The sequence below is a fragment of the Caulobacter zeae genome (assembly GCF_002858925.1).
Taxonomy (GTDB): domain Bacteria; phylum Pseudomonadota; class Alphaproteobacteria; order Caulobacterales; family Caulobacteraceae; genus Caulobacter; species Caulobacter zeae.
On record NZ_PJRS01000016.1, the window covers coordinates 1 to 55,633 of the forward strand.

Genomic DNA, 55,633 nt, shown 5'->3' on the forward strand with positions numbered 1-55,633 from the left:
CAGCCCCGTCTCCCACAGCGCCCAGACAACGGTCAGCGCAAAGATGACGAAGTAGACGATCGCGCCGGCCGGCTTCAGTCGAGCGACCAGCACGCCCGCGATCAGCAGGCCGATCCCGGCCAGGACGTAGTAGGGCGATCCGCCCAGAACGGCGAGCCACGCTCCGCCTGCGCCCAGCACCAGACCGATCAGCACCAGGAGAGCGCCCAGCAGGCGAACCAAGACCGACATGCATCTCTCCACCGAAGCTCGGTGCGACAACACCGGCGGGGGAGGGGACGTTCCGTGGCTGGGCCTTCAACCTCCGGGCCGTGTGTGACGTCAGGCGATGCCGGCGCCGCCGGTCACGCCATAGACCTCGCCGGTCGTGAAGCTGGCCTCCTGCGAGGCCAGCAGCACGTAGACCGGCGCGATCTCGACCGGCTGGCCGGGGCGACCGAACTGGCTGTGCTCGCCGAAATGCTGGACCTTCTCCTGGGTCTGGCCGCCGCTGGGCTGCAGCACCGTCCAGAACGGGCCGGGCGCGACGGCGTTGACCCGCACGCCGTCCTTAATCAGCTGCTTAGCCAGAGCCTTGGTGAAGGCGACGATGCCGGCCTTGGTGGTGGCGTAGTCCAAGAGGTTCTCGGATGGTTCATAGGCCTGGATCGAGGCGGTGTTGATCACCGCCGCCCCCGGCCGCAGGTGAGGCCGCGCCGCCTGAGTGATCCAGAACATGGCGTACAGATTGGTCTTCAGCGTGTGGTCGAACTGCTCGCTGTCGATGGCGGCGATGTCGGGACGGCTGACCTGCTTGCCGGCGTTGTTGACCAGGATGTCGAGCCCGCCCAGGCCCTCTACCGCCTTGGCCACGAGTTCGCGGCAGAAGGCCTCGTCCTTGATGTCGCCTGGCAGGGCGACAGCCTTGCGACCCTCGGCCTCGATCAGCGCAATGACCTCGCGCGCGTCGGTTTCCTCGCTCGGCAGATAGCCGATCGCCACGTCGGCGCCCTCGCGGGCATAGGCGATAGCGGCGGCGCGGCCGATGCCGGAGTCGGCGCCGGTGATCAGCGCCTTGCGGCCGACCAGCTTGCCTGAGCCGCGATAGCTTTCCTCGCCGTGGTCGGGTCTGGGATGCATCTTGGCGGCAAGGCCCGGCGCCGGCTGCGGCTGGGCTGGGAAGGGCGGCTTGGGATACTGCTCGCGCGGGTCCTGCATGCGCAGGCGATCGTCTTGGCTCATGACCGTCTCCAGGGTGTGCGCATCAACGGGGCGGTCAGCGACGGTGTTCCGCTGGACGAGCGATCGGTTTCTCTGAACCTTGGCGGGATCGAAGGGCGTTGAGAGGGGATCAATCCACGGAGGTCGCCATGCCCGCCAAGTCAGCCGCCCAGCAGAAAGCCGCCGGAGCCGCCCTGTCTGCCAAGCGTGGCGACACGCCCAAGAGCAAGCTCAAGGGCGCGTCCAAGTCGATGTTGTCGATGAGTGAGAAGCAGCTTGAAGAGTTCGCCCATACTGAGCGCAAGGGCAAGCCAGAGCACGCAAACTGATCCTCGCCGCAGTTTGGCGCACGGCGCAGAACAAGACAGGGGGGGCTTCAGGACGCTTAGCGCATCAATCTCAAAGGTTCGAATGGAAATCTGATGTCGTAGGCCGTGCCCGGTGGTCCGGACCTTTCGAGCTGGCCGTGCAGTTGTTGCACGAGCGAACGCACCAGCCGGGTTCCGCCGCCTTGGCGACTTGAAGCCGGATCGAAGCCGACCCCGTCGTCGGCGACAGCCAGGTGAAGCTTTCCAAGCGCGTCCAGATCGAAGGCGACGGTGATCAAGCCGGCACGCTCATCCGGGAAGGCGTATTTGAGAGCGTTCTCCACCAGCTCGTTGACGATAAGGCCTATCGGCACGGCCATGATCGAGCCGATGTTGATCCTGGCGACATCGACCCGCAAAGCGACAGGGCGAACCCCGATGACGCCGTCGCGCAAGTCGTCGCAGATCGAACAAATATAGTCGCGGGCGCAGATGGCGGTCGCTTCGTTGGACAGGTGCAGGCGGCTGTAGAGCCTGCCCAGAACTCCGATGCGGCCGCTCGCCTCTTTCACGGCGCGCTGCGCGTCGGGATCGGTGATCTCACGAAAGGATAGATGGAGGAGACCGTTTACCGAGGCCAAGTGGTTCTTGACCCGATGATTGATGTCCTCGATCAGCAGCTTGTTGAAGTCGTTTGCGCGTTCCAGCGCCAGACTTATCCTAGCTAGGCGTTCGGCAGTGGAACGCAACGCCTCGACCGTCACGGCCAGGAAAAGACCGATCAGCACATAGAGCGCCAGAGGCAGGGCGTCCCTAGGGTTCGGCATTTCGAACGAGCCGACGGTTGGGACGAAAAAATACCAGGCCATCCCAGCGCTCAGCAGCACGGCGAAGACCCCGGTACCGCGATCGAACAGCGCCGAGATCAGGATGATCGCCGGAAAGAACAGCAGGAATGGAAACCCGCCCATATAGGGCGCGGCCGCTACGCGAAGCGCGAAGAAAAGCAGGATGATAGCGGTGGCCAGCAAATAACGCAGCGCCACCGGGGCGGCGCGTAGCGGCGCCGAGACGCGGAAGATTGTTTCCAGCTTCAAAGGCGATGATCTCTGAAACGATGTCTGGCGATCAGGATGGGCGCGTGTGGGATCAATATGCGCCCGTTGCTCGATTGGACAGCCAATGTAGCGGATCTCGTAGCCGACGACGGTAGAAGTATTGGCGCGAGCCTTGGGAACAGGCCATGCGCGTCCGGCGGCGTCCACGGATATCCAGGCGAAGTCGTATGTAGAGACGTATGTATAGCTTGGCAATGGTGTGTTAAGTAATTGAATAAATGGGGAAAATGGAAATCTAGGCTAGGACTCCGTCTCCGCCATCCCCCTTCCAGAAGCAGCGATTTTCGCCCGACGGCGCCGTCGGCGCGCTTTGCCATGTCTGACGTTCAGGCAACGGTAATGCCTGCCAAAACATTGTAGTTGCTAGGAAATACCTTCCGGCGGAAGTGGTTCGTCAGTGCTTGTCGACGGGATTGTCGCTTGTCGCCCCCGCTCTGGCTTCCGAACCGCATGCGGTTCGGAAGCAGGACCGACGGACCCCCGCCGATGCGAGTCGCCGTCCGCGCCGCGGGGGATTCGCGGCGGCGACTCGGATTCGCGGCGGCGAATCTCCTGGGGGGGCGCCTAGGCCATCCGCCAGCGTTGCAGGTGGTCCAGCACGTCGCTGACCAGTTGGTCCTGCGTGAAGCCCGTCACGTCCCGGGGTTTTGCGACGTCGGCCGAATGGGCCATCAGCCGCCATTCCAGCGCCCGGCGGCCCTCGGGCGCGTCGAGCGCGGTAAGGGCGGGGCGCGGTCGTGAGCGGGCGGCCAGCCGGTAATGGAACAGCTTGCCGCCTTCGCCGACCGAGGCGGTCAGGGCCAGGCCGTCGTCGTCCCTGGCCAGGCTGGCGGTCAAGCCCTCGGCCTCCAGCCCGGCGCGGACGCCCTCCAGCGCCGGAACGCCGGTGCGCTCGATCTGCCGCAGGATCTCGCGCCGGCTGGCGGGCGAGAGAATCCGCTTCAGCTGCTCGGCCAGAGGCGGCGTCTCGGTGTCGATGGTGCGGCCGGCGACATCGGCGTTCATCTGTCGCACCAGGCCGATCGACAGCAGGATCATGATCACAGCGAAGGGCAGGGCGGCCACCAGGGTGGCGGCCTGCAGCGCGCCCAGCCCGCCGGCCAGCAGCAGTACGGCGGCCACCAGGCCCAGCAGGACGCACCAGTACATCCGCTGCCAGCGCGGCGTGTCGTCGGCCCCGCCCGAGGCCATGGTGTCGATCACCAGCGCCCCGGAGTCGGCCGAGGTGACGAAGAACACCGCCACCAGCAGGATCGCCAGGGCCGAGGTGAAGGTCGTGCCCGGCAGTTGCTCGAAGAAATGGAACAGCGCCGTCGACAGGTCGGCGGTCACGGCCCGCGAAATGGCCCCGGCCGCCTGGCCCATGTCCAGGCTGATGGCGGTGTTGCCGAAGACCGTCATCCACAGGAAGGTGAAGCCCGCCGGGACCAGCAGCACGTTGAGCACGAACTCGCGCACCGTGCGCCCGCGCGAGATGCGGGCGATGAACATGCCCACGAACGGCGACCAGGCGATCCACCAGGCCCAGTAGAATAGCGTCCAGTCCGCCATCCAGGCCCGCGGCTCGTAGGCGTAGAGGGTGAAGGTGCGGCGGATGAAGTGGTCCAGATAGAAGCCGAAGTTCTGCACCAGGGCCTTCAGCAGGAAACCGGTCGGGCCGATCGCCAGCACGAACAGCATCAGCAGGATGGCCAGGATGAGGTTCAGCTCGGACAGCCGCCGCACGCCCTTGCCGACACCGCTCATCATCGAGGCGGTGGCCGCGGCCATGACCACGGCGATCAGGATCACTTGCACCCAGGCGGTGTTGGGGATGCCCAGAAGGTAGCTCAGACCGCTGTTCATCTGCGCCACGCCGAAGCCCAGCGAGGTGGCGATGCCGAAGGCCGTGCCCCAGATGGCGAAGATGTCGACCGCGTCGCCGATCGGACCATTGATCCGCTTGCCTAGCAGCGGCGACAGGCCGGACCGCAGGGTCAGGGGCAGGCCTTTGCGGTGGGCGAAGAAGGCCAGGCTCAGCCCCACCACTGCATAGATCGCCCAGGCGTGGACGCCGTAGTGGGTAAAGGTGATGACCATCGCCTCGCGCGCGGCCTCGAAGCTGCGCGGCTCGACCTCGGGCGGGTTTATGTAGTGCTGGATCGGCTCGGCGACGCCGAAATACATCAGGCCGATGCCCATGCCCGCCGCGAACAGCATGGCCAGCCACGAGACGTAGGGAAAGTCCGGCTCGGAGTCGTCGGGGCCCAGTTTCAGCGCGCCCGTGGGGCCCAGCGCCAGGAACAGGACCAGTCCCAGGAAGCCGGCGACGGCGGCGACGTAGAACCAGCTGAAGGTGTCGATCACCCAGGCCTGGGCGGTTTTGAAGACGCGGTCGGAGAAGTCCGGAGCGGCGACGGCGAAGACGAGAAGCAGCCCGATGATCAGGCTGGCGCCCCAGAACACACGAGGGTTCATCTTGGTGGTCAGCATCCCCAACCTTAACGGCGGAGGGCCGATCGCGCCACCCGTGGGGCCTGGCGGTGTTGCGAACGCGGTTCGCGCTCAGCGCGGCCGCTTGTCGCCGTTCTCGGTCCAGAAGCGCCGCATGCGGTCGGTGATCTCTGTCGGGGGCGGGGTCTTCCAGCCGGCGGCGCGGGCTTGCGCCGGGGGCCAGGCGCCGGTCAGGACCAGGCGGCGGGTCTCTTTCGCGTCGGGCCCGCCGGGGATGGCCCAGCCTGCCTTCTTCAGGGCCTCGATCACGCGCGGACGGGCGGCCTGCTCCTCGGGGTCGCCGGGGCGCATGGGTCCGGCCAGCACCGTCCCGACCGTCTCGCCATTGCTGCCCACCGCCCACGGATCGGCGCCCTTTTCCAGCAAGAGCTCGGCGATGCGGAAGTTCTGCTGCTCCACCGCCAACCGCATGGGCGTGGCGCCGGTGGCGTCATGGTCGTTGATCCTGGCGCCATGTTGCAGGAGCAGGCGCACCGCGCCCAGCGAGTTGAGGCCGATCACGGCCTTCAGCGGCCAGTAGGTCTCGCGCCGCTGCGGGCTGGCCCCGGCTTGCAGGAGTTGGGTGGCGAAGCTCGGGTCGGTGGCGCGCAAGGCCAGGCTCAGCGGGACGGCGTTTGCGGCCCCGCCGGGCGGGACGCCGAGATCCAGCAGGGTCGCGACCATCGGCTTGTCGCAGCGGGCGATGGCCAGACTCAAGAGATCGCCGTTGGGCCCGCCACGCGTGGTCTTCAGCGCCGGATCGGCGCGCAGGCGGCGCTGGGCCTCGCCGACATCGCCCTTCAGCACGGCCGACATAAGGTCGCGCCCGGCCTGGCCATGGTCGGCGGCGGCCAGGGCGGCGCGGCTGTCGGGCAGGGCGGTTCCGCCCACGAAACACGAGGCGAGCGCGGCGTCCGTCATCATCACCATCGAGGCCGCCAGGGCGGCGATTGCTGCGGGGCGGTTCACGAGCCTCAGTTGGCCGTGGCGCGATAGGCCGCGTCAAGGCTGGACGACAGCCAGGCCTGGCCGTGCAGGTCGCCCAGCGAGGCGTCGCCCGCCGACTGCCCCTCGGGCCCGACCGGCGTCAGCACGTGCCGCTCGCCATAGGCCGGCGGGGCGTCGGCCAGCAGGCCGCCGAGGATCGCGCCGGGGATGCCGCCGAGCAGCCCGCCCAGGCCGGCGCCCAGCCAGCGGTCGCCGCCATCCTGCACGCGACTGAGCGGATCGCCGTCCAGGTAGTAGGCGTCGACCTGCGGAGCCGCCGCGCCGCCGGCCCGGGCGGCCTCTAGCGTGTCCTCGTGCAGACCCGCGGCGTTGAAGGTGTCGGCCGGCAGGCCCGAGGCCACCGCCGCCGCCGAAGCCAGGCCCCCGCCCAGCGAGTGGCCGGTCAGGGTGACGTCCTCGCCGGCCGTGCGCAGGCGCTCGCCGATCACTAGGGCCTTGTCGTAGTGGCCGGAATCCAGCCCGAGGCCCTGCTGGAAATTGTTGCGCCAGTCCTCGGCGTTCTGGCTGCCGCGGAAGGCCACGACATAGTCGCCCTGGGCGTCGACATAGATCCGGGCGCGGAAGCTCGAGCCCGGCTCCTCCAGGTCGGTGGCGTCCAGGCCCAGGCGGGCCAGGTCGTCGGCGCCGGCGACTTCCCAGCCCGGCGGCGGGTTGGGGGTGTCGTTATAGACGTCGGCGGCCAGGGCCATGTGCACCCGGGCTTCGGCCAGCTCGGCCGACTGGCCGCCGCCGGCCGCCACGGCCGAGATCCGCACGTCGGCCTGGGCCGTGGTCGCGATCGCCGGGCGCGAGGCGGGCGCATCCCACTCGGCCGCGACCCGGGCGTCGACGGCGACCCGCGCGCCGGCGCTGGTGTCGAAGCGCTCGCTCGCCGCGCTGATCCCCGATCCGCCCTCGATACGCATGGCCTGTCCCTCGGCGTCCTCGTCAGGATTGCGATGCTGCGCGCGACGATAGGGAGGGGATAGTTGGGGAATTCCCTAGTGCGGGCGCGTCAGGCCGCCACGCGACCGTCGTCGTCTAGGCTGACGCCCAGCAGGTCGCGTAGCGCGGCCGCGCCATCCGGCGTCAGTCGCACCGCCCGGCCCTTGGTTTCCAGCGCCAGCCAGCCCCGCTGGCTCATCGCCGCCAGCAGCTTCACGCCCAGCGGACCGGCCAAGTGATGTCGGCGCTCGGTCCAATCCAGGCACCGGCGGGCGACGCCGCGCGGGGAGGCGAGGGCGGCGACCTCGATCCCCAGCTCGCCGAACCAGGCCCGGCCCTGGTCCGGGATCGCGTAGAGCTTGTCGTCGGCCGGGGTCAGCAGGCCGCGCTCCACCAGGGCGTCGGCGACCCTGACCCCCAGGCGTCCGGCCAAGTGGCCGTAGCAGCAGCGGGCCTCGCGCAGGGCGCGGGCCTTGGGAGAGCGGGGAACCTCCAGCGAACGCACCGGCTTGGCGATCGCCGACAGCGCCTCGATGGCGTGCGCCACCTCCGCCGAGGCCAGGCGGTAATAGCGGTGGCGCCCCTCGCGCTCGACGCTGAGCAGTCCGCCCTCGACCAGCTTGGACAGGTGGTTGCTGGCCGCCTGGGCGCTGACGCCCGCCGCCCAGGCCAGAGCCCCGGCCGGCTGGGCGCGGCCGTCCTGCAGCGCCTGCAGCATGGCGGCGCGGACCGGGTCGCCGATCAGGGCGGCGGGGCTGGCGATATTGGCGTCCATGAGGCCACTCTACCCTGATCGCCGGCGCAATGGTTCATCGGTGCGTGTAGCATCCGGCGACGCGGACGGCGCATGACGAGGCCCATGAGCACCCAACCCTCCCGCCTGCCGCTGATCACCGCCGCCGCCAGCTTCGGCTTCCTGGTCACCCAGCTGGACGTGACCATCGTCAATGTCGCCCTGGATGCGATCGGCGACGCGTTCGGCGCGCCTACCGCCCAGTTGCAATGGGTGGTCGACGCCTATGTTCTGGCGCTGGCGGCCATGCTGCTGTCTGCCGGGGCGATCGGCGACCGGGTCGGCCCCAAGCGGGCCTTCCTGGCCGGGCTCGTGCTGTTCGGTGCGGCCTCGGCGGCCTGCGGGTTCGCCACTGGGCCCCTGGGCCTGATCCTGGCCCGTGTCGCGCAAGGCGCGGCCGGGGCGCTGCTGATCCCGCCGTCCCTGGCCCTGATCGCCCACGCCGCCCATGGCGACGACCGCCGGCGCGCGGCCGCGGTCGGATGGTGGACGGCCGCCGGTGGAGTGTCGATCGCCGCCGGACCGGTGCTGGGCGGCCTGCTGGTCGAGACCTTGGGCTGGCGCTGGGTGTTCTTCGTCAATCTGCCGCTCTGCGCGATCGGCGCGGTGCTGGCCCTGCTGGTCGCGCCGGCGACCCCGGCCAAGCCGAAGGTCCCGTTCGACCTGCCGGGACAGGGCCTGGCGGTGGCGGCCGTCACCCTGCTGGTCGGCGGCCTGATCGAGGGCGGTCATCGCGGCTGGGGCGGCGCGCCGCTGGCGGCCTTGGTCGCCGGCCTGGTCCTGGCCTTCGCCTTCGTGGTGTTCGAGTGTCACGCCCGCCATCCGGCAATGCCGCTGTCGGTGTTCCGAAGCCGACCGGCCTGGAGCGCGGTGGTGGTCGGCTCGGCCCTGAACTTCACCTATTACGGCCTGATCTTCGTGCTCGGCCTCTACATGCTGCGCACCCTGCACTGGTCGCCGGGCAAGGCGGGCCTGGCCTTCCTGCCGCTGACGGCCACCTTCATCGTTTCCAACCTGGCCAGCGGATCCCTGGTCGAAGGCTTCGGCGCCCGGACCGTCACGAGCGGCGGGGTGCTGATCGCCGCCTGCGGCTACGCCCTGACCGCGCAGCTGGGACCGGCCAGCGGCGTGCTCGACATGCTGCCGGGCTTTGCTTTGATTCCCGGCGGCATGGGCTTGGCGATCCCAGCCCTGACCAGCGGCCTGTTGGCCAATGTCGACCGTCACGACGCGGGCGCCGCCTCGGGCGTGCTCAACGCCTGCCGCCAGGTCGGCGGCGCGGCCGGGGTGGCAATCTTCGGGGCGCTAGCCGGGGCGGGGATCGCCACGGGGCTGCGGACCTCGGCGATCGTGGCGACGGTGATGCTGGTGGCGGCTGCGGGGGTCTTGCTGGCGCCGGGGCGCAGGCTCCCTCACTAACGCCCGTCATTCCCGCCCTTGTGGCGGGAAACTCTGTTTCCGCTCGCATATGCAGCGCCGGCGGATCGCTGGCGATCCGCTCCATCTGCTTTTGCGGCTGACAGAGAGGTTCCCGCCACAAGGGCGGGAATGACTGTAGGTAAAAGGGTTACGCCGCCGCGTAGTCGTACTTGAGGTCGAACGCGCCGTCCGACGTCAGCGAGAACACCGCCTTCGACCACGGCTCGTGGGCGCTGGACGCCATCAGGCGGTGCAGGTTGCGCAGCGCCTTCGACACCGAATAGTCCAGCTTGCGGACGTCCAAGTCGGCCACGCCGCCGGCGGCCTTGGTGTAGTCGCCGGTCAGGCCCACCGAGCCGTCGACGACGTCGATGTTCAGGCGGATCTCCGACCAGGGCTCGGCCACGCTGTCGGCCAGGGCCTGGCCGACGTGGCGGTAGATGCCTTCGGGGCTGTCGATGTCGGCCATGGAATCCTCCGGGAGGCGGTCGCGAGAGATTTTAGTCGTTGAAGAAGGTTCGGGTCGAGGGCTTGCCGTCGATGACGTACTCCACCCTGAACGCGTCGGGCCGCTTGGAGTCGCCCTCGAACACCGCCTTGATGTCGACGTCGACCTGCTTGCCCTCCTTCAGGGCGGCGGCCCACTCGTTCTCCATCACCTTCCAGCCGCTCTTGTTCAGCGTGCCGTCCATGGCGTGGTAGTTGATCTGCTCGCCGGGGCCGTTGAAGATCGCCGCGATCAGGTGGCCGCCCTCGTCGCCGTCGACCCCGTCCTTGATCCCGCCTTCCTGGCCCGCCTTGGCCTGCTGGTAGCCGTTGCGATCGGCGTGCTTGAGATCCAGCGTCCCGGTCACTTGCTCGACGCGCCCGCTGGCGTCGGTGGAATAGGTGTAGCGGCCGCTGACCACATAGTCGGTGTTGGGCGCCAGCTCGCCGTTCAGCTTGGCGTTCCAGCCGCCCTTGGCGCCTTGCTCAAGGTCGACGCGGGGGCGGGCGGAGAGGGCCTCGTCCAGCTTGCGGCTGGCGGTCTCCAGCGTCTGGCGAGCGCTGTCGGGCAGCTTGTCCAGCGGCAGGGCGTCGATGGCGCCCTTCAGCTTTTCGAGCGCCGGCTTGGCGGCGGCGGCGAAGGCGCTGTCGACCTTGGCCAGATCGGCGGCCTTGCTCACCGTCTCGGCCCACTTGCCGAGCTTGCCCAGCTTGGCCGCGTCGCCGATGTAGGGAACCATGCTGACGGCCGAGAGGCCCGCGCCCAGGAAGTCGCCGCGGAACAGCGAGATCACCCCGTTGACGCCGTCCGAGATCGGGGTCGGGTCGAACAGGCCCGCCACGTCCAGGGCCATCTGGCCAAGGTCGAGGATCAGTTCCTGCTTCTGGGCCGCCGTGGCCGCGTCCATGTCGTCGGCCAGGCGCTTCTGGTCGGCAGGCGACAGGTCGGCCTCGATCTCAACCCGCAGGCTCTGGGCCTTGGCGGGATCGGACCTGGCGATCTCGGAAAGTTGGCCGGCCAGTTCGCTGGTGTTCAGCTGTCCGCCGGTGCGGCTGGCCGCCACCAGGCCGGAAGCCTCGCTGGAGACGCCGGCGGCGCTGGATGCGACGCGACTGGAAGCCCCGATGGACTCGGCTGCGTTCAGTCCGGACATGGATGCCTCCGTTGCGCCTCGACTGGCGCGACGATGGCCGGGGGCAGGGGGCGTCGATAGCTGGGGGCGTCCCTAGCTAGGGATAACCCTAGTTATGCGGGCGGCGGGCCGGGAATAGCGTCTTCCTCAGGAAAGCGTCCGTACCAGGAGTGCCCGATGACCGCCGTGTCCCTCAACACCCAGTCATCCGTTTCAAGCTCTGGCGGTGGACGCTCCAGCGACTATGTCGTCCAGTCGGGCGACACCCTGTCGGCCATCGCCGACAAGCACGGCGTCTCGCTGGACGCGCTGATCCGCGCCAATCCGCAGATCACCAATCCCAACGTCATCCGGCCCGGCCAGGAAGTGACCGTGCCGACGGGGGCGGCGGCCGAGCCGCGCAGCTACACCGTCGAGGCGGGCGACAACCTCTCCAGCATCGGCGCCGAGTTCGGCGTCTCCTGGCAGGCGCTCGCCCAGGCCAACCGGTTGTCGAACCCCAACCTGATCAATGTCGGCCAGGACCTGCTGATCCCCGGCGGCGGGGCTGCGGCGCGTCCGGCGCCGGCCACGACCGACGCGGTCCCCACCTCGCCGACCGCCACGGGTCAGGCGACCGGCGTGCTGCCCTCGACCCAGCGCATGAGCGAGGCTCAGAAGTACGAGCTCTATTCGGGTTACGTGAACGCCTATGGCGACGCCCAGGCCAAGGCCGATCTCGCCGCCGGCAAGCAGGTGATCCTGGGCCTGCGCACCGAGACCAGCCTGAACGCCAACGGCGGCAAGGGCGCCTATGACGACCGGATCGTCGTCCTGCAGAAGGGCGGCAAGGTCCAGGAGTTCGCGGCCAACACCGAACCCTCGGCCCAGTACGACGGCCGCTATGGTTCCGACTTCAACGGCGACGGCCGCAAGGAGCTGGGCCGGATCGCCGAGGGCACGGTCACCTTCCAGAAGAGCACGAGCTCCAGCCTGGGCGACGTGCTGCGTCCGACCGAAAGCCACGCTATCCAGCGCGACACCAATCACGACGGCCGGATCGACGACAACGACGCCAAGGGCAAGGGCGTCAGCACCGACAACTCGTTCCTGTTCCACGCCGGCGGCAACAGCAACACCGGCTCGGCCGGCTGCCAGACGCTGAAGCCCGGCGACTTCCAGGCGTTCTGGAACGGCCTGGGCGGCCAGAAGGCCTTCAACTACGTGCTCGTCAACGTCGACAGGCAAGGACCGCCCGGCGGGACGACCGCGACGACGCAGACTTCCACCACGAGCGACGCGCGCATCGGCGCCCTGTCGGAGCAGTACGAGACCGGCGGCCGCGGGCCCGGCACGGTGTCGAGCGGCGCGGGCGACCCCGGCGGCGTCTCCTACGGCACCTATCAATTGGCGGGCAATCGCGGCCGGCCGCAGCAGTTCCTGGCCGCCGAGGGCCGCCAGTGGGCCGCCGAGTTCGGCGGCGCCTCGCCCGGCTCGGCCAGCTTCACCGCCACCTGGAAGGCGATCGCCGTCCGCGAGCCGGAAAAGTTCGAGGCCGCCCAGCACGACTACATCCAGCGCACCCACTATCAGGTTCAGCTCGACACGGTCAGCAACGCCACGGGGCTGGACCTGTCGACCCGCTCGGCGGCGATCCGCGACGTGGTCTGGTCCACCTCGGTGCAGCACGGGCCCGAGACCGGCGCCATCGTCAAGGCGATGGCCAGGGTGGAGGGGCAGGGGCTCTCGCCGGCCGACGGCAAGGCCTATGACCGCGCCCTGATCAACGCCATCTACGACGAGCGCGGCAAGCGCAACGACGCCGGCCAGCTGGCCTATTTCACCAGCGCCTCGGCCGCCGTGCAGGTCTCGGTCGCCAACCGCTTCGCCAGCGAACGCCAGGACGCCCTGGCCATGCTGGGCCAATGAGAACCGTCGCGGCGGGCCGGCGTTGAACAGACGCAAGGCCCGCTCCGGATCACCCGACGATGAAGTTTGCTCCCCCAACCCTCATCGCCCTCGCGCTGGCCGTTGCCGGTTGTGAGCGACCGGCGGCGGCCGATCCCCCCCTACCCATGGCCGCCGCCGGCACCGCTGAAGCGCCTAAGCAAGGACCGGCGGGAAAGTATGTGATGAGCGGGCAGCGTCGCGGCCTGCTGACCCTGACGCCCAAGGGCGACACCTGGCGCGTCAGCCTGTCTGGCGGGGCCTTGTCCGACGGCGCGGCGACGGCGGCCGACTGCGAACTCGAGGCCGAGGGGGCGCTGAAGGACGGCCGCATCGAGGCGCGGGTCGTGCCCTTCGAAGGAACGAACATCAGCCTCAGCGCCGCCGACCTGGCGGCGCGGCCCGCGACGGCGCGGGTGACCCTCAACGCGGAGACGGCCAGCGTGAGCACGGACTTCCAGGGCTGCGGCGTCGGCGCGGATCTTTCCGGCCGCTATGTGCGCCAGGCGCCGGGCGCGATCTCGGAAGGCGACCGCGTGGCCGACCTGTCGGCCGCCCTGCCGGACGCGCGGCTGACCATCCTGGACGGCTATCCCTGGGCCCGCTTCGCGATCGAGCGCGGCGGCAAGCGCTTGGCCGTCGTGCAGTTCGACGGCGAGAACGAGGAGCTGGCCGATGGCCGCAACAGCCAGCAGGCCATCGGCGCCCAGGTCGGCTGGAGCGCGCTGAAGCCGGCCTTGCGGGTCGTCAAGGTCGAGGGAGCCGCGTCGTGATCCGTCCCGTCGAGCGCGCCTCGGGCGCCGACCTTTCCACCTGGACTCCGTCGACCACGGCGGCGCGGGCCGGCGTCGCCCGCCTGGCGATCGAAGCCATGGCGACCGTCGCCGGCGCGGCCTTGGTCGATCCGCTGCGCGGCGGCGATCGCGGCCAGGCCGCCGCCTTTGTCTGGGCCGAGCACGGTCAGTCGAGCATGGCCCAGGTGGGGGCGGATCTGCGGATCCTGGCGGCCCAGAGCGGCCAGTCGGTGGCCGGCCGGCTGTCGGCGACCTCGCCGGTGGACGCCGGCCGTATCGAGCGGGTGCTGGCCGACTTCGCCCGCGAACTGCGCGCCCAGGCCGCCGACAAGCCGCACCTGACGCCTTCGGCCATCGTCGAGCCGCTGTTGCGCTCGGTCGCCGCCGGCCTGCAGCGCGAACCGGCGCCCGGCGCGGCGCGCAGCGATGTCGTCGAGCAGTTCGTGCGGATCATCGACGGTGCAACTGCGGAGTTGAAAGCGGTTTAGCCCTTGGCGAAGCCGCGCTCGGTCAGCCGCAGCCGGCGCAGGTCGACGCCCATCTCGCCCTTGAAGCGGGCCACCGCGGCGTCGCCCAGTCGCTGCAGGGCGGCTTGGTCGCCCCGCTTCAGCGCGTCCACATAGGCCGCCTGCTGGACCAGGAAGTTCAGCATCAGCACCTCGGCGAACTCCTGGCGCTGGGCTTCGCTCAGGCGGGCATAGGCCGGATTGGAGGTCATGATCGCCCGCACCTGGTCGCGCACCGCCAGGGTCTGGACGCGGTTGTTGTCGCCGCGATTGGCGATCATCCAGTTCAGCACCCAGTAGCCGGCCAGAGCGTCGGCGGCGTCGCCAGGGCGAAGGCCGTCGGCGGCGACCAGCTGGGCCCAGTTGCGCACCGGATCGCGCGCCTGCATGGCGGCGGCGACCTTGCGGCCGCCTTCCGGGCCGGTCTGGCGGGTCATGTGCTGGGCGAACTGCGCGCGGACCTTGGCGCTGACCTGCGGCGAGGGGCGATAGGCGGTCGACACCGTCTGGCCCGCCGCGGCCCTGCGCGCCGTCGTGGCCCTGGGCCTGGCCGGGCTGTTACCCCGGATGCCCAGATTCCGCTCGCGCAGGTCGTCCATCACCGTGCGGTGCATCTCTTGCAGCATCAGGCCTTCGAATGGGGCGGGGATGTCCTGCGAGAAGGCGGGCGAGGCCAGGGCGAGGTACAGAGTCAGCGCGATGGCGACCGTCGGGCGGGCGCTCAAGCCTTGGGCTCCGGCGTCGCCCCGCCGTCGTCGGTGCGGGTCAGGTTGGCCAGGGCGGCGGCTGGGCGATCGAGCTTGTTGTGGACCGCCAGGGTCACGTCCATCCAGGCCTGGCCGCGCATCTGGCTCCACCACTCGTCGTGGACGGCGGCCTGGAAGTCGCCGTTGACCCGCTCCGAGCGGGTCTCGACCACGGGATCGGCCACGGTGTCGGCCGTGTCCTCCACGACACCCACCGTGTCGTCGACCGCGCCGCCGACGCCGTCCAGCAGGCCGCCCAGGCCCTTGGCCAGCAGCGCGCCTTCCAGCGCGCCGCGCTGGGCGGGCGGCAGGCCTTTCAAGGCTTGGGCGGTGTCGGCCGGACCGGCGGCGGCGAAGGCGGCGGCGTCCACCTCGCCGGTGCGCGCGAAGCGATCGACGGCGTCGTCCAGACGGCTCGGGCGCGGCGCGGGGGCAGTGGCGGCGCGAGCGGCGGCGGAAGGGTCTTGCACGATCATGGCCGGGGCCTCCTCAAGTGCAGCCTGCGCCGGGCCCTTCGCCGCCGCTATTGGGGTTTTCCCGAGGTCCTCAGCGCACGAAGCCGGCCTCGGTCAGCTTCAGCTGCCGCAGGTCGATGCTCATCTCGTTGCGGAAGCGGGCCACGGCGGCCTCCGACAGCTGGCGGCTCAGCGTGGTGTTCTTCTTGGCGTTAGCGTCGGAGAAGGCCGAGCCCTGGGCCACGAAGTTCAGCATGAACACCTCGGCCATCTCCTGCTTGCCGGCGTCGTCGAGGCGGGCGAAGGCGGGGTTCGAGCCCAGGGCCTGCGAGACTTGGCCGCGCACGCCCTGAACCTGGGCGCGGTTGGCGAAGGGCACGTTGTTGGCGATCTGCCAGTTCTGCACCCAGTAGGCGGTCATGGCGTCGGCCACGTCGCCGCGCCGCAGGCCGTCGACCGCGACGTGCTTTTCCCAGGCGCCCAGCAGGTCTTTCTGCTGCACGGTCTGGCGCAGGCGGTCGCCGTTTGCCGGATCGCGCTTGGCGACGAAGTCGGCGAACTGGCCGCGCACGCGGCTCGAGACGGCGGGCGAGGGGCGGTAGCGGGTGTTGGCCGCCGCGGCGCTGCGCTGCTGGGCCGAAAGGCCGGCGCCGGGCGCGGGCCGGGCGGTCGTGGAGCGCGTGCGGCCGCCGCGCTGCACCGTCGAGCCCAGCACGTTGTTCATCTGGCCCACCGACATCATCGACGAGCCGAAGTCCATGTACTGGGTGCCGATGCTGGAGAAGTCCTGCGCCGCGGCCGGCAGGCCGATCATCAGGGCGATGGCGCTGAGCGCGGGAACGAGGCGGCGGTTCATCCGGTGTGCTCCACTGTTTTTCCAACCCTGACGTGCAATATTGACAAGAAAACGACAGGCGGCCAGATGGCCGCCTGCCTTTTCTACTATCGAGCTTAAGCTTAACCCTTGCGGGCGAGGGTCGAGCCGGCTTCGCCGATGGACTTGATCGAGTTGTTCAGGGCCTGGCTGACCATGTTCATCTCCTGGCCCAGGGCCTGGATCTCGGCGGTCAGCTGGCCGTACTTGGAGTCCTTGGAGTCCAGGCCGCCCAGTTCGTCGGTCTTGGCCTTCATCTGACCCATCTTGCCGTCCATCACCTTGCCGAGAGCCTTGGCGAGGGCGACCAGGAAGCTGTCGCCCTTGGTCGACTTGCCTTCGCCGCCGTCGCGGACGCTTTCCAGGATCGAGTTGGTCCAGCTCTGGGCCACGTCCTCGGCGGTGCGTTGCAGGTCGCCCTGCTCGGCCGGGCTGAAGCCGAAGGTGTCGGCCGCGCCCTGGACCGCTTCGGTCAGGCTCTGGGCCGCGCCGCCCGGATTGCCGCTGGCGGCCTGGAAGACGCCCTGGGCCAGGTCGATCACGCCCTGCGGCAAGCCCAGTTGCTGGCCGACCTGCTGGATCACCTGGCTGGCGACCGAGCTGATGATCTGCTGGAAGATCGACTGGAAGGCCAGCGAGGTGCCGCCGGTGAGCGCCGCCAGGGCGACGGTGCTGAACAGGCTGCCGATGTTGAGACCGCCGCCGCTGAAGATGCCGGACATGTTTCGAACTCCGCGATTTGAAATCTTGCTGTCCTCGGTCCCGCGTTCATCGCTGCGACCTGACGCCGCAAGACAACCATCGCGGGTCGATCGTCAGTAGTCGGGTCGTTCCCTAGCTAGGGTTTTCCCTATCAGCCGGCGCAGGGCGGCCGAGGGCTGGGCCGCGCGCATCCGGGCCTCGTCGGCGGCGCGGGCCTCGGCGGCGATCTCTTCGGGCGAGCGGGTCCGGCGGTCCAGCACGGTGATCTGGCCGGCGGTGACCCCCAGCAGGAACACCTCGTCGCGATAGGCCACCAGGGTCAGCCGCTCGCGCTGGCCCACGGGCAGGGCCCGCAGGTAGCGGATCTGGTCGTCGCTGGCGGGCCCCGCCTGAACCCGCTTGAGCAGCTTCAGCGAGAAGAAGGCCAGGCCCAGCACGATGGCCAGGGCGATGGCGACGGTCAGCAGGTCGAGGATGGCGCTCACGTCGGCTCCAGGTCAGGGCAGGGGCGGGAAGGTCGGGCCGGGCGGCGGCCCTTCCGGCGGTTCTTCGGAGGCGGCCCTGGTCTGCTCGTCCTTCAGCCGGCGGGCCCAGAGGATCACCTCGGCCACGGCGGCGAACAGGTCCTGGGGCACGATGTCGTCGATGGCGGCCTTGTCGCGCAGGGCGCGGGCCAGCTCGACATTGCGGATGATCGGAACGCCGGCTTCCTCGGCCGCCTCGCGCATGGTCTGGGCGATCGGTCCCTCGCCCTTGCCCAGCAGCACCGGGGCGGCGTGTTCGGCCGGGTCGTAGGCCAGGGCGCAGGCGATGTGGGTGGGGTTGACCACCAGCACCGAGGCGTCGCGCGCGGCCTGGGCGGCGTTCTGTTGCGCCCACTCCTGGTGCAGTTGGCGCCTATGGGCCTTCACGTGCGGATCGCCCTCGGAATCCTTCATCTCCTGGCGGATGTCGCGCCGGCTCATCTGCATTTTCTTGGTGAAGCTGTGGCGCTGGTAGGCCAGGTCCAGCAGCGACACGAAGACGAACAGCACCACCGTCCCGGCCAGCAGCTTGAACGTCAGCCCGCCATAGGCCGACAGCGCCCCGTCGGCCTCGCCGGCCGGCAGGGCCATCAGCTGGTCGAACGACAGCGCCACGACGATCCAGGTGAACACGCCCAGCAGCAGGGTCTTGGCCAGCGACTTGGCCACCTCGAACAGATTGTCGAGGCTGAACATTCGCTTGAGCCCCTCGCCGGGGTTCATGTGCGACATCTTCGGGCTCATTTTCTCGAAGGTGAAGACCGGGCCCACCTGGCCGAACTCGGCCAGCATGCCGAAGATCGCCACGGGCGCGAAGGTGATCGCCGTCAGCAGCACGAAGGCCTTGCCGGCGGCCGCGCCGGCGATCGGCCAGGCCTCGGCGAAGGGCCGGTCCATCACCGCGAACACCTCGTCGAAGAGGCCGCCCAGCCGGTCGAAGGCGAAGCCCGCCGTCATCGCCCCCAGCAGCAGCCACACCCCCAGCACCGCGGTCGAGGTCAGGTCCTTGGACTTGGGAACATCGCCCTTCTTGCGGGCGTCCGATAGCCGCTTGGGTGTCGGCTTCTCGGTCTTGTCCCCGCCGTCGTTTTTCTCAGCCATAGCGTGTGTTCTGGAGCGTCACGATGAACGTCGGGCGTTCGCCGACCGGTGAGATGCCGACAATGGCGCCAATCGTGGCCAAAAAGCGGCGAGCTTAGCCATAGTAGTTGTTAAGCTGAGCTATAGAATTTGTTGTCTGGTAAGCAGTATACTGAGTATGAAAATTGTTTTAACTCCGAGGTTGACAGGATTGATGCGCCAAAGTTAGCTTTTGAATGGGTAGTATGCACAGGCGGGGCGCTGCATAGAGGGATAAATTTATGCGCAAATTCCGCGTAGTGGCGTCGAGCGTGTGTTTAATATTATTTTCTTCAAGTCCAGTGTTCGCATATGAATGCGTGACTGCCGACGGCTTGAAGTTCAGCAGCGCTCTCCCGATCAATGAAAAGTTCTCGCTGGCGCGCATAGATTGCGTTGAAGAAACACAACCGACGGGGGTGTCGGAACAGCTTCGTCTCTATGACAGCCCACAGGTGGCGACCGCCGTTATCTCGGCTGGACGTATCGCCCCGGCGCCGGTCGTCATCGCCAGGGGCGCCCGCGGAACGGCCCTCTACGCGCCGCTGGTGGCCGCCGCCGGCCGCGACTTCGACATTGATCCGGACCTGCTGCAGGCGGTCATGCACGTGGAATCGCGAGCCAATCCGGGGGCGATCTCGCCCAAGGGCGCGCGGGGCCTGATGCAGATCATGCCGGCCACCGCCAAGCGCTTCGGCGTGCGCGACCCGGCGGTCGAGCTGGGCGACCCGATGGTCAACATCCGCACCGGCGCTGCCTACCTCAAGACCCTGCAGGGCCACTTCGGCAACGATCTGGAGCTGGTGCTCGCGGCCTACAACGCCGGCGAGGGGGCCGTCATGAAGTACGGCCGCAAGATCCCGCCCTATCGCGAGACGCAAGGGTACGTCGCCAGCGTCCTCGACCGCTATCGCGGCCTCGTTTCAGCCCGCGGCGGCTTCTGAGGACCCATTCCCCATGAGCGTCGAAGGCTATCTCAAGCGCCTGCAAAGGCGTCCGCGCCAAGGCGTCATGGCGCGTTTCAGCGACCTTTTCCTGGTGGCCGGCGTCGTGGCGATCGTCGCCCTGATGATCCTGCCGCTGCCGGCCCTGGCGCTCGACGCCCTGGTGGCGGTCAACATCTGCTTCGGCGTCATGCTGCTGCTGATCGCCATCTACATCTCGACGATCGTCGAGTTCTCGGTGTTCCCGAGCCTCCTGCTGATCACCACGCTCTACCGGCTGGCGCTGTCGATCGCCACGACCCGGATGATCCTGATCGAGGGCCACGCCGGGCACATCATCGACACCTTCGGGACCATGGTCGCCGGCGGCAACCTGGTGGTCGGCCTGGTGGTGTTCCTGATCATTACCGTCGTGCAGTTCATCGTCATCGCGAAGGGCGCCGAGCGGGTGGCCGAGGTGGCCGCGCGCTTCAGCCTCGACGCCATGCCGGGCAAGCAGCTGTCGATCGACAGCGACCTGCGCTCGGGCATGATCGACAAGGACGAGGCCAAGCGCCGCCGGCGCGTGCTGGAGATGGAGAGCAAGCTCCACGGCAGTCTCGACGGCGCGATGAAGTTCGTCAAAGGCGACGCCATCGCCAGCATCATCATCGTGGTCATCAACCTCTTGGGCGGCCTGGCCATCGGCATGCTGCAACAGGGCCTCGACTTCGGCTCGGCGATCCACAAGTACTCGATCCTGACCATCGGCGACGGCATGGTCACCCAGATCCCGGCGCTGCTGGGCGCCATGGCCGCCGGCCTGATCGTCACCCGCACCACCGACGAGGACAGCGAGACCCATCTGGGCGACGCCATGCGCCGGCAGTTCGCGGCCAAGCCCCGCGTGTTCCTGGTGGCCGGCGGCATCTGCTGGCTGATGGCCCTGGTGCCCGGCTTCCCGGTGATCGTGTTTCTACTGCTGGGCGGCGTGGCCATCGTCACCGGCGCCCTGGTCGACGCCGACATGCGCGCCCGCCTGACCCGCAAGATCGCGCCGGGCCGCGCCGCCGCCGATGAGGCCAAGGCCTCGCCCGCCGCCGCCCGCACCAAGGCCACCGAGACCCAGCCCGTGGTGCCGCTGCTGCTGGAACTCGACGGCGAGGCCGTGCGCCGCCACGAGGCCGCCGTCATGACCCGGGGCCTGGAGGAGGTGCTGGAAGAGTTCGAGCTGCGCCTGGGCGTGGCCCTGCCGCGCGCCTCGTTCCACTACGGCGAGGGCGCAGGCGGCCCGCGCTGGCGGCTGCTGGCCTTCGAGGCCCCGATCGGCGCCGGCGAACTGGCCCATCCGGCTGACCTCTCCGAATTGCAAGACGCTGTGCGCCAGGCCCTGCGCCGCAACGCCGGCCTGTTCGTCGGCATCCAGGAGGCCAGCAACCTCCTGACCCGCGCCGGGGCTGAATATCCCGAGGTGGTCAAGGAAGCCGCCCGCGCCCTGCCTCTGGCCCGTATCGCCGAGGTCATGCGCCGCCTGGCCGAGGAAGAGGTGCCGCTGCGCAATCAGCGCGACATCCTCGAGGCCCTGGCCGACGCCGGTCAGCGCGAGAAGGATCCGCTGGCCCTGACCGAGTTCGCCCGCGTCGCCCTGCGCCGCCAGATCAGCCACCGCTACGCTCCCGACGGCGAACTTCGCGCGGTGGTGCTGGAGCCGGCGCTTGAACAGCACCTGCGCGAGGCCATCCGCACCGGCGGCGGCGCCCAGCAGCTGGCGCTGGATCCCGAGATGAGCCGCCGTGTCACCGACGCCCTGCTGGCCAAGGTCGAGGAGACCGGCGCCACCGTCGTCCTGGCCGCGATCGACCTGCGCCGGCACGTGCGCAAGCTGATCGAGGCCCACGCCTTCGACCTGGGCGTCCTGTCCTTCCACGAACTGCTGCCGACCCTGCGGCTGGACGTGGCCGGCCGCGTGGCCTTCCCGCGCGAGCCCCTGACCGTAGTGCCCAACGATCCCGACCCGCCGCCGCCCGAGTCCGCGGCCGCCTGAACCCGGAGACAGAATGTCGCTTCCGAAGGATAGAACTGCTGTTCGCCGCGCCGCCCGGATGGGCGTGGCCGCGGCGGTCGCCGCCGCCCTGGCCGCGACGGCGCCCCAGGTCCAGGCTGGCGAGGTCCCGCTGGGCGCGCGCAGCGTCGACCTGACCGCGCGCGAACAGCCGATCGCCCAGTTCCTGCAGAACTTCTACAACCAGATCGGCGTGCCGGTGGTGATCTCCTCGCAGGTCACCGGCACCATCAACGGCGTGTTCCGCGGCCCGGCCGCCAAGATCGACGCCGACATCGCCAAGGCCTTCGACCTCGTCACCTATTACGACGGCGGTGCGGCCTATGTTTACACCGCCGCCCAGCTGTCCAGCCGCAGCTTCCCGATCTCGGGCTCGGCCTCGCGGCGGGTCGACCGGGCCGCGCGGCAGCTTGGCCTGCTCGACAATCGCAACACCCTGCGCGCCACCGGCGACATGCTGGTGGCCACAGGCGCGCCGCGCTTCCTGCAACAGGTCGACGAGCTGGCGCGGGGCGGGGTGCAGGCCGAGGCGGTCTCGCCGACCTTGCAGTACCGGGTCTTCTACCTGCGCTACGGCTGGGCCGACGACGTGAACCTGACCGTGGGCGCCAAGCAGGTGACCATTCCGGGCGTGGCCTCGATCATCCGCTCGCTGGTCAGTTCCGACCTCAACGAGCGGGCCGGGGCTGCCGCCCGCAGCGAGACCCCGATCCCCGCCGCCGTCCAGGGCCTGCGCGGCCAAGGCCTGGCGACGCTGGGCACGCCCAACGCCGGCGGCGCCTTCTACGGCGGCCAGGAGACCCTGGGCACGCCGCTGGCCAACGAGCAGACCGGCGTCTACTCGCCGCAGAACCCGATCCGGGTGCAGGCCGACAGCCGCCTCAACGCCGTCATCGTCCGGGACGTGGCCGAGCGCATGTCGGCCTACGAGGAACTGGTCCGCGCCCTCGATGTCGAGCCGCAGCTGCTCGAGGTCGAGGCGGCGATCATCGACATCGACACCACCAAGGCCCGCGACCTGGGCGTCAATTGGCGCTTCGACGACGGCAACGGCGGCATCCAGTTCGGCCGCGGCCCCGACGCGCCAGCCGGCCTGGAGGATGGCAATCTGGTGCGCGGCAACACCTCGCCCAAGTCGGCGACGGGCCTCGTCGCCTCGACGATCATCGGCAACGGCGACTACTTCGCCGCCCGCCTCAACGCCCTGGAGACGGAAGGCGTCGCCCGCGTCGTCTCGCGGCCGCAGATCGTGACGCTGTCGAACGTCGAGGCGGTGTTCGAGAACAGCCGCGACTTCTATGTCCGCCTGGCCGGCGAGCGCGACGTGGACCTCTTCAATGTCACCGCCGGCACCACCCTGCGCGTCACCCCGCACGTCACCCGCGACGGGACCCAGACCCGGATCCGCATGCTGGTGACCATCGAGGACGGCTCGCTGACCAACGCCAGCGTCGACAACATCCCCGTCGTCCGCCGCGCCGCGCTCAACACCCAGGCCCTGATCCAGGAAGGGCAAAGCCTTTTGCTGGGCGGCATGACCGTGCAGTCCGACACCACCGGCGCGCAGAAGATCCCGGTGCTGGGCAACATCCCGGTGCTGGGCAACCTGTTCAAGGTGCAGTCGCGCAGCAGCGGCCGCATCGAGCGGATGTTCCTGATCACCCCGCGCCTGGCCTCGGTCGCCGCGCCGCGCTCCACCACCCAGGCGGGCCTGCGCTACGACGCGCCCGCATCCGGGTTCGAGAACGCGCCGCTGCCGGCCGCTCCCAAGCTGCCGTCCGATCGCAAGCCGCCGCCGAAGTCGGCCCCGCGCGGACCCGCCCAGCCGCTGCCGCCCGCGCCGCCCCCGGCGCAGGAACCCTACGGCACGATGAAACCCATCCCCAATCCGAGCTAGGCCCATGACCGATCAAGCCCTGCTGTCCGACGAACCGACCGAAATCCCCGCCGCCACGCCGTCCGAGGCGCTGGTCGTCAAGGTGCTGTGCGGCCGCGTCGCCGGCGCCGTCCTGCCGCTGCCGGCCGGCGAAAGCGCCGAGCTCGGCCACGGCTTCGACGCCGACATCGTCCTGCGCGACCCCAGCGCCAGGGGCGTCCGTGTCCGCCTGACCGCCGGCGAGGAGTCCGCCGAGATCGAGGTCGTGTCCGGCCAGGTCGAGATGCTCGGCCACCGGCTGGAGGCCCCGGCCCGGGCGGTGCTGCCCTGCTACGTGCCGCTGATCGTCGGCGACAACGCCCTGGCCCTCGGCGTCGAGGAAAGCCCCCGCTGGCGCGAGGCCGAGCGCCTCTTGGCGGCCTCGGGCCCTGCCGAGCCCGTCGCGCCGGCGGTGGAGGAGGGCGACCTCTTCGAGGACGGCCGCAGCCTGCTGCGCCGCACGCTCGATCGCGGCGTCCAGGTGGTCGGCTCCACGCCGCATCTCGTGCCGGCCCTGGTGTTCGGCGCGGCCCTGGCCTGCGTCACCTACGCGGTGGCCAACGTGCCCCGCTTCGGCGGCCAGGAGGCCAGCCCCTCCAAGGTCCACGCCCTGCTGCGCCAGGAGGGCTACGGCGCCCTGGCCGTACAGCCCGAGGCCAACGGCAAGCTGGTCATCGCCGGGGTGCTGAACCGCGACGCCGAGAAGGCGCGCCTGGCTCGCCTGGTCAGTTCGCGCGAGCTGCCCGCCCGGGTCGAGGTCGTCACCAGCGAGGGCCTGGCCCAGAATGTCGAGGACGTCTTCCAGGCCAACGGCCTGGCCGCCACCGCCCGTCCGAACGGCCTGGGCCGCGTGCGGGTGCAGGTCACCGGTCCGTCGGACGAGGTGGCCAAGGTCGAGAAGATCGCCCTGCACGACGTCAAGGGCCTGCGCGACCTCGACGTCGCCCGCGCCGCCGGCGGCGACCGCTTCGGCGCGGTGTTCGACCAGGGCCCCGGCAAGCGCGTCGTGGCGGTGGTCGGCGGCGAGGCCGGCTACGTCGCCACCGCCGACGGCGCCCGCTACTTCGCCGGCTCCACACTGCCCACTGGCGACCGCATCGTCGGCGTCGAGAGCCAGGCCGTCGTCGTCGAGAAGGACGGCGCCACCACCCGCCTGATGTTCTGAAAATCCAACCCGATAAGAGGAGAAGCGACCATGTCCGACAGCAGCATTTCCGGCTTCAGCAGCGCCTCCGTCGCGCCCAGCCTGGCCGGCTCCAACAACAAGAACCGCCCCGGCAGCTGGTTCGAGGCGATGGCGCATGCGTGGGGCCAGGTGCTCGACGCCCAGGCCGTGAAGATCACCGAACTGTCCGACCAGATCGGCCCCGGCGGCGAGGACAAGCCCTCGGTCATGGCCCAGCTGACCGCCGAGAGCCTGCGCATGAACTTCATGGCCAACTCGGAGTCCACCTCGGTCGACAGCGTCGGCCGCGCCCTCGAAACCATGGCCCGCAAGAACTAAGCGCGTCTTTCAGGAGAGGACGCCATGTCCTTCGATCCCGTTTCGGCCGCCGCCCTGGCCATGCCCCAGGAAGCCGCGCCGCAGGTGGCCCAGGTCGGCTACGGCGCCAGCCTCACCGACGCCGTCCAGTTCCAGAACGCCCTGCACACCGCCGGCGCCTCGCAGGTGGCGGGGCTCGGCGGTCCCGAGGCCCTGGCCCCGGCCATGAAGGGCGTCTTCAACCAGCTGGAGTTCGTCAACAGCCAGGCCTCGAACCTGGCCGCCCACGCCAAGGCAGCCGAGGCCAAGGGCGCGGCGATCACGCCCGGCGAGATGATCGGCCTGACCGTCCAGTGCCACGAGTTCATGTTCAACTGCCAGCTGACCTCGAACATCGCCAACCGCACGTCCGACGGCCTGCAGCAGCTGTTCCGGCAGCAAGCCTAGGGTGGCGGCCATGCGCAAGATCCTGCCCGCCGTGCTGGTCGCCGCGGCCCTGGGCCTTTCGGCCTGCGCCGAGAAGGAGCTCTACGGCGGGCTCACCGAGCGCGAGGCCAACGAGATGGTCGCCGTGCTGCAGAACGCCAATGTCGCCGCCTCGAAGAGCAGCAAGGACGGCAAGGTCTGGGCGCTGAAGACCCGCGCCGAGCAGTTCTCGTCGGCCGTCGCCGTGCTGCACGACCAGGGCTATCCGCGCGACAAGTTCGAGAGCCTGGGCGAGGTCTTCAAGAAGGAGGGCTTCGTCTCCTCGCCGATGGAGCAGCGGGCCCGGCTGATGTACGGCCTGTCGCAGGAGCTCAGCCAGACCATCTCGTCGATCGACGGCGTGGTGCAGGCGCGGGTGCACATCGCCGTGCCCGAAGCCGACCCGCTGGCCGAGCAGCAGAAGCCGTCCTCGGCCTCGGTGTTCATCCGCCACAACCCCGACGTCGACCTCTCCGGCCAGGTGGGATCGATCAAGGCGCTGGTCACCAACTCCATCGAGGGCCTGCCCTACGACAAGGTGACCGTGGTGATGTTCCCGGCCAAGCCGGTGATGGTCGCGACCCCGGCCTCGCCGATCCGCTCCTTCACCATGCCGGCCGTCGCCATCCTCGCCGCCATTGGCGGGGTGGGGGCCTATGTCTTCAGCCGCACCAGCCGGGGCAAGCCGCGCCGCAAGCTGAAGCCCCTGGCCGAGCCCGGGACGCCTGTCGCATGAACGCCCGCGCCGACCGCCAGCGCCTGGTCGCCCAGGCCCGCCTGCTGGGCGCGATCGGCGTTCCCGCGCCGGTCGGTCCGCGCGCGGCGCGGCTGGCGCGGCGGCTGAGCGGCCGCGCCGACGCTCCGCTGGCCTTCGCCGACATCGCCGCCGCGCCCGACTGGGCCGCCTGGCCGGCCGAGCGCCGCGCGCGCCTGGCCGACTTCGCCGCGGCCGCCGCCTGCACCGAGATCCTGCGCCGCACGATCGACGGCAAGTGCCTGGCCCGCGTAGCCCGCCGGATCGGCGAACCGGCTCTGGACGCAGTCCTGGCCTCGCCGCCCGGCCTGGTGGCGGCGATCCCGCAGGCGGAAGGCGCGCTGGCCGACGACGAGGCCTTTTCCGCCCTCGGCGCCGGCGTGCTGCTGGCCGAGGTCGGGCGCCGTCCGGCCGCCGTCGCCCGTCTAGCCGAACTCTTTGCGGTCGCCCCGCTGGCGATCGATCCTGACCGGGGCCTTGGCGCGGCGCACGCCGGGCGCGGGCTCTTCATGGCCTTCGAGGCCGGCGCGCTGGAGGCCGCCGCATGACCTATCTGCTCCTGTCTTCCGGCCCCTCGGGCGCGCTCCTGACCGACCAGCCGGTGATCCGCCGCGAGGACGTCGGCGCCGTGCGCGACGCGGCCGAGCTGACCGCCGCCCTCGACGCCCTGCGCCAGGCGACCCGCGAGGCCGCCCTGCGCGACGGCTTCGCCCAGGGCCACGCCGAGGGAACCGCAGCCGCCGCCCGCGAGACCGCCCAGGTGCTGGCCGGCGTCCACGCCGCCCTTCAGGTCGAGCGCGACCGCCTGCGCGCCAGCGCCGGCGCCCTGGCGCTGGACATCGTCCGCCGCATCGCCGCGGGCCTGGCCCCCGACGAGGTGCTGGCCGCCCTGGCCGAGCAGGCCGCCCGCGACCTCCTGCCCGAAGAGCCGATCCGCGTCCGTGTCGCCCCCGAGGCCGCCGGCGCGGTCACCCGCCGCCTGTGGTCGATCGACGCCCGCATCGAGGTGGTGGCCGACGCCGACGTGGCGGCCGGCGACTGCGTGCTCGACACCCCCTCGGGCCGCACCCACGCCGGGCTTGAGACCCAGCTGCGGGCCCTGGAGGCGGTGTTCGCCGTTCCGGCCGGCGAGGCCGCGGCATGAGCTTCGACGCCCCGCCTTCTGAACGCTCGAGCGACGAGCGTCTGCGCGACGCGCTGCGCGGCGCCCGCACGGTCGAGCGGCGCGGCCGCGTCGCCCAGGCCTTCGGCACCACCGTTCGCGCCACCGGCCTGGACGTCCGCATCGGCCAGGAGTGCGAAATCGTCGACCGCTCCGGCGGCAATGTCGTGAAAGCCCAGGTCGTCGGCCTCGACGGCGGGGCGGCGATCCTGACCCCGCTGTCGCGCCTGGAGGGCGTGGCCGTCGACGCCGAGGTCGTGGCCGGCCCCCGCCGCAGCGAGATCGGGGTGGGGCAGGGGCTGCTGGGCCGCGTCCTCGACGCTCATGGCGAGCCGTTCGACGGCCTGGGGCCCATCACCGGCCTGCTGCGTCCATACCCGGTCTATGGCGAGGCCCCCAATCCGTTGGCCCGTCCGCCGATCGCCCGGCCGTTCGCCACGGGGGTGCGCTGCGTCGACGCCCTGCTGACCACCGGCGAGGGCCAGCGCGTGGGCCTGTTCGCCATGGCCGGCGGCGGCAAGTCGACCTTGCTCGGCATGTTCGCCCGCCACGCCCGCAGCGACGTCAACGTCATCGCCCTGATCGGCGAGCGCGGCCGCGAGGTGCGCGAGTTCCTCGACGACTGCCTGGGTCCGGAGGGACTGGCCCGCTCGGTGGTCATCGTCTCGACCTCCGACCGCCCGGCCATGGAACGGGTGCGCGCCGCCCACGTGGCCACCGCCATCGCCGAGGGGTTCCGGGCCGAAGGCCGCCGCGTGATGCTCCAGATGGACAGCGTCACCCGCTTCGCCCGCGCCTTGCGAGAAATCGGCCTGTCGGTGGGCGAGCCGGCCGTGCGCCGGGGCTTTCCGCCGTCGGTCTTCGCCGAGCTGCCACGGCTCTTTGAGAGGGCGGGTTCGATAGAGGGCGGGGCGATAACCGCCTTCTACACCGTGCTGATCGAGGACGAGGAGGGCGGCGATCCGGTCGGCGAGGAGGTCCGTTCGATCCTCGACGGCCACATCTACCTGTCCCGCAAGCTCGGCCAGGCTGGGCACTATCCGGCCATCGACGTCGCCGCCAGCCTCAGCCGGGTCTATCCCCGCGTCGCTTCGCCCGAGCAGCAGGCGGCCGCCATGAAGGTGCGCGGCTGGATGGCCAAGTACGCCGAGATCGAGTTCCTGCTTCAGATCGGCGAATACAAGTCCGGCGGCGACATTCTGGCCGACGAGGCCATCGCCCGCCGGCCGCGCATCACCGAACTGCTACGCCAGGGCGCGCACGACGCCGTCGCCTTCGACGAGGCCCTGGCGGCGCTGGCGGAGACCGCCGCATGACCGCCCGCGCCCAGGTCCAGGCCCTGGTTCCGGTGGTGAAGCTTCGTGAGCGCCGGGTGGAAAAGGCCATGCGCGAAGCCGCCGAGGCCCGTCGCAAGGTGGCCGACGTTGTCGAGGCCCTGGAGGTCCGCGACCGCCTCATCGCCGCCCACGACGTCGCCAAGGCCCGGCTCGACGACTGGTTCGCCGGCGGCCTGTCGGGCGCGGCCCATCTGGTCGAGGCCGCCTTGGCCCGGCGCGAGGCGATCGCCGTGGCCCGCGACGCCGACCAGCGCCTGCGCGACCAGGAGGCCGTGGCGCTGGACCTGGCCCGCGAGGACCTGGCCGCCGCCATCCAGGCCCTGGCCCGCGCCCAGGGCCGCTTCGACGCCATGAACGGTCGCCTCGACCACGCCCGCGCCCTGGTCGCCGCCGACCGCGAGGCCCGCGAGCAGCTCGAGATCGAGGACGCCGGCGCCTTCAGGAGCTTCCGATGACCACCATCCGCGACAACGCCGCCGCCGAGCGTCCCAACACCTCGAGCCCGCGTGGTTCGAGCGAGCCGCCCACGCCCTGGCGCGGGTCGGAGTTCCAGGCGCTGTTGCAGCAGGCCGCCGAGCGCCGCGAGCCGCTGTTTCGCCAGACCGGCCGCGCCGAGCGCGACAAGGAGACCGAGCGTGACGAGGACGACGGCAAGGTCGACCTGTCGGCCCTGCTGGGCCCGGCCCGCGACTTCCAGGACGTTGCCGGCGGCCAGGAGGCCAGCGGCGTCGACGCGCTGTCGGCCTTGGCGAAGTCCGGTGGCAATGCGGTCGAAGCCCCCGTGTCGTCGCCTGGCGCTACCGTGGCCGACATCGAGGCCTTCACCGCCGCCATGGACAAGGCCTGGCTGGCCTCCGGCGGCGACCGCAAGGCGTTGGCCCTGGGGGTGGCCGACAAGGCCTCGCTGCTGACCGGCCTTGGCCTGTCGCGCGCCCCCGACGGTTCGCTGTCCCTGACCCTGGCCGCGCGTCCCGACGCCACGCCCGAACTGACCAAGGCCCTGGAGACCCTGCGCAAGCGCCTGGAAGTGCGCGGCTTGGCGCTGGCGGACCTCTTCGTCGAGGCCGACGACGGTCTGGACCCGGAAAGCCTGATCCGGAGGGTGCGTTGAGCGTGCGCGCCTCTCCCCGTCACTCCAATCACTCCCGTCATTCCCGCCCTTGTGGCGGGAACCCCTGGTTCCGCTCGCACGGGCGTTGCAAGCGGCGTGCTCAGCACGCCGCCCCATTCGCATCTGCGGCCGATAGAGGGGTTCCCGCCACAAGGGCGGGAATGACGGGATCTATGGGGAGTGGCTCCGAGCCGGAGCGTTCGCGCTCACCGCAACGGCAGCCCGAACCGTCCCACGCCCCGATCGGCCTCCGCCGCGCGAGCCACGGCGCGGGCGACCTCGGCGGGCGGATCCCCCGCGGCCCAGCGCTCGGCCAGCACCTCGATCAGCCGGCGGCTCTGGGCGTTGTGCAGGCCCTCGGTCGGGTCGGCCGCATCGGCGCGCAGCTTGTCGATGTAGAGCGCGCTCGCCTTGGGCGAGGCGCCGACCAGGTCCAGCAGGTAGGTCGCCGCCGTCTCGAAGGCTTCGGCGTCCAGCGGCGCGTCGGCGATGTCGCGTACCAGCCAGACGCACAGGAACTCCAACGGCCCGACCTTGCGGCTGTTGCTGAGCAGCGGTCCGCCGCCCGCGAGACCCGAAAAGCCCCCTGCGCCCCAGGCCGGCACGCGGGCCGCGGGCAGGCGGGCGGTCAGCAGAGCCTGGGCCAGGGCGTCGGCGACCAACGCCTTGACCTCTGGCTCGCCGAAATGGGCCACGGCGGCCAAGAGCTTGGCGAAACCCGGATACAGCGCATCGCCCAGGTCGGTGCAGACGCGCTCCAGCACGTCGACGCGGCGGTCCAGGCTGGCCTGGCCCCGCAGGCCCTCGACCAGCGCCTGGGCGGCGCCGAACCAGTCGGGCTCGGACTTGAGGATGCGGTCGGCGTTCACGCCGGGAGGCTAGAGCATTTTCGAGCGAAGTGGATACCGGTTCGCGTGAAGAAAATGCGCCAAAACAAAAGACTGGGGCTCCGCTCTGATGCAATCAGACCGGAAAACGCCCCGGTGTCAGAACAAGCCGTTGTCGCGGGTGTCGGTCAGGCGGTCGGCGACGGCGCGGGCGGTGTCGTCCAGGTCGCGCGCGGCGCCGGAAAGGCCGATGCGGCCGTCGTGGCGCGAGAAGCCGGAGAAGTCGCCGAAAGACTGGGCGCGCGAGGGCTCGCCGGCCGGGGAAATCCCGGAAAGACCGTGGCTCCAGACGCCGGAGACGGACGGGGCGTCGATACGGCTGGCGGACATGGCGAGCTCCTTCAGTCTCTCGATACGAAAGACAACGCGCGCCCGCCAGTCGGGTTTTCCCTAGCCAGCCCGTGTGTCGCATGACCGGCCTGGCCGCGCTCCTGTCGCAATCGCCCGAGGCCGAGGCGCTGGACGTCCTGGGCCTGGCCGTCGCCGCCTTCGAGGACGCCGCCGCGCCGCGCCTGGCCTGGCGCGCGCCGGCCTTCGCGCGGCTGACCCCGGACCTGCGGCCCGGCCAGGTTCCGGCCGGCGGCCTGCTGGCGGCGGTCGAGGCGGCGCGGCGCGGGGAGGGGGGCCTCATTCCGCTGGATCTCGACGGCCAGGCCTTCGAGGCCCGGGCCGCGCACGGCGACGGCCGCATCTGCCTGATCCTGTCCAGCGCCGCCGAGCGCCAAGAGGCGGAAGGCCGGCGCCTGGCCGATCGCGAGCGCCTGCTCCTGACCTCGCGCGTCATGTCGGTGGGCGAGATGGCGACTATGATCGCCCACGAACTGAACCAGCCGATCGGCTCGATCGCCAATATCGCTCGCGGGCTAAAGGCGCGGCTGTCGCGCGGGGCGCTGTCGACGCAGGAGGGCGTCGAGGCCCTCGACCGCGCCGCCGAGCAGGCCCTCTACGCTTCGGGCGTCATCCAGCGGATGCGCTCCTTCGTCGAGCAGCGCCAGCCCCAGGTCGAGCCGCTGGACCTGCCGCGACTAGTGCGCGCCACGCTGGATCTCCTCGACTGGGAGATCGCCCGCGACAAGGTCGCAGCCCGGGCCCAGTTTTCGACCCTGCCGCCGGTGCTGGGCGACGCGGTGATGATCCAGCAGGTGCTGGTCAACCTCGCCCGCAACGGTCTGGACGCCATGCGCGGCCGGCCAGGGCCCCGCCGCCTGACCATCGTCGCCGCGCCGATGGAGGGCAGCGACCGCATGATCGAACTGACCGTCGCCGACAGCGGCCCGGGCGTCGAGGCGGGGGCGGAAGGGCGGATGTTTTCGCCGTTCTTCTCGACCAAGCCCGGCGGCATGGGCGTGGGCCTGGGGATCTGCCGATCCATTGTCGAACTGCATCGCGGGCGTCTCTGGCACGCCCCGGATCCCGAGGGGGGGACCGTATTCCACATCGCGCTGCCCGTGGCGCGCCAGGAGGAGCCATGACCACCCCCTCTATCCCGACACCCGAGCCCAGCGCCCTGGGCGCGGTCTGCCTGGTCGACGACCACGGCGAGTTCCGCCAGTCCGCCGCCTGGTGGCTGGAAAGCCTGGGCTACGCCGTCTCCACCTTCGACGGCGCGCGGGCCTTCCTCGACGCCGGCGACCCGCCGCCCGACGCCTGCCTGCTGCTCGACGTGCGCATGCCCGACATGTCGGGCCTGGAGCTGCTCGACGCGCTCAAGGCCCGGGGCTGCGAGCGGCCGGTGATCTTCATGACCGGCCACGGCGACGTGCCCCTGGCGGTCGAGGCCATGCAGAAGGGGGCGATCACCTTCCTGGAAAAGCCGTTCCAGGAGGCCGCGCTCGAGGCCGCCCTGGAGCGCGCCTTCGCCCAGGCTCGACCCGTCCAGACCCCCGGCCAGGAGTCCTATGCCCGCCGCCTTTCCGGCCTCACCGAGCGCGAGCGCGAGGTCATGGCCCTGGTCGTGGCCGGCAAGGTCAACAAGGTCATCGCCTACGACCTGGGCATCAGTCCCAAGACCGTCGAGCTGCACCGCTCGCGGATCATGACCAAGATGGAGGCGACCAGCCTGACCCGGCTGGTGCGCATGGCCGTCACCGCAACCGTGGACGACGACGCATGAGCGCCTCCCTCGATCTCCAGGCGGGGGAGGGCGCTTCGCCCGTCGCCGCCGACCTTTCCGATCTCGTCGCCCGCAACCACGCCCTGGCGGTGCTGGCGGCCCTGCGCGCGCCCGGCCTCGTCACCCGCGTCGCCCTCGACGCCGAGGCCGGCGTGGGGCCTTGGATCTTGTTCGGCGAAGACGAGCCGAGCCTTCGCCTCGCCATCCGCGACCTGTCCGACGCCGTCTTCACCCCGGCCGACGACGCCGAACTGCTGGTCGCCCTCGACCGCGTCGAGCCCGTGCTGGCCGCCATCGAGGCCGCCACCACCGAGAGCCTGTTGCCGCTGGGTGTCGAGGCGCAGGCGCCGGACGGTCTGCTGGCCCTGTCGATCGCCGTCGAGGCGCAGGATGGCGCGCCCTTCGCCCACCTTGTCCTTGCCGTCGACCCCGAGATCGCCCGCGCCTGGCCGCAGCCGATCTTCGATCCGTGGGCGCCCGGCGCGCACCTGGCCGTGCCCGCGACCGGGCCGCTGGTGCTCGACGGACCCGAGCTGCCGGCGACGACCGCCGCCGCGCTTCGTCCTGGCGACATCGTCCTGACCCCGCTGTCAGCCTCGCGCCCGGGCCTGGCCGCCCTGACCCTGTTCGATCGCCGCCTCGTCGGGCGGTTCGAGTTTTCCCATAGTCGCTTCACGCTCAACGCCATCGAGGAGAGCGCCATGACCCCGCCGCTCGACATCGCCGTCGCCCCGACCGAGGACTCGGCGCCTGACGCCGCGCCCGTCGCCCCCGCCGACCTGCCCGTGCCGCTGAAGGTGCTGCTGGGCGAGGCCAGCCTGCCGCTGTCAGAGCTGGCAGGACTGCGCCCCGGCTCCACGGTCGTGCTGGCCGGCCCGCGCGAGGACGCCCCCGCCGTGCTGCTGGCCGGCGAACGCGCCATCGCCCGCGGCCGCCTCGTCCCCGTCGGCGAGGCCTGGGGCGTGCTGGTCGAGACCATAGGCGGCGAGGGCTGAACCGCGATGGACCTGACGCAATTCTCGCCGGGCTCGGCCCTCATCACCGTCATCCTTCTGGCGCTGGCGCCGTTCGTGGCGGTGATGGTCACCTCGTTCACCAAGATCGTCGTCACGCTCAGCCTGCTGCGCAATGCGCTGGGCCTGCAGCAGGTGCCGCCCAACATCGTGCTCAACGGCCTGGCCCTGATCCTGACCCTCTACGTCATGTACCCCGTCGGCCAGCAGATGGCCGCCGCCAACCAGGACGTGAAGCCGATCGCCGCCGTCAGCAGCGACACCCAGGCCCTGTTCACCTATGCCGACAAGGCCAAGGAGCCGCTGCGCGAGTTCCTGATCAAGCATTCCACGCCCCGCGAGCGGGCCTTCTTCCTGAAGACCGCCCAGCGCATCAACGGCCCGGAAAAGGCCCGCGCCTTGACCCAGCGCGACTTCATCGTCGTCGTCCCGGCCTTCACCGTGTCTGAGCTGGCCGCGGCCTTCCAGATCGGCTTCCTGATCTTCCTGCCGTTCCTGATCATCGATCTCGTGGTCTCCAACATCCTCCTGGCCATGGGCATGATGATGCTGTCGCCGACGACGGTGTCGCTGCCGTTCAAGCTCTTGCTGTTCGTGCTGATCGACGGCTGGGTGAAGCTCTCGCACGGCCTCGTGCTGTCCTACACGTGACGGGGGCCGCGCCATGCTGAACGCCCAGGCCATCGAACTCGTCAACCAGGCCCTCTGGCTGGTGCTGATCCTGTCGGCCCCACCGATCGTCGCCGCCTCGCTGGTGGGCCTCTTCGTGGCGGTCATCCAGTCGGCCACCCAGCTGCAGGAGCAGACCCTGCAATATGCGGCCAAGTTCTTCGCCATCGTGCTGACGATCTTCGTCACCGCCAGCCTGCTGGGCGGCACGCTCTATCGCTTCGGCGACCGGGTGTTCACCGAGTTCCCGGCCATGGTCCGCCGATGAAGAGGAGCGCATGACCGGAGCGCCCGACTGGCTCGGGGCGATCTTCGAGAACACCCTGATCCTGGCCGTCGGCGCGACCCGGGTGGCGGCGGCCTTCATGCTGCTGCCGCTGCTGTCGCCCGAGACCGTGCCAGCCCTGGTGCGCAACTCGATCTTCCTGGCCTTCGGGATCATCGTCATCACGCTTCAGCCCCAGCTAGCCCAGATGGAGCTGCCGACGGTCCAGTGGATCATGATCTTCGCCAAGGAGGCCCTGGTGGGCCTGGTCATCGGCTTTTTCTTCGGGACCATGCTGTGGGCCCTGGAGGCGGCCGGCCAGATCATCGACGCCAAGGTCGGCGCCACCATCGCCCAGGTCGTCGACCCCTTGAGCGGCCACCAGACCTCGCTGACCGGAGAGTTCCTCAGCCGCCTGGCCAACTTCGTCTTCATGTTCTCGGGCGGCCTCCTGCTGATGGTCGGGGTGATCCTCGACAGCTACGCGGTGTGGCCGATCGGCAGCCTGACCCCGGTCCTGTCCCTGCGCAGCCTGTCGCTGTTCGAGGGCGAGTTCTCGCGGCTGATGGTGATGGCCGTCATGCTGGCGACCCCGGCGCTGATCGTGCTCTACTTGGTCGACGGCGGCCTTGGCCTGATCAACCGCTACGCCCCGCAGCTCAACGTCTTCTCCCTGGGCCTGGCCATCAAGTCGTGGATCGCCACGGCGGTGGTCCTGGCCATGCTGACCGGCCTCGTCCAGTTGCTGCTCAACGAGATCGGCGCCCGGCCGACGGTGATCCTGCAGGTGCTGCGGGGGCTGGACGGGAAGGGCTGACCCCCTCAGTCGCTTCGCGACAGCTCCCCCAGAGGGGGAGCATCTAGAGCGCCAAGATCCTCCCCCTCTGGGGGAGGTGGCCCGAAGGGCCGGAGGGGGCGCGCGTAGCGCGACCTAGGGTTTTCCCTGATGGGATACGCCCCAGCTATCTGGACCGCCCCGCTTGGCGCCACCTTTCGTCGCAGGCCGCAACCGGCGGCTATCCGATCGAGCAGGGGTAGGAGCGATGACCACCATCAACGGCGCCTTGAACACGGCGCTCAACGCGGCGATCCTCACCGGCGTGGGCGCGGGCCTGGGCCAATCGCTGAAGACCTTCGGCGCCATGCAGTTCACCCTGGGCGCGATGGTCGCCGGGCTGTTCCAGCCCGCCCCCGCCCAGCAGCCGTTCACCGCCAGCATGCCCGGCGAGGGCAAGGCCGAGATCGACATCGGCGACGGCTACACCCTGTCGATCAACGAGGCCAATTCCGAGATCATCGTCCGCGACGCCGACGGCAACGCCACCCGCGTCTGGGGCGACCCGCACGTCAGCTACAACGGCGAGCACATCGGCGACTTCTGGGGCACGACGACCTTCCAGCTCGAGAACGGCACGAAGATCACGATCAACACCGAGACCTCGAAGTGGAATAACATGACCTACGCCGAGCAGGTGGTGGTCACGAAGGGCGACCAGGCGATCGTCATCGACGGGGTCAGCGAGCAGACCAAGGGCGACTTCTCGGTCACCCTCGGCGGCAGCGGCTACGCCCTCGACGCCGCCCATGACGACGGCTTCGTGATCCACGAGAACGACGCCGCCTCGTCGGGCTGGACCAGCAGCATCACCGGCGGCGCCGTCGGCCAGGCCGACTTCGACCTGACCAAGCCGGGCATGGAGCCGGTGCGCGAGGCGCTGGAGGCCTTCAACTCGGGTCTGGGCCTGATGCTGACCGGCTGGCTGCTGGGCATCGGCGTCGCCGCCCTGGCCGAGGGCGGGGCGGAAGGCTCGACCACCAACGCCAAGGCGGCCGAGCGCTTCCCGCTGCTTGAGGTCTGATCCGCCGCTTCTCCTGCGACCCTTTCCGCTCTCCAAGATTTGCCAAATGACGCAAATCATCGTGGGTAGGCGGAAAGGATCTGGGGGCGGACGATGCGCGCGCGAAAGTGGTTTCTGACCAGCGGACTGATCATGGCGGCCGGGCTGTTGACGCTCTCGTCCGCCCAGGCCGCCCCGTCCGACGCCGAGGCGCGCGCATCGGCCGCCTTCGACGCCGCGGCCGGCGACAAGGCCAAGCTGCGGCTCTTCCTGCAGGCCATGCCCAAGGGCGGCGACCTGCACAACCATCTGTGGGGCGCGCCCTACGCCGAGGACTTCGTCGCCTGGGCGGGCGAGGGCGGTCTATGCGTCTCGACCGCGACGCCGCCGGCCCTGACCGGAGGTCCTTGCGACGGCAAGGCCACGGTTCCCGCCGCCGGCCTCGCCCGCCGCGACCCGGCGCTCTACAACCGGGTGATCGACAGCCTGTCGGTGCGCAACTACGACCGCGGCGCCGATCACGCCGCCGCCTCGGGCCACGACCAGTTCTTCTCGACCTTCGAGCGCTTCGCCGCCGCCGCCGTGCCCAATATCGGGCCGATGGTCGCCGTCACCCGCGAATACGCCGCCCAGGACCGCGTCTCCTATGTCGAGAGCTCGGCCAATCCCAACGCCATGCGCGCCTTCGCCGAGCGCGAGGCCGGCCGCTGGAACGGCGACTTCGCCAAGACCTACGCCGCCTTCGCGCCCGGCCTGCCGGCCATGGTCGAGGCCTCGCGCAAGGAGATGGACGCGGCCCTGGCCGAAGCCGACAAGCGCCTGGACTGCGCGCAGAACAGCGGAACCGCCGGTCCCTGCGCCGTAGAGGTGCGCTTCCAGCCCTTCGTCGAACGCGCCCAGCCGGCCGGCTTCGTGTTCGCCCAGATGGCCGCCGCCTTCGCCCTGGTCGACGCCGACCCGCGCTTCGTCGGAGTCAACATCGTCAATCCCGAGGACCACCCGGTCTCGCTCGGCGACTACGCCCTGCACATGAAGATGATGAAGTACCTGTCGGGCCGCTACCCCAAGGTTCCGATGGCCCTGCACGCCGGCGAGCTGACCCTGGGCCTGACGCCGCCGCGCGACCTGACCTTCCACATCAACCAGGCCGTCATGGTGGCCGGCGCCAAGCGCATCGGCCACGGCGTCGACATCGCCTACGAGCACGACGCGCCGGGCCTGCTCAAGCAGATGGCCCGTGACAAGATCGCCGTAGAGATCAACCTGACCAGCAACGACGTCATCCTGGGCGTCAAGGGCGCAGACCACCCGCTATCGCTCTACCGCCAGGCCGGAGTTCCGGTGGTGCTGTCCACCGACGACGAGGGCGTCTCGCGCATCGACCTGACCAATGAGTACGTCCGCGCCGCCGCCGAGCACGGCCTGCGCTATCCCGACCTCAAGGCCATGGCTCGCGACAGCCTGGAATACGCCTTCCTGCCGGGCAAGAGCCTGCGCGGCTCCACCGAATGCGCCAAGCCCGGTCCGGCCTGCGACGTGTTCCTGAACAAGAACCTCAAGGCCGCGATGCAATGGCGGCTGGAGAAGGACTTCGAAGACTTCGAAGCCGGCTTCTAGACCCTCCCCCTCTGGGGGAGGCGGCCGAAGGCCGGTGGGGGGACTTTTTCAGCTGCCGAGACGCTTGGCCGTTTCAGCAACCCCGCCCCCCCAACCGATCGCTTTGCGATCACCTCCCCCACAGGGGGAGGTTCCTCACCGCCCGCACGCCCCTGCCGGCCGTAGCACCAGCGCGTCCAGCACCACCCCCAGGTCCACCGAGGTCACCCGCACCGTCCGCTCGCCGCCGCACAGCGTCAGGCCCGAGCCCACGCGCAGGCGGCCGTCGGTCACGCCCTGCGCCCAGGCCTTGTCGCTCACCTTGCGCGGCGCGGCCACGCTCACCGGAGCGCCGCCGTCGGCGCTGACAGCCAGCCGCAGCGCCGTCTGGCCGTTCAGCGGGAAGGTCGGCAGCAGGTCGAGGTCCAGAGCCCAGGCCCCGGCCGGCAGTTTCACCGCATAGTCCAGCGCCGCGCCGCCGGTGGAGGCCTCGCGCACGTCGCCGGCCGCCATCGACGCCCCGCCGCGTCCCAGGCCGTCGATCCGCCGCCAGCCCTGGCCGTCGGCCGTCTCGGCCTCGACCACGATCAGTCCTTCGTCCTCGGCAGGCGAGGGCGCCAGGCGCGGCGCGGCCGCATCCGCCGCCGGGGCCGCGAACGGCCGCTGGCGGAACGAGGTCCAGGCGCCGTCGGCCGGCTCCACCGACATGATCCCGCGCCACTTGCCGCCGGCGATCTCGTCGTTGAACCTGCGGGTGAGGGCGGCGATCTGCGCATCCGCCGCCCTGGCCTTGGCCGCGCGGGCGTGGGCCTCGTCCGGGCGCTCGCCGATCAAGCGGTCGAAGGCCTCGGCGTCGAAGAAGCGATGATTGGCCAGGGCCGCGTCCCGCACCGGATAGTCCACCAGCTCGAACCAGGCGTCGCGCTGCTCGGCGGGGACCCTGGCGGCCTCGGTGTCCAGCTTGGCGACCAGGGCGTCGAACCGCGCCAGCCGGGCGTTCGCCTGCTCGACCGACAGCGGGCTGGATCGCGGCGTCGACCCCTTGCCCCAGAACCATTGCAGGTGCTCGGGCTTGCGCTCGAAATTCAGCTGGTGGTGGTCGGCCAGGATTTGCGCGATCGCCCTGGCCTGCGAGGGTCCGAAGGTCTCGCGGGCGAAGGCCTCCTCGTAGCCGTGGGCGCCCAGTCCCCGCACGTGGTCCACGTCCCAGGCCATGTCGAGAAAGAGCTGCGTACCCAGTTCCGCCGGCTTGATGTCGCCGACGTTCACGACCCAAAGCTGGCGGGCGTCCAGGTCGTAGGCCCGGCCCATCTCCTCGATCACCAGGGCCGGCGGCACGGTCGACAGCCACAGATGCGACAGCGGCGCGCCCAGATAGGACAGGTGATAATAGACGCCCGAGCCGCCGGGACGCTTGCGCTCGTCGGCGTTCGGCAACTGGCGGATGTAGCCGAAATTGTCGTCCGGCCAGACCAGGGTCACGTCGTCGGGAATCTTCAGGCCCGAGCGGTAGATGTCGAGCACCTCCTTGTAGGCGGTGAACACCTGCGGGACGGTCTCGACTTTCGGGTCGACATGCTGGCCGATCAGCCCGCGCTGGTCGGTGATGATCTTCTCCAGCAGGGCGCGCTGGCCGTCGATATCGCCGCCGCCGACCATGCCGGAGTCGTGGATGCCCCGCATGCCCAGGGTGTAGATGCTCTCGTACTTGCCGTTGGTCTTGGCCCGCTCGCGCCAGTAGTCGAGCACGCCGCCCGGATTGGCCGCGTAGTTGAACGCCTCGGCCCCGGCCTTCCACTCGCCGACATTGTTGCGCAGCATCGGTTCGGCGTGGGACGAGCCCATGACGATCCCCCAGCGGTCGGCCAGGGCCGCGTTGGCCGGGTCGGCGTTGAAGGGTTTGGTCACCTCGTGCATGGCCGGCCACAGGGTATTGGCCTTCAGCCGCAGCAGCAGTTGGAACACCTTCTCGTAGGTCTTGGGTCCGATGTCGCCATAGGCCGGGTCGAAGGTCTTGGCCGCCCAGGGCTGAAGGCCCCAATCCTCGTCATTGATGAAGATCCCGCGATACTTCACCGACGGCGGGCCGAAGCGGCGCGCATCGGCGGCGACATACAGCGCCTTTCTGCGCTGCGGCTTGACGTCCGCCCACCAGGTCCACGGCGAGACGCCGGCCGCGCGGCTCAGTTCATAGACGCCGAAGGCCGCGCCCCGTCGGTCGCTGCCGACGATCACCAGGGCCTTGTCGAGGCCGGGCGCGGGCTTGTCGACCACGGCGATTACGAAGCTTTCCCAGGCGCCGGAGAGGTCGCCGACATCAAGCTTGCTGTCGCGCACCAGGCCGTCGATCAGCGGGTTCCTGCCCAGCGTCCCGACGATGATGGCGGTCTTGCCGCTCGGCTTGCCGGTGGAGAGGGAAGGGGCCTTGCCGAGGACCGCGCCCAAGTCGTCCCGCAGGTCGCCGGCGGCCAGGCCGACGACGGGGAAGTCGCCTTCGGCATGGAGGATCTCGGCGCCGGCGATGGCGAACGCGCCCGGCGTGCGCTTGTCGCTGACCCAGACGTCCTGCGCCCAAGCGGTGGTGGCCAAGACAGCCGCAACAAAGCCGACCAGCAGCGACGTCAGCCGCATGGGTTTCCTCCAGATCGCAAAGCTGTCAGGCAGCTTGGTCGAATTGGTCAGACCATAGAGCGATCTGGAGGATTATCCATTCATTTCGTGAGCATTAATCCCACGAAATGAAACTACTATTCGAGATAGCGGGCCCGCAAGCTGGCCAGGTCCTTGGCGTCGACGCCCAGCACCTTGTCGAGATAGGCCTCGACCGAGCCGTACTTCGCCGTCACCGCGTCCAGCGCCGCTTCAACATAGGCCGGCTCGGTGCGCATCAGCACGCGGGTGATCTCCGGCGGCAGCTTGGCGAACATCGCCGCGTTCGGATCGTCCGACTTGGCACCGGCGGCCATGGCCCGGCGGGTGCTCTCGTTGTCGAGCAGGGTCTCGCTCATGGCGTAGTCGGCGATGACCTGGGCGCGCGGCACGCCCAGCGCGGTCAGGATCAGGGCCGAGGCCACGCCCGTGCGGTCCTTGCCCGCCGAGCAGTGCACCAGCATCGGCGCATCGCCAGCCAGCAGCTTCTCGAACATCGCCTTGTATTCGCCCGCATAGGCTTCCGGCATCAGCTTGTAGAAGCCGATGAAGTTGGCGCGGACGGCCTCAGGCGTCGGCGGGCCGTTGCCGAACAGGGCCCGCATGTCCATGTCCAGGCCCGCCTTGGGCGAGTTCAGGAACACCGGCACGGCCTTGCCGCCGCGCCAGACGGTGGGCTGGGTCTTGCGCTCCTGGTCGGTGCGCAGGTCGCAGACCAGCCGCACGTCCAGGTCGCCGACGGTCTTGTAGTCGGCGTCGGTCAGGGTCGACAGGCCGTTGGAGCGGAACACCTGGCCCCAGCGCACATGCTTGCCGTTGGCGGCCGAATAGCCGCCCAGGTCGCGGAAGTTGGCCGCGCCCTGCAGCGGCACCCCGCGGGTGGCGGTGCGCAGGCCGGTCTTCTCGCCATCGGCGACGACGTAGAAATAGGGGCGGGCGGCTCCGGCCTGGGCGGCGGTCACCGCAGCCGCGCCGTCCTTGTCGTCGTCGGCCAGCTTGCGCATGGCCTTCAGCGGGGCGTCGGGCGAGCCGGCGACATAGAGGTCGACCGGCGCGCCGGGGCGGCTGGTCTTCCAGGCCACCTGGTAGGTCCCGTCCTTCAGCACGACCGAGGCCTTGGTCACGGTGGCGGCGGCGGTGCGGGCCTGGACGGCCGGGGCGGCGAGGACGGCCGCCGCGCAGGCGGCCGTCAGCAGGTTGCGGATCAGCATTTGTCTATGTCCTGGCTTTAGAAGTTGAACCGCACGCCGCCCATGAACCGGCGGCCCACGCCCTCGGCTTCGATCGGGCGGTTGGCGTGGCCCTGGTAGCGCATGCCCGTTTCGTCGGTGAGGTTGCTGGCGTCGAAGTAGACGGTGACGCCGTCGCGCACCTGGTAGCGCAGCGACAGGTCCACCTGCTCGGTGGCCGCCCAGTAGGTCTGGTCGGTGGCGTCGGCGCTGGGCTCGTCCAGCCAGTCGTTGCGCCACTGGTACGAAAGGCGCGCCGACAGGCCGTACTTCTCGTAGAAGATCGAGGCGTTGACGAGGGTGTCCGACAGGCCCGGGAAGGCGCTCTTGATCCCTTCGGGCGTCTTGAATTCGCCGTCCAGGAAGGTCACGTTGCCCTGGAAGCCGAAGCCGCTCAGCGGGCCGGGCAGGAACCGCCACTGCTGCATGTAGGCCAACTCGATGCCGGCCATCTTGCCGTCTGAACCGTTCAGCGTGGTTGAGTAGGTGTAGCCCGTGCGGTCCAGCGTCCCGACGTCGTAGCGGTCGTCGCGGATGGTGGCGACGCTGTCGTAGAGCACGTCGTCGATCCGGCGATAGAAGGCCGAGGCCGACAGCAGGCCGGCCCCCGGCAGGTACCATTCCAGCGCCGTGTCGAAGCCGAAGGCGCGCTCGGGCTTCAGGTCCGGATTGCCGCCGCTGACCGTCTCGCTGGCGTCGTTGACCGACACGCTGGTGCGGATCTCGCCGAACGAGGGCCGGGCCACGCCGCTGATCAGGGCGAAGCGGGCCTGGATGTCGTCGGTGACCTCATAGTTGACGTGGATGCTGGGGAACAGGTCGGTGTAGCTCTGCTTGGCCGTCAGCGGCGTCAGGCTCGCGCCGCTGGCCACCACGCCCCGGCTTTCCAGGTCGACGCTCTCGACGCGCAGGCCGGCCAGCACCTCCCACTTGCCCAGGGTCCACTTGTTCTGGGCGTAGGCCGACAGGATGTTCTCGTCGACGGCGAAGCGGTCCTGGGGTTGCACGGCCGCCGCGGCGTTGTAGAGCCCGGCGCTGGTCGCCTTGGCCAGCAGGGCGTCCAGGTCCTGGCGCAGGCCGATGTTGTCGACGTAGTTCACGCCCCAGCCGCGCGCGAAGTCGCTGGTCCACTGGGCGCCCGTGATGCGCGGGGTGACGCTCCAGGTCCCGCCGGTCTGGGCCGCCAGGCTCTGCAGGATGGGCGTCGCGCCCGGCACGCCCGAGAAGGTGTTCCCGGTCGCCTTGCGCATGTCGTACTTCACGCCGGCCTTGAAGGTGGCCTCGGCGCCCAGCGAGGTCCAGTCGCGGGCGATGTCGACCTGGCCCGTCCAGGCGTCGGTGTCGGTGCTGTAGACGATCGGGATCAGCACGTCGGCCTGCGAACCGGTCTGCGGCAGGTTCGCCAGCGCCGTGCCCCGCGTATAGGTCGTGCCCGAACCGCTGGTCGTGTAGAGGTCCAGGTCCGGAATGCCCGAGGTCGCGCCGCTGTAGACCAGCGACAGGCGGCCGAAGTTCTGCTGGATCAGCGGCAGGTAGGCGCCGGCGTCGGTGTGGGTGTAGTTCAGCCGCCACTTGATCGAGGTGTCGGCCCACTCGTGGTCGCCGCCCAGGGTGTTGGCGAAGGTGTCGCTGTAATAGCGGCCGTACTGCCAGCTGCCGGTATAGGCCGCGCCGTCGACGAAGCCGCTGTCGGGGCCGCGATTGGCCGCCGTCTGGGTGCGGGCGCGCGACAGCTGGAAGTCGTACTGGTTGCGCTGCTCGCGGTCGATGAATTCCGAATAGAGGCTGTTGAAGAAGATCCGGCCGCCGTCGTCGGGGCGGTATTCCAGGCCCAGTTGGGCGGCGTTGTTCTCGCGCTCCAGGCGGTAGGAGCGGAAGGAGAAGTCGTCGACGGTGTTCAAATCACCGTCGCGGTTCCAGGTGATCTCGCGGTTGTCGGTGGTCTGGTTGCGGCGGTAGTGGGCCAGAGCCGCGACGACGCCGAACCTGTCGTTCGACCACGAGCCGCGGATCGAGCCCTGGCGCTGGGGTCCGTCGCCCAGCTGCATCTCGCCATAGCCGATGTCGCCCGAGACGTGCGCGCCGCGACGATCGAAGGGAGAGGCGGTGACGATGTTGATGCGGCCCGCAAGGGCCTCGGCCGGCTGGTCGGGGGTCAGGGTCTTGTTGACCTCCATCGACTGGATGACGACGGCCGGCACGGAGTCGAAGCGGAACACCCGCTCCTCGGCGCCCAGCACGTTCATCCCGTCGATCGACACCACGGTCCAGCGCTCGGGCGCGCCGCGCAGTTGGACGTAGCGTTCCTGACCCTGGTCGCGCTCGATGGCCGCGCCGGGAATGCGCGACAGCGCGGCGGCGGCCGACTGGTCGGGGAAGCGGCCGATGGCGTCGGCGGCGACCACGCTCATGATGTTGTCGGCGGCGCGCTGCTGGGCGATCGCGGCGGCCTGCGAGCCCAGGATCGGACCGGCGGTCACGACCACGGCCTCCATCTCGGCGCTGTCGGCGTAGCTGACCTCGATCGGCGCAGCGCCGGCGGTCGCCTCGACCGAGCGGTCGGGCAGGCCGGGATAGCGCACCAGCAGGGTCTGCGCACCGGCCGGCAGGGCCAGGCTGAAGCGGCCTTCGCGGTCGGTGGTGGTGCGCAGGCCCAGCTTCGGCGCCGACACTTCGGCGGCGACCAGATAGGCCCCGTCCGTGCCGATCACCCGGCCGCTGGCCATGGCGGCGGTCGCGATCGCGGCGGGTTGGGCCGCGTCTGCGGCGTGGGCGGCGATCGGCAGGGCGAGCGCGGCGGTGGTGAGCAGCAAGGCCTTGGCGGCGCTCCGGCTGGCGCGGGTCATGTTGGCTTCCCCTCGATGAAGATGAGGGGCGGATAGCAATTTGAACGAATGTACCGTGTGAAGCTGTCGTGAAATTTAGGCGACGGATTGATGTATTGCGCAGCATCTAGCTGAAATTATTGTATAATATGAGTGATGTTCCGCATCGCTCTCGCTTCGGGCGGTGCGCAACTTGAACGCTTGTCCAGACTTGCGTTCGAACGCCTGTCCAGCCACACACGGATCATGGCTTTCGCAGACTTGGATTCCGCCGCCCAACTGGTCGAGGCGGGCTATCGCCTCGCCCTCGAGGAGGGATTGGGGGCCGTCAGCGCGCGCACCGCCGCCGCCCGCGCGGGCGCGGCGGCCTCGGCCGTGAACTACCATTTCGGCGATCGCGCCGGCTTCCTGCGGCGGATCCAGGCCCTGGCCCTGGAGGAGGCGGCGCGTCAGCGCCTGGCGCTGGCGGACGGCGTCTCGCGCGGTCCGCGCTGGAACAGCCTGGCCGATCGCCTGACCCTGCTGGTCGCCGAACGGCTGGAGGCCGGCCGCCTGGGCTTCGTGCTGCTGGGCGAGTTCGAGATCGAGGCCGAGGTCGGCGGCGACCTCGCGCTGCAAGCCGGGGCCGGGCAGGGCGGTGAGGCCGAGTTCGCCTTCTGGCGCGAGACCGCGCTGGCGCTCGGCGCCGGCGAACACGAAGCCGACGGCTGGGCCGGTCTCGCGGTCGGCCTGGCGACGCTGCTGCATGTCGAGCCCGACGCCGGCGAGCGCCTGCTTTGGCTGGTCCCGGCCTTCCGGCGACTGGGCGCGCGGCTGGCCGGGGCGCCGATCGAGCCCGCGCCGCCCGGTCCGGCGCCCGATGAGGTCCTGCCCGAGCGCGAGCACGCCAACGACACCGCCCGCCGCATCGTCGAGGCTGCGATCGCCGGCATCGCCGACCGGGGCGTCTTCCGCCTGACCCAGCGCGACGTCGCCGCCCGGGCCGGGGTGTCGCTGGCGGCCACCACCTATTTCTTCCGGACCAAGGCCGACCTCGTCGAGGCGGCCATGGTCGAGCTGCATCGGCAGGTCCGGGCCGAGGTCCTGGCCAGCGCCGACGACACGGGCGTCGCCACCGTCATGGCCCCGACCGGTGGCTTCTCGGCCCGGGTGCGGGCGCTGGGCGCCCTGCAACTGGCCGCCGCCCGCGAGCCGGCCTTGCAGCCGCTGGCCGCCGCCGTGCGCGCCACCCGCGGCGCCACCTCCATGCGCATGCTCCGCCGCCAGGGCGTCAACGACGCCGACGGCTTGGACGCCATGGTCTGGTCCACCCTGATGAGCGGCCTGATCGGCAAACTCCGCTTCGCCGCCCCCGCCGACCGCGAGGCGGCTTTCGGCGCCATGCGGGACAAGCTTCAGGCCAGGCTGTTCGGCGCGGTCTAGAGATCCTCTCCCTCTGGGGGAGGTGTCGCCAAAGGTGACGGAGGGGGCGTTTTCAGCTGCCGCAACGCCCGACGATCATCCCCCCCACCGATTGCTATCGCGTTCGGGGGGAGCGTCTTGAAGGACGCTCACCGCCTACTTCAGCCCCAGCACCCCGGCGATCGCCGACCAAGGCACGAGCTTGAAGTTCTGGTGCTCGGGCGGGAAGACGTTGCGGCCGTCCTGGGCCACGAAGGCGCCGTCTTCCAGGCCCGCGCCCAGCGAGGCGCTGGTCACGTCCAGGCCGTCGGTCTCGGAGATGCCGTCAATGCCCTTGGCCCCGTCGGCGGTCACCGAGAAGCTGCCGACATAGGCGTTGTCGCCCTCGCGGCGATAGACGGCGTAGCTGTTGTTGCCCTGGCTGGAGACCACCAGATAGCCCTTGCCGCCCGCCTGCCGGTAGAGACCGATCCCTTCCAGGTCGTCCTTCAGGGCCGGATTGGAGGCCACGCGGTCGATCGCCTTCGGTTCCTTGCGGTCTGTCGGCTCGGCGCCCAGCTTCCACAGGGCGACGTCCTCCTCGGCCACGTACAGGGCGCCGGTCTCGTCGTCGGCGACGCAGCCTTCGGTCTGGGTGTCGAACTTGACGTCGCGCACCGGAACGGCGCGGACCTTGCCATTGGCTTGGGCGACCAGCTTCCACTGCCGCACCAGGCCGTCCGGGTCGCCGACGAACACGTAGGTGGCGCCCTTGCGTCCGCGATACATGCAAAGGCCGTACGGATCCGAAAGCCCCGTGGCCTGCACGCCGTCGGCCACCGAGGTCAACTGTCGCGTCGCTGGGTCCAGGGTGTAGAGCGCGATCGACTTGTGGGTGCGGTCGCTGGCGGCGACCAGGATGGTCTCGCGGCCGGCCAGCTTGAAGCCGGCCCGCAGGTCGACATTGTTCATCTTGCCGTCGGCCAGGTACTGCAAGGGCTGGCCCGACAGGTCGTAGACCAGCAGGCCGCCCTTCTTGTCGGTGGCGATGATGGCGCTCTTGGCCGGATCGGCCGGGTTGGCCCAGATGGCCGGATCGTCGGCGGCGTCGCCGTCGTGGTCGACGGGCCTCGTTTCCATGGTCGGCTGCACCGTGGCGAAGCCCTTGGCCGGCTTGGAGCCGGCCGCGTCGCCGGTCGCCAGCTTCAGGCCGGCGGCCACATCGGCCCACGAGACGACCTTCATGTTGGCGCCCGACTTGCGGTCGTCGGCGACCAGCAGGGAGCCGGCGAGCAGGCGCTCGCCGAGGGGGTTGCGCAGGGCGAACAGGCCGGAGGGGTTCTCGACCGCGTTCTGGTCGCCCGCCTGGATCCGGAAGGTCCCGACGAAGGCGTCGTCCTGGGCGCGGTCATAGACATTGTAGCCGCCGGCGGTCGCGTTGGCGGCCACCAGGAAGCGGGCGCTCGGCCCGCCGTCGATCAGGGCCAGGCCCGCGACCTCGCCGGCGATCTGGCCCAGGCGGTTGGCGTCGACCAGGGTCGGCACGGCCTCGGCTTCCGGATCGGCGTCGTAGCGCCAGACGCCGACCGCCTCCTGGGCGACATAGAGCGCGCCGGTGGCGTCGTCGCTGACGCAGTACTTGGCCTCGGACGACAGGTGCAGGCGGCGCACGATGCGCCCGTCCAGCTTGCCGTCGGCGGTGGGGAACAGCAGCCACTGGTCCATCTGGCCGGCCACGCCCAGGGTGAAGGCGTAGAGCGAGCCGTCGCGGGCGCCGCGATGCAGGCAGACGCCTTCGCCGGCGTAGTCCAGCGTCAGCGGCTTGGCGTCGAGGCCGGTCGCCTGGCCGGTGGCGAAATCGTAGGCGGCCAGGCGTAGGCGGCCGCCCTTGCGGTCCAGCAGCGCCAGCAGCGGCTTGCCCTCATGCTCGCGGACGTCGACGCCATAGACCTCGCCGCCGGCGATCGCGCCGACCCGCTGGCCGTCCAGGCCGTAGAGCTCAAGCCCGCCGCCTTCGCCGGTGGCGGCGATCAGGCTCTTCTCGGGCGCGGCGGGATTGCGCAGCAGCGCCACGCCGTTGGCCCCGCCCTCGACGGTAGGGGCGGTCGAGGCGACGGGCGCGACGGCCGCGCCCTGGGCCAGGGCCGATCCCGCGCCGAGCAGGAAGGCGAGCACGCCGACGGCGGCGCTGGCGCGAAGATGGGTCATGCGGCTTGTCCCCCGGAAACCTGCGCGCGAGCGGCGGGCCGCGCGCGAGGGCTTATGCGACGATTGCAAAACGGATTGATGACAGGCGAGCCTTTTCCACCGGAGGGCCGTTCCCTTGCGCTGGCGCGGCGATAGGCTGCGCCGACTCTCATCCATCCGGAGCCCCGATGTTCGACGCCGCCCTCGAGACCGCCCCCGCGCCTGAAGTCCCGGTCTCGGAAGTCGTCGTCACCGGCGCGCGCCTGCCGCCGTCGGCCGGGGAGGGCGCCTTCGCCATCACCAGCCTGGCCGACCCGGCCTGGGCGCGCTCGACGCGGCTCGACGAGCAGCTGGCGCGGGCGCCGGGGGTCTCGCTCTTTCGCCGCACCTCCAGCTTGGCGGCCAATCCGACCACGCAGGGGCTGTCGCTGCGGGCCATCGCCCCGTCCGGGGCCGGGCGGGCGCTGGTCACGCTGGACGGCGTGCCGCAGAACGACCCGTTCGGCGGCTGGGTGATTTGGAGCGGCCTGCCGTCCGAGACCATCCAGGACGTCCGCATCGCCCGCGGCGCCGGAGCCCAGGCCTATGGCGCAGGCGCCCTGACCGGCGTCGTCGCCCTGACCGGCCGCGACGGCGGCGCCCCGGTGCTGGAGGCCGGCGCCGAGGGCGGCGGCCAGGGCTATCGCCGCGCGGCGGTCAACGCGGGCAGCGGCGGCCTGCTGGCCAGCGTGACGGCCGAACGCTCCGACGGCTGGACGCCGGTGCGCGCGGGGCGCGGCGCGGCCGACGAGCCCCTGGCGCTCGACGCCTGGTCGGCGGCCCTGCGCTACGACACGAGGCTTTCGAGTGGTCCGGCTATGGCCGCACGGCTTGCCGTCTACGACGAGAACCGTCGCTCGGGCCTCGTTGGCGCGGACTCCCGCTCGCGCGGCGCGCAAGCCAGCCTGACCTTCGCCCAGGCTCCCGCCGAGGGGCGCAACGGCTGGCGATTGCAGGCCTGGACCCTGGTCAGCGACCTGCAGAACCGCTCGGTCGCCGTCGGCGCGGGCCGGGCCTTCACCACCCCGGCCAACGACCAGTTCGAGACGCCGGCCTACGGCTATGGCTTGAACGCCGCCCTGCGCGGCGTTCGCGGGCCGCTGGAATGGGAGATCGGCGCCGACTTCCGCGCGGCCGAGGGCGAGACCCACGAGCGCTTCCGCTACATGAGCGGCCAGTTCACCCGCCTGCGCGAGGCAGGCGGCCAGACCGCGACCCTGGGGGCCTATGCCGACGCCAGCTGGACCGCGGGCCCGTGGCTGGTCACCGGCGACCTGCGCCTCGACCACTGGCGGGCCTTCGACGCCCGTCGCCGCGAATACGACGTCCAGACTGGCGCGGCGACCCTTGCCGAGACGCCGGCCGGCCGTTCGGCCACGACGCCCACCGGCCGCATCGGCCTGCGCCGCGACCTTGGCCCCGGCTTCGTGCGCACCGCGGCCTATGCGGGTTTCCGTCCGCCCAGCCTCAACGAGTTGCACCGGCCGTTCCGGGTCGGCAACGACGTCACCGAGGCCAACGCCGCCCTCAAGCCCGAGCGCCTCTACGGTGTCGAGGCCGGGGCGGGACTGGAGGGGCAGGGGGCGAGCCTCGCCGCCACCCTGTTCCTCAACCGGCTGGAGGATCCGGTGGCCAATGTCACGATCGGCCAGGGGCCGGCGACCTTCCCGACGGCGGGCTTCATTCCGGCCGGCGGCGTGCTGCGCCAGCGCCAGAACGTCGGCCGCATCGACGCCATCGGCATCGAAGTGGAAGGCCGCGCCAGCCTCGGCGAGCGCCTCGTGCTGACCGGCGCGGTGATGGCGACCGACGCCGAGGTCGACGGCGGCGCGCAGGCTCCGCAGCTGACCGGCAAGCGTCCGGCCCAGGCCCCGCGCGTCGCCGCCTCCGCCGGCTTGGAATGGCGCGCCAGCCAGCGCCTGGACCTGTTCTTCGCCGCCCGCCACGAGGGCGCGCGCTTCGACGACGACCTCAACACCCGCCGGCTGGAAGCTGCCACGACCGTCAATTTCTCGGCGCGCTATGCGCTCAACTCCTCGACCCGGCTGGAACTCGATCTGCGCAATGCGCTGGACGCAGACGTCGCCACCGGCCGCACCGGCGACGGGATCACCAGCTACGACGCGCCACGCAGCCTGCGGGTAGGAGTCACCTACATCCGCTGACGTAGCGGTAAAAAGAAAAACAAATTTATTTATTCTATTGACGGCAAGCGCGCCCCCGTGGTCACCTCCGTCTCAAGCCAGCCGCCCACGCCACCAAGGACGCGGCGCGGGACTTGGGGAGGCAAACATGACTTTCGGGCACGGCCCCGACGCGCTTTCGCGTCAACCAACCGCTTTCCTCCCCGCCTGATCGACTGAGGCCATCGTCGCCTCGCGGTCCGCCGGTTCACCCGCGCCTTTCCCAAGATTCCTGCAAGCGGGAGCCAAGGGACCGGCGGACCGTCCTTCTCTTCACCCCACATCCAGCGTGACCCCATGAAGCGCCTCGTCTCGACCCTGGCGGCCGCGTCCCTGTTCGCGTCCGCCGCGCCGGCCCTGGCCGACGATCCGCCGCCGCCTCTGCCCGACAACGGCCTGGCCCGCACGCCGCCGATGGGCTGGAACAGCTGGAACAAATTCGCCTGCAACGTCGACGAGATCCTGATCAAGCGCATGGCCGACGCCATGGTCAGCTCGGGCATGAAGGACGCCGGCTACGAATACGTCGTCATCGACGACTGCTGGCACGGTGAGCGCGATGCTCGCGGCGACATCCAGCCCGATCCCAAGCGCTTTCCCAGCGGCATGAAGGCGCTGGGCGACTACATCCATTCCAAGGGCCTGAAGTTCGGCATCTATTCCGACGCCGGCCTGAAGACCTGCGCGGGCCGTCCGGGCAGCCGCGGGTACGAATACCAGGACGCCAGGCAGTACGCCGCCTGGGGCGTCGACTACCTGAAATACGACTGGTGCATGGCCGGCACGCAGGATGCGCCGTCGTCCTACTACATCATGTCGGCGGCCCTGCAGGCCTCGGGCCGGGACATCGTCTTCTCGATCTGCGAGTGGGGCAATTCCAAGCCCTGGACCTGGGGCGCGTCGGTCGGAAACCTCTGGCGCACCACCGGCGACATCTACGACGCCTGGGAAGGCGTGAAGGGCTACAGCCTGGGCGTCATGAACATCCTCGACAAGCAGGTCGAGCTCTATCCGTTCGCCAGGCCCGGTCACTGGAACGACCCGGACATGCTGGAGGTCGGCAACGGCGGCATGACCACCGAAGAGTACCGCGCCCACTTCAGCCTGTGGGCCATGCTGGCCGCGCCGCTGATCGCCGGTAACGACATCGGTCACATGGACGTCGACACCAAGGCCGTCCTGACCAACAGGGAAGTCATCGCCGTCGACCAGGATCCGCTCGGCGCCCAGGCGCGGCGCGTGTCCAAGCAGGGCGACCTGGAGGTCTGGGCGCGTCCCCTGAAAGGCGGCGGTCGCGCCGTCGTGCTGCTGAACCGTGGGCTGGGGCCGGCGGCGATCCGGGTGGACTGGGCGATGCTGGACTATCCCGAAACCTTGCCGGCCAAGGTCCGCGACCTGTGGGCGGGCAAGGACCTGGGCGTTCGCAAGGGCGGCCATGAGGCCCAGGTGGCGCCGCACGGCGTCGTCATGTTGAAGGTCACGCCCTGACTTGTAGTACGAATAAATAAAAAGTCTTTTTTTATTCTGGCGCGGCGGGCGGACGCAAGGTAAGCCTCTGGCCGCGGGAGGTTGCGGCGTCCGGTAAGGACGCGTGCGGCGAGGGAGTTTCGGGTGATCCAGATCGGGGTCGATTTCGGCGGAACCAAGATCGAGGCGGCGGCCCTGTCGCCCGAGGGGCGCGTGCTTTCGACGCTCCGCGCCGCCACGCCCGGCGACTACGAGGCGGCGTTGAAGGTGGTGCGCGACCTGGTGGACCGCACCGAGCAGGCCGTCGGCGGCAAGGGAACGGTGGGCGTGGGCGCGCCGGGCTCGGTCTCGCCGCGCACGGGCCTGATCCGCAACGCCAACACCACCTACCTCAACGGTCGCCGGTTCCGCGAAGACCTCGAAGCCGCCCTGGAGCGACCCATCCGCCTGGCCAACGACGCCAACTGCCTGGCGCTGTCGGAGGCCGTCGACGGCGCGGCCGCCGGGGCGCGAGTGACCTTCGCGGTGATCATCGGCACCGGCTGCGGCGGCGGGCTGGCGATCGACGGCAAGCTGGTCGAGGGCGCCAACGGCGTGGCCGGCGAGTGGGGGCACGTACCTCTGCCCTGGCCCAAGGCCGAGGAGAGCCCGGGTCCGCAATGCTGGTGCGGCCGACATGGCTGCCTGGAGACCTGGATCTCCGGCACCGGCTTCCGCCGTGATTTTCGCCAGCACGGCGGCGCCGACCTCAGCGGCGCGGCGATCGTCGAGGCCGCCGCGGCGGGGGATCCGGTCGCCCAGGGCGCGCTGGATCGTTATCTCGACCGCCTGGCCCGCGGGCTGGGCGTGATCGCCGACATCGTCGACCCCGACGTCTTCGTCTTGGGCGGTGGCATGTCGAACGTCGAGCTGCTGTACGAACGCCTGCCGGCGCTGGTCGGGCCGCATGTGTTCACCGACAACTGGGAGAGCCGCATCGTCAAGGCCCGCTGGGGCGACTCCTCGGGCGTGCGCGGGGCCGCGCGCCTGTGGAGCCAGGCCGATTGGGCCGGCGATGTCGCGGCCTGACGCGAGCTGAACCCATGGGGCTGGCGCGCTTGCTCATCGTCGCCGTCCTGACAGCGCTGGCGGGCGCCGCCGTCGCCGATCCCGTCCGCGTCTCGACGACCGCCGGGACGCTGGTCGGCGAGAGGCGGGCCGATGGCAGCCAGGCCTTCCTCGGCGTTCCCTTCGCCCGGCCGCCGGTCGGCGAGTCGCGCTGGAAGCCGCCTCAGGCCGTGGCCGCGTGGAGCGGCGAGCGGCCGGCTCAGGCGTCGGGGCCCGCCTGCCGACAGACCTCGCGCGGCTGGAATGCGGCGGACGCGGCGCGCTCCAGCGAGGACTGCCTCTATCTGGACGTCCGCGCTCCCAGGCATGCGCCGGACGCGCGGTTGCCGGTCATGGTCTGGATCCACGGCGGCGCCAACCAGGCCGGCTCCGGCGCGGGCACGGTGGAGTCGAGCCTGGTCGATCAGGGCGTGGTGCAGGTCAGCGTGCAGTACCGGCTGGGCGTGTTCGGTTTCCTGTCGCATCCGGCGCTGACCCAGGAGCAGGGCGGGGCGTCGGGCAACTACGCCCTGATGGACATCATCGCCGCCCTCCAGTGGGTGCGCGACAACATCGCGGCGTTCGGCGGGGATCCGGGCAACATCACGCTGTTCGGCCACTCGGCCGGCGGCCAGGACGTGGGCCTGGTCATGTTGTCGCCGGATGGGCGAGGCCTGGCCGCTCGGGGGATTCTGCAGAGCGGCATGCCGGGCTTTGGCTTTCCGCCGCGCTCGCTGAAGCAAAACGAGGCGATCGGCGAGGATCTGGCGCGGCGCGTGGGGGCCAGATCGCTGGGCGACCTTCGACGGACCTCTGGCGAGGCGTTGCTGAAGGCCGCCGAGACCCTGACGGCGCCCATCGACGACCAGGGCTTCATCTGGACGCAGGCCGTGGTTGACGGGGCGGTGCTGCCCAAGGCGCCCGAGGCGCTGCTGGCTGATCCCGGAGTGAAGCCGATGATCGTCGGCTCCAGCGCCCGCGAGATGGCCCTGTTCGGTGGCGAACCCCAGCGCGCGCGGGCCTGGGTCGCCGAGAGCTTCAAGGAACGCGCGCCGCAGGTGTTGGCGGCCTATGGCCTGGATCGTGAGCCGCCGCCCGCTATTGATCCCGTGCGGGGCGACGCGGTGCTGCGACTGGCGACCGACCGGATGTTCCGCTGTCCGGCCGAGACGACGGCGCGCCTGCGCCGCAGGGCCGGCGGCAAGGTCTGGCGCTACGAACTGGAGGTTCCCGCGCCTGGCCAGGCGTCCGTGGGCCACGGTTCGGAGCTGTCCTTCGTCTTTGACCGGCCCGGCAAGGGGCGTCCGCCCTTGCAGGCCTACTGGGCGGCCTTCGCGCGCACCGGCGAGCCGAACGCACCCGGGCTGCCGCACTGGCCGGCCGAGAGCGGCGCGGGCGAGCGGCTGGCTTTCACCGCCACCGGACCGAGGGCGGAGCAGGGCGAAGAGCCCGACTGCCGGTTCCACACCCGGCCCTAGACCATCAGCAACAAGCGGCGACCAAGCCGCGCACGGAGGAAACCAAGAGGATGAAGACCCGCTCGAAATCCGTCCTGGCCGCTGGCTGCGCCCTGGCCTTGCTGGCGCCGCTGACGGCGTCCGCCCAGGTCTGGGGTCCCTACAACGCCGAGTTCCCGGCCGGCGGCGACGGCCTGTCGCGCCCCCTGGCCGGCGCCGCAGCCGGCGAGACCTTGCCGGCCGGTGCGCCCTGGTCGCTGTCAGGCTGGGTCAGGATCTCGCAGGTGCAGTCAGGCCAAGCGCTGGCGGCCGGGATCGGCGATCTCGCCAGCGGGCGCTTCCTCGCAGTGGGACCCGACGGTTTCGCCGTCGTGACCTCGGGAACCGAGATCAAGGGCGGGGATGCGCCTTTGCCGGGCGACTGGCGGTTCGTCGCGGCCGTTTCGGACGGCGCGAAGGTCACGCTCCTTGTCGACGGCAAGGCGGTGGCGCAGGGCGCGGCGCCCGCCGCCGCGACGTCGGCCATGGTCGCTCTGGGGCCGCGCAAGGCCGGCGGGTTCACACCGTTCGCCGGACAGGTGGCTGGCTTCCGCGCCGAAGCCCGCGCGCTCTCCGAGGCCGAGATCAGGGCGCTCGCGGCGCGCAAGCCCGATCCGCTGACCGTGTTCGAGACCGGCAGCCCGACCTGGCCAGTGCAGGTGCGCCAGCAGGCCGGCCAGGTGACGCCGCAGGAGGCCTGGACCCGGCCGCAGGGCAAGGATGCGATCTCCGCCCCGGTCGCCAAGCCCGCCTATGCCGGCCCCGCCCTGCTCGAAGCCGGTCCCGGCGCCTGGACGCTGAAGCGTTGGAGCCTGGTCGAAGCTCCCAAGGTCGTTGGAGAGGGCGCAGCGATCTCGTCTGCCGGCTTCGACGCCAAGGGCTGGTACGCCGCCTCCGTCCCTGGCACGGTGCTGACGACCCTGGTCGATCGCGGCGTCTATCCAGACCCCGATTATGGCCTCAACAACACCGCTATCCCTGAGAGCCTGAAC

At 70.5% G+C, this 55,633-nt stretch carries 52 protein-coding genes (1 of these 52 cut by a window edge); 31 read left to right on the forward strand and 21 right to left on the reverse strand.

Annotated features, from left to right (window positions below; all coding sequences use genetic code 11):
* Together SGCZBJ_RS07700 and SGCZBJ_RS07705 are read right to left on the reverse strand one after the other, a co-directional pair.
* The coding region (locus tag SGCZBJ_RS07700) for a hypothetical protein (RefSeq protein WP_133149211.1) at positions 1-231 on the reverse strand (231 nt) is incomplete at its 3' end.
* Between the two features lie 90 nt (positions 232-321).
* A complete protein-coding gene (locus SGCZBJ_RS07705) occupies positions 322-1,221 on the reverse strand; it encodes an SDR family oxidoreductase (RefSeq protein WP_101717444.1) in 900 nt (299 codons plus the stop codon).
* 128 nt (positions 1,222-1,349) lie between these two features.
* Between SGCZBJ_RS07705 and SGCZBJ_RS07710 the strand changes: the two genes are divergently transcribed.
* The gene (locus SGCZBJ_RS07710; RefSeq protein ID WP_101717445.1) at positions 1,350-1,529 is read left to right on the forward strand and encodes a DUF3008 family protein; all 180 of its coding nucleotides are present in this window, start codon (positions 1,350-1,352) and stop codon (positions 1,527-1,529) included.
* A 56-nt stretch (positions 1,530-1,585) separates the two neighbouring features.
* On the opposite strand, the gene SGCZBJ_RS07715 is transcribed toward SGCZBJ_RS07710, so the two are convergent.
* The 5 genes from SGCZBJ_RS07715 to SGCZBJ_RS07735 all read right to left on the reverse strand — a co-directional run bounded on the left by SGCZBJ_RS07715 (position 1,586) and on the right by SGCZBJ_RS07735 (position 7,805).
* On the reverse strand, positions 1,586-2,773 hold the full coding sequence (locus SGCZBJ_RS07715) for a sensor histidine kinase (protein ID WP_133149212.1): 1,188 nt from the start codon (positions 2,771-2,773) through the stop codon (positions 1,586-1,588).
* A gap of 417 nt (positions 2,774-3,190) precedes the next feature.
* Complete coding sequence (locus tag SGCZBJ_RS07720) at positions 3,191-5,098, reverse strand: BCCT family transporter (protein WP_101717447.1); 1,908 nt, start codon at positions 5,096-5,098, stop codon at positions 3,191-3,193.
* A gap of 72 nt (positions 5,099-5,170) precedes the next feature.
* Positions 5,171-6,067: an ankyrin repeat domain-containing protein gene (locus SGCZBJ_RS07725; RefSeq protein WP_133149213.1), complete on the reverse strand. Its 897-nt coding sequence runs from the start codon at positions 6,065-6,067 to the stop codon at positions 5,171-5,173.
* Between the two features lie 5 nt (positions 6,068-6,072).
* The gene (locus tag SGCZBJ_RS07730) at positions 6,073-7,011 is read right to left on the reverse strand and encodes a Tle-like phospholipase domain-containing protein (RefSeq protein ID WP_101717449.1); all 939 of its coding nucleotides are present in this window, start codon (positions 7,009-7,011) and stop codon (positions 6,073-6,075) included.
* Between the two features lie 89 nt (positions 7,012-7,100).
* Positions 7,101-7,805 (reverse strand): ArsR/SmtB family transcription factor, encoded by a 705-nt coding sequence (locus SGCZBJ_RS07735; RefSeq protein WP_101717450.1) that lies wholly within the window; start codon positions 7,803-7,805, stop codon positions 7,101-7,103.
* A 72-nt stretch (positions 7,806-7,877) separates the two neighbouring features.
* Here SGCZBJ_RS07735 and SGCZBJ_RS07740 point away from each other — a divergent pair, with 72 nt between their 5' ends.
* Entirely contained in the window at positions 7,878-9,242 is a 1,365-nt protein-coding gene (locus SGCZBJ_RS07740; protein ID WP_101717451.1) for an MFS transporter, read from the forward strand.
* 148 nt (positions 9,243-9,390) lie between these two features.
* Here SGCZBJ_RS07740 and SGCZBJ_RS07745 read toward each other — a convergent pair whose 3' ends face one another.
* Positions 9,391-9,711 (reverse strand): immunity protein YezG family protein, encoded by a 321-nt coding sequence (locus SGCZBJ_RS07745; RefSeq protein ID WP_101717452.1) that lies wholly within the window; start codon positions 9,709-9,711, stop codon positions 9,391-9,393.
* A 31-nt stretch (positions 9,712-9,742) separates the two neighbouring features.
* Complete coding sequence (locus tag SGCZBJ_RS07750) at positions 9,743-10,882, reverse strand: DNA/RNA non-specific endonuclease (RefSeq protein WP_205685342.1); 1,140 nt, start codon at positions 10,880-10,882, stop codon at positions 9,743-9,745.
* 156 nt (positions 10,883-11,038) lie between these two features.
* On the opposite strand from SGCZBJ_RS07750, the gene SGCZBJ_RS07755 reads away from it, so the two are divergent.
* The 3 genes from SGCZBJ_RS07755 to SGCZBJ_RS07765 all read left to right on the forward strand — a co-directional run bounded on the left by SGCZBJ_RS07755 (position 11,039) and on the right by SGCZBJ_RS07765 (position 14,069).
* Complete coding sequence (locus tag SGCZBJ_RS07755; protein ID WP_101717453.1) at positions 11,039-12,769, forward strand: VgrG-related protein; 1,731 nt, start codon at positions 11,039-11,041, stop codon at positions 12,767-12,769.
* 203 nt (positions 12,770-12,972) lie between these two features.
* The gene (locus SGCZBJ_RS07760) at positions 12,973-13,560 is read left to right on the forward strand and encodes a hypothetical protein (protein WP_101717454.1); all 588 of its coding nucleotides are present in this window, start codon (positions 12,973-12,975) and stop codon (positions 13,558-13,560) included.
* Positions 13,557-14,069, forward strand: coding sequence for a hypothetical protein (locus SGCZBJ_RS07765; RefSeq protein ID WP_101717455.1), 513 nt, complete (start codon positions 13,557-13,559; stop codon positions 14,067-14,069). Before SGCZBJ_RS07760 ends, SGCZBJ_RS07765 begins: the two co-directional genes overlap by 4 nt.
* Here the strand turns inward: SGCZBJ_RS07765 and SGCZBJ_RS07770 are convergent.
* The 6 genes from SGCZBJ_RS07770 to sctU all read right to left on the reverse strand — a co-directional run bounded on the left by SGCZBJ_RS07770 (position 14,066) and on the right by sctU (position 18,489).
* Positions 14,066-14,812, reverse strand: coding sequence for a DUF6683 family protein (locus tag SGCZBJ_RS07770; RefSeq protein ID WP_101717456.1), 747 nt, complete (start codon positions 14,810-14,812; stop codon positions 14,066-14,068). The genes SGCZBJ_RS07765 and SGCZBJ_RS07770 overlap by 4 nt on opposite strands.
* The gene (locus SGCZBJ_RS07775; protein WP_101717457.1) at positions 14,809-15,309 is read right to left on the reverse strand and encodes a hypothetical protein; all 501 of its coding nucleotides are present in this window, start codon (positions 15,307-15,309) and stop codon (positions 14,809-14,811) included. The genes SGCZBJ_RS07770 and SGCZBJ_RS07775 overlap by 4 nt, the downstream gene beginning before the upstream one ends.
* A 70-nt stretch (positions 15,310-15,379) precedes the next feature.
* Positions 15,380-16,144, reverse strand: a complete 765-nt coding sequence (locus tag SGCZBJ_RS07780) for a DUF6683 family protein (RefSeq protein ID WP_101717458.1) — start codon at positions 16,142-16,144, stop codon at positions 15,380-15,382.
* A gap of 101 nt (positions 16,145-16,245) precedes the next feature.
* Positions 16,246-16,884, reverse strand: a complete 639-nt coding sequence (locus SGCZBJ_RS07785) for a hypothetical protein (RefSeq protein ID WP_058348252.1) — start codon at positions 16,882-16,884, stop codon at positions 16,246-16,248.
* A gap of 93 nt (positions 16,885-16,977) precedes the next feature.
* Complete coding sequence (gene fliO, locus SGCZBJ_RS07790; protein WP_101717459.1) at positions 16,978-17,349, reverse strand: flagellar biosynthetic protein FliO; 372 nt, start codon at positions 17,347-17,349, stop codon at positions 16,978-16,980.
* Between the two features lie 12 nt (positions 17,350-17,361).
* The gene (sctU, locus tag SGCZBJ_RS07795) at positions 17,362-18,489 is read right to left on the reverse strand and encodes a type III secretion system export apparatus subunit SctU (protein WP_101717460.1); all 1,128 of its coding nucleotides are present in this window, start codon (positions 18,487-18,489) and stop codon (positions 17,362-17,364) included.
* A 473-nt stretch (positions 18,490-18,962) separates the two neighbouring features.
* Here sctU and SGCZBJ_RS07800 point away from each other — a divergent pair, with 473 nt between their 5' ends.
* The 12 genes from SGCZBJ_RS07800 to SGCZBJ_RS07855 are packed head-to-tail and all read left to right on the forward strand — an operon-like array spanning position 18,963 to position 29,719.
* Entirely contained in the window at positions 18,963-19,451 is a 489-nt protein-coding gene (locus tag SGCZBJ_RS07800; protein ID WP_205685343.1) for a lytic transglycosylase domain-containing protein, read from the forward strand.
* Positions 19,452-19,464: 13 nt separating this feature from the next.
* On the forward strand, positions 19,465-21,474 hold the full coding sequence (locus tag SGCZBJ_RS07805) for a flagellar biosynthesis protein FlhA (protein WP_101717462.1): 2,010 nt from the start codon (positions 19,465-19,467) through the stop codon (positions 21,472-21,474).
* Positions 21,475-21,487: 13 nt separating this feature from the next.
* On the forward strand, positions 21,488-23,389 hold the full coding sequence (gene sctC / locus SGCZBJ_RS07810; protein ID WP_101717463.1) for a type III secretion system outer membrane ring subunit SctC: 1,902 nt from the start codon (positions 21,488-21,490) through the stop codon (positions 23,387-23,389).
* A 4-nt stretch (positions 23,390-23,393) separates the two neighbouring features.
* The gene (locus SGCZBJ_RS07815) at positions 23,394-24,572 is read left to right on the forward strand and encodes a SctD/MshK family protein (RefSeq protein WP_101717464.1); all 1,179 of its coding nucleotides are present in this window, start codon (positions 23,394-23,396) and stop codon (positions 24,570-24,572) included.
* Between the two features lie 30 nt (positions 24,573-24,602).
* Positions 24,603-24,911, forward strand: coding sequence for a hypothetical protein (locus tag SGCZBJ_RS07820; RefSeq protein WP_101717465.1), 309 nt, complete (start codon positions 24,603-24,605; stop codon positions 24,909-24,911).
* 24 nt (positions 24,912-24,935) lie between these two features.
* Entirely contained in the window at positions 24,936-25,337 is a 402-nt protein-coding gene (locus SGCZBJ_RS07825; protein ID WP_101712230.1) for a hypothetical protein, read from the forward strand.
* Positions 25,338-25,347: 10 nt separating this feature from the next.
* Positions 25,348-26,091 (forward strand): type III secretion system inner membrane ring lipoprotein SctJ, encoded by a 744-nt coding sequence (gene sctJ, locus SGCZBJ_RS07830; protein ID WP_101717527.1) that lies wholly within the window; start codon positions 25,348-25,350, stop codon positions 26,089-26,091.
* Complete coding sequence (locus SGCZBJ_RS07835) at positions 26,088-26,657, forward strand: hypothetical protein (protein ID WP_101717466.1); 570 nt, start codon at positions 26,088-26,090, stop codon at positions 26,655-26,657. The genes sctJ and SGCZBJ_RS07835 overlap by 4 nt, the downstream gene beginning before the upstream one ends.
* Positions 26,654-27,253 (forward strand): FliH/SctL family protein, encoded by a 600-nt coding sequence (locus tag SGCZBJ_RS07840; RefSeq protein ID WP_101717467.1) that lies wholly within the window; start codon positions 26,654-26,656, stop codon positions 27,251-27,253. Before SGCZBJ_RS07835 ends, SGCZBJ_RS07840 begins: the two co-directional genes overlap by 4 nt.
* The gene (locus SGCZBJ_RS07845) at positions 27,250-28,587 is read left to right on the forward strand and encodes a FliI/YscN family ATPase (RefSeq protein ID WP_101717468.1); all 1,338 of its coding nucleotides are present in this window, start codon (positions 27,250-27,252) and stop codon (positions 28,585-28,587) included. Before SGCZBJ_RS07840 ends, SGCZBJ_RS07845 begins: the two co-directional genes overlap by 4 nt.
* The gene (locus SGCZBJ_RS07850) at positions 28,584-29,063 is read left to right on the forward strand and encodes a hypothetical protein (protein ID WP_101717469.1); all 480 of its coding nucleotides are present in this window, start codon (positions 28,584-28,586) and stop codon (positions 29,061-29,063) included. The genes SGCZBJ_RS07845 and SGCZBJ_RS07850 overlap by 4 nt, the downstream gene beginning before the upstream one ends.
* Positions 29,060-29,719: a hypothetical protein gene (locus SGCZBJ_RS07855; RefSeq protein WP_101717470.1), complete on the forward strand. Its 660-nt coding sequence runs from the start codon at positions 29,060-29,062 to the stop codon at positions 29,717-29,719. Before SGCZBJ_RS07850 ends, SGCZBJ_RS07855 begins: the two co-directional genes overlap by 4 nt.
* A gap of 206 nt (positions 29,720-29,925) precedes the next feature.
* On the opposite strand, the gene SGCZBJ_RS07860 is transcribed toward SGCZBJ_RS07855, so the two are convergent.
* Together SGCZBJ_RS07860 and SGCZBJ_RS07865 are read right to left on the reverse strand one after the other, a co-directional pair.
* Positions 29,926-30,588, reverse strand: a complete 663-nt coding sequence (locus tag SGCZBJ_RS07860; protein ID WP_101717471.1) for a hypothetical protein — start codon at positions 30,586-30,588, stop codon at positions 29,926-29,928.
* A gap of 117 nt (positions 30,589-30,705) precedes the next feature.
* Complete coding sequence (locus SGCZBJ_RS07865; protein ID WP_101717472.1) at positions 30,706-30,936, reverse strand: hypothetical protein; 231 nt, start codon at positions 30,934-30,936, stop codon at positions 30,706-30,708.
* Between the two features lie 80 nt (positions 30,937-31,016).
* Between SGCZBJ_RS07865 and SGCZBJ_RS07870 the strand changes: the two genes are divergently transcribed.
* The 8 genes from SGCZBJ_RS07870 to SGCZBJ_RS07910 all read left to right on the forward strand — a co-directional run bounded on the left by SGCZBJ_RS07870 (position 31,017) and on the right by SGCZBJ_RS07910 (position 38,121).
* Positions 31,017-32,078 (forward strand): sensor histidine kinase, encoded by a 1,062-nt coding sequence (locus SGCZBJ_RS07870; protein WP_101717473.1) that lies wholly within the window; start codon positions 31,017-31,019, stop codon positions 32,076-32,078.
* Positions 32,075-32,719 carry a response regulator transcription factor gene (locus SGCZBJ_RS07875; RefSeq protein WP_101717474.1) on the forward strand — a complete coding sequence of 215 codons (645 nt, stop codon included), beginning with the start codon at positions 32,075-32,077 and terminating at the stop codon, positions 32,717-32,719. Before SGCZBJ_RS07870 ends, SGCZBJ_RS07875 begins: the two co-directional genes overlap by 4 nt.
* Complete coding sequence (locus SGCZBJ_RS07880) at positions 32,716-33,714, forward strand: FliM/FliN family flagellar motor switch protein (RefSeq protein ID WP_101717475.1); 999 nt, start codon at positions 32,716-32,718, stop codon at positions 33,712-33,714. The genes SGCZBJ_RS07875 and SGCZBJ_RS07880 overlap by 4 nt, the downstream gene beginning before the upstream one ends.
* A gap of 6 nt (positions 33,715-33,720) precedes the next feature.
* Complete coding sequence (gene sctR / locus SGCZBJ_RS07885; protein ID WP_058348271.1) at positions 33,721-34,383, forward strand: type III secretion system export apparatus subunit SctR; 663 nt, start codon at positions 33,721-33,723, stop codon at positions 34,381-34,383.
* Positions 34,384-34,396: 13 nt separating this feature from the next.
* Positions 34,397-34,669 carry a type III secretion system export apparatus subunit SctS gene (sctS, locus tag SGCZBJ_RS07890; RefSeq protein WP_058348272.1) on the forward strand — a complete coding sequence of 91 codons (273 nt, stop codon included), beginning with the start codon at positions 34,397-34,399 and terminating at the stop codon, positions 34,667-34,669.
* A 10-nt stretch (positions 34,670-34,679) separates the two neighbouring features.
* The gene (gene sctT, locus SGCZBJ_RS07895; protein ID WP_101717476.1) at positions 34,680-35,483 is read left to right on the forward strand and encodes a type III secretion system export apparatus subunit SctT; all 804 of its coding nucleotides are present in this window, start codon (positions 34,680-34,682) and stop codon (positions 35,481-35,483) included.
* Positions 35,484-35,709: 226 nt separating this feature from the next.
* The gene (locus SGCZBJ_RS07905; RefSeq protein ID WP_101717477.1) at positions 35,710-36,525 is read left to right on the forward strand and encodes a DUF1521 domain-containing protein; all 816 of its coding nucleotides are present in this window, start codon (positions 35,710-35,712) and stop codon (positions 36,523-36,525) included.
* 93 nt (positions 36,526-36,618) lie between these two features.
* A complete protein-coding gene (locus tag SGCZBJ_RS07910) occupies positions 36,619-38,121 on the forward strand; it encodes an adenosine deaminase family protein (protein WP_101717478.1) in 1,503 nt (500 codons plus the stop codon).
* Between the two features lie 135 nt (positions 38,122-38,256).
* Here SGCZBJ_RS07910 and SGCZBJ_RS07915 read toward each other — a convergent pair whose 3' ends face one another.
* The 3 genes from SGCZBJ_RS07915 to SGCZBJ_RS07925 form a co-directional block, all read right to left on the reverse strand.
* Positions 38,257-40,731 (reverse strand): glycosyl hydrolase 115 family protein, encoded by a 2,475-nt coding sequence (locus SGCZBJ_RS07915; RefSeq protein WP_101717479.1) that lies wholly within the window; start codon positions 40,729-40,731, stop codon positions 38,257-38,259.
* A gap of 116 nt (positions 40,732-40,847) precedes the next feature.
* Positions 40,848-41,960, reverse strand: a complete 1,113-nt coding sequence (locus tag SGCZBJ_RS07920) for a tyrosine-protein phosphatase (protein WP_101717480.1) — start codon at positions 41,958-41,960, stop codon at positions 40,848-40,850.
* A 17-nt stretch (positions 41,961-41,977) separates the two neighbouring features.
* Complete coding sequence (locus SGCZBJ_RS07925) at positions 41,978-44,824, reverse strand: TonB-dependent receptor (RefSeq protein WP_101717481.1); 2,847 nt, start codon at positions 44,822-44,824, stop codon at positions 41,978-41,980.
* 225 nt (positions 44,825-45,049) lie between these two features.
* On the opposite strand from SGCZBJ_RS07925, the gene SGCZBJ_RS25250 reads away from it, so the two are divergent.
* Complete coding sequence (locus tag SGCZBJ_RS25250; RefSeq protein WP_165799271.1) at positions 45,050-46,225, forward strand: TetR/AcrR family transcriptional regulator; 1,176 nt, start codon at positions 45,050-45,052, stop codon at positions 46,223-46,225.
* A gap of 135 nt (positions 46,226-46,360) precedes the next feature.
* Here SGCZBJ_RS25250 and SGCZBJ_RS07935 read toward each other — a convergent pair whose 3' ends face one another.
* Positions 46,361-48,391: a phytase gene (locus SGCZBJ_RS07935; RefSeq protein WP_101717482.1), complete on the reverse strand. Its 2,031-nt coding sequence runs from the start codon at positions 48,389-48,391 to the stop codon at positions 46,361-46,363.
* Positions 48,392-48,558: 167 nt separating this feature from the next.
* Between SGCZBJ_RS07935 and SGCZBJ_RS07940 the strand changes: the two genes are divergently transcribed.
* The 5 genes from SGCZBJ_RS07940 to SGCZBJ_RS07960 form a co-directional block, all read left to right on the forward strand.
* A complete protein-coding gene (locus tag SGCZBJ_RS07940; RefSeq protein WP_101717483.1) occupies positions 48,559-50,574 on the forward strand; it encodes a TonB-dependent receptor in 2,016 nt (671 codons plus the stop codon).
* Positions 50,575-50,889: 315 nt separating this feature from the next.
* Complete coding sequence (locus SGCZBJ_RS07945) at positions 50,890-52,080, forward strand: glycoside hydrolase family 27 protein (protein WP_101717484.1); 1,191 nt, start codon at positions 50,890-50,892, stop codon at positions 52,078-52,080.
* A gap of 123 nt (positions 52,081-52,203) precedes the next feature.
* Complete coding sequence (locus tag SGCZBJ_RS07950) at positions 52,204-53,127, forward strand: ROK family protein (RefSeq protein ID WP_101717485.1); 924 nt, start codon at positions 52,204-52,206, stop codon at positions 53,125-53,127.
* Between the two features lie 14 nt (positions 53,128-53,141).
* Positions 53,142-54,623 carry a carboxylesterase/lipase family protein gene (locus tag SGCZBJ_RS07955; protein WP_101717486.1) on the forward strand — a complete coding sequence of 494 codons (1,482 nt, stop codon included), beginning with the start codon at positions 53,142-53,144 and terminating at the stop codon, positions 54,621-54,623.
* Positions 54,624-54,673: 50 nt separating this feature from the next.
* On the forward strand, positions 54,674-55,633 hold the 5' portion of the coding sequence (locus SGCZBJ_RS07960; RefSeq protein ID WP_101717487.1) for a glycosyl hydrolase 2 galactose-binding domain-containing protein. Its footprint extends 2,469 nt past the window's final position; only the first 960 of its 3,429 coding nucleotides appear in the window; it begins with the start codon at positions 54,674-54,676; its stop codon lies beyond the right edge, outside the window.

Coding starts and splice junctions, on each gene's coding strand:
- SGCZBJ_RS07845 (WP_101717468.1), top strand. CDS start 27,250: ATGAGCTTCGACGCCCCGCCTTCTGAACGCTCGAGCGACGAGCGTCTG.
- SGCZBJ_RS07835 (WP_101717466.1), top strand. CDS start 26,088: ATGAACGCCCGCGCCGACCGCCAGCGCCTGGTCGCCCAGGCCCGCCTG.
- SGCZBJ_RS07760 (WP_101717454.1), top strand. CDS start 12,973: ATGAGCGGGCAGCGTCGCGGCCTGCTGACCCTGACGCCCAAGGGCGAC.
- sctT (WP_101717476.1), top strand. CDS start 34,680: ATGACCGGAGCGCCCGACTGGCTCGGGGCGATCTTCGAGAACACCCTG.
- SGCZBJ_RS07875 (WP_101717474.1), top strand. CDS start 32,075: ATGACCACCCCCTCTATCCCGACACCCGAGCCCAGCGCCCTGGGCGCG.
- SGCZBJ_RS07865 (WP_101717472.1), bottom strand. CDS start 30,936: ATGTCCGCCAGCCGTATCGACGCCCCGTCCGTCTCCGGCGTCTGGAGC.
- SGCZBJ_RS07710 (WP_101717445.1), top strand. CDS start 1,350: ATGCCCGCCAAGTCAGCCGCCCAGCAGAAAGCCGCCGGAGCCGCCCTG.
- SGCZBJ_RS07775 (WP_101717457.1), bottom strand. CDS start 15,309: ATGATCGTGCAAGACCCTTCCGCCGCCGCTCGCGCCGCCACTGCCCCC.
- SGCZBJ_RS07825 (WP_101712230.1), top strand. CDS start 24,936: ATGTCCTTCGATCCCGTTTCGGCCGCCGCCCTGGCCATGCCCCAGGAA.
- SGCZBJ_RS07920 (WP_101717480.1), bottom strand. CDS start 41,960: ATGCTGATCCGCAACCTGCTGACGGCCGCCTGCGCGGCGGCCGTCCTC.
- SGCZBJ_RS07785 (WP_058348252.1), bottom strand. CDS start 16,884: ATGTCCGGCATCTTCAGCGGCGGCGGTCTCAACATCGGCAGCCTGTTC.
- SGCZBJ_RS07905 (WP_101717477.1), top strand. CDS start 35,710: ATGACCACCATCAACGGCGCCTTGAACACGGCGCTCAACGCGGCGATC.
- sctJ (WP_101717527.1), top strand. CDS start 25,348: ATGCGCAAGATCCTGCCCGCCGTGCTGGTCGCCGCGGCCCTGGGCCTT.
- SGCZBJ_RS07925 (WP_101717481.1), bottom strand. CDS start 44,824: ATGACCCGCGCCAGCCGGAGCGCCGCCAAGGCCTTGCTGCTCACCACC.
- sctU (WP_101717460.1), bottom strand. CDS start 18,489: ATGGCTGAGAAAAACGACGGCGGGGACAAGACCGAGAAGCCGACACCC.
- SGCZBJ_RS07755 (WP_101717453.1), top strand. CDS start 11,039: ATGACCGCCGTGTCCCTCAACACCCAGTCATCCGTTTCAAGCTCTGGC.
- SGCZBJ_RS07805 (WP_101717462.1), top strand. CDS start 19,465: ATGAGCGTCGAAGGCTATCTCAAGCGCCTGCAAAGGCGTCCGCGCCAA.
- SGCZBJ_RS07740 (WP_101717451.1), top strand. CDS start 7,878: ATGACGAGGCCCATGAGCACCCAACCCTCCCGCCTGCCGCTGATCACC.
- SGCZBJ_RS07910 (WP_101717478.1), top strand. CDS start 36,619: ATGCGCGCGCGAAAGTGGTTTCTGACCAGCGGACTGATCATGGCGGCC.
- SGCZBJ_RS07720 (WP_101717447.1), bottom strand. CDS start 5,098: ATGCTGACCACCAAGATGAACCCTCGTGTGTTCTGGGGCGCCAGCCTG.
- SGCZBJ_RS07955 (WP_101717486.1), top strand. CDS start 53,142: ATGGGGCTGGCGCGCTTGCTCATCGTCGCCGTCCTGACAGCGCTGGCG.
- SGCZBJ_RS07705 (WP_101717444.1), bottom strand. CDS start 1,221: ATGAGCCAAGACGATCGCCTGCGCATGCAGGACCCGCGCGAGCAGTAT.
- SGCZBJ_RS07880 (WP_101717475.1), top strand. CDS start 32,716: ATGAGCGCCTCCCTCGATCTCCAGGCGGGGGAGGGCGCTTCGCCCGTC.
- sctR (WP_058348271.1), top strand. CDS start 33,721: ATGGACCTGACGCAATTCTCGCCGGGCTCGGCCCTCATCACCGTCATC.
- SGCZBJ_RS07820 (WP_101717465.1), top strand. CDS start 24,603: ATGTCCGACAGCAGCATTTCCGGCTTCAGCAGCGCCTCCGTCGCGCCC.
- SGCZBJ_RS07780 (WP_101717458.1), bottom strand. CDS start 16,144: ATGAACCGCCGCCTCGTTCCCGCGCTCAGCGCCATCGCCCTGATGATC.
- sctS (WP_058348272.1), top strand. CDS start 34,397: ATGCTGAACGCCCAGGCCATCGAACTCGTCAACCAGGCCCTCTGGCTG.
- SGCZBJ_RS07870 (WP_101717473.1), top strand. CDS start 31,017: ATGACCGGCCTGGCCGCGCTCCTGTCGCAATCGCCCGAGGCCGAGGCG.
- SGCZBJ_RS07940 (WP_101717483.1), top strand. CDS start 48,559: ATGTTCGACGCCGCCCTCGAGACCGCCCCCGCGCCTGAAGTCCCGGTC.
- SGCZBJ_RS07945 (WP_101717484.1), top strand. CDS start 50,890: ATGAAGCGCCTCGTCTCGACCCTGGCGGCCGCGTCCCTGTTCGCGTCC.
- SGCZBJ_RS25250 (WP_165799271.1), top strand. CDS start 45,050: ATGGCTTTCGCAGACTTGGATTCCGCCGCCCAACTGGTCGAGGCGGGC.
- SGCZBJ_RS07855 (WP_101717470.1), top strand. CDS start 29,060: ATGACCACCATCCGCGACAACGCCGCCGCCGAGCGTCCCAACACCTCG.
- SGCZBJ_RS07735 (WP_101717450.1), bottom strand. CDS start 7,805: ATGGACGCCAATATCGCCAGCCCCGCCGCCCTGATCGGCGACCCGGTC.
- SGCZBJ_RS07935 (WP_101717482.1), bottom strand. CDS start 48,391: ATGACCCATCTTCGCGCCAGCGCCGCCGTCGGCGTGCTCGCCTTCCTG.
- SGCZBJ_RS07850 (WP_101717469.1), top strand. CDS start 28,584: ATGACCGCCCGCGCCCAGGTCCAGGCCCTGGTTCCGGTGGTGAAGCTT.
- SGCZBJ_RS07815 (WP_101717464.1), top strand. CDS start 23,394: ATGACCGATCAAGCCCTGCTGTCCGACGAACCGACCGAAATCCCCGCC.
- sctC (WP_101717463.1), top strand. CDS start 21,488: ATGTCGCTTCCGAAGGATAGAACTGCTGTTCGCCGCGCCGCCCGGATG.
- SGCZBJ_RS07840 (WP_101717467.1), top strand. CDS start 26,654: ATGACCTATCTGCTCCTGTCTTCCGGCCCCTCGGGCGCGCTCCTGACC.
- SGCZBJ_RS07730 (WP_101717449.1), bottom strand. CDS start 7,011: ATGCGTATCGAGGGCGGATCGGGGATCAGCGCGGCGAGCGAGCGCTTC.
- SGCZBJ_RS07750 (WP_205685342.1), bottom strand. CDS start 10,882: ATGTCCGGACTGAACGCAGCCGAGTCCATCGGGGCTTCCAGTCGCGTC.
- SGCZBJ_RS07915 (WP_101717479.1), bottom strand. CDS start 40,731: ATGCGGCTGACGTCGCTGCTGGTCGGCTTTGTTGCGGCTGTCTTGGCC.
- SGCZBJ_RS07745 (WP_101717452.1), bottom strand. CDS start 9,711: ATGGCCGACATCGACAGCCCCGAAGGCATCTACCGCCACGTCGGCCAG.